A 55,960-nucleotide genomic window follows, 5' to 3' on the forward strand; every position below is an offset into this window, starting at 1 on the left:
ACAGCTACCAGGTCAAGAAACACAACGAGCCGGCCAGTATCCGCCATCAGAACCCGGCCACGATCACGATCCGCAGGCTGACACCCAGACCAGCAGCATGATCAAATTAGGCTACGTGGCATTGGGTCCTAGCCGGGAAAGTCCTTCCCGCGATGACAATGCCGGAAGTTCGTTCTCCGCTTCCCCGTGAGTGCGCCCGATGGAAATGCGAACTTCGGTGTCCACGTTGTTGACACCAATCAAGGTGATAAATACAGTTCGTAAACAGTAAACGTCCGCTACTGAAAATAGCGTCAAAATATTTGTCTCCGTATGTGCCTCCTACATTCTCGCGAGGGGTTATGAAGACGATTTCCGAGAGTGTTCTCGTGGCGCCGGCCCAGAACTGTGACTCACTGGCCGGCGCTTCGCTGGCCACCCTGCTGGGGCAGTGGGCGCGGCGACTCGGCGACGAGATCGCGCTGACGTTCCTTGACTATCGGACCACCAGCGACGGTCGCGCTGTCAACCTCACCTGGCGCGAACTCGACGACCGGGTGAGTGCCACCGCGCTGCGTGCCGCGGAACTCGCTTCACCGGGTGAGCGCGCGGCGATCGTGGCCGGGCAGTCCGTCGACTACGTGGTCGCCTTCCTCGGTGCGATCCGTGCCGGACTCGTCGCGGTGCCGCTGTTCGCCCCGACGCTGCCAGGGCATTCCGGACGGCTCGCCGCCACCCTCGCCGACTGCGCGCCCCAGGTCGTCCTCACCACTTCTGCCATACAGGACGAGGTCGCCGATTTTCTTGTCGGGCAAGGGATCGAGGTGCCCTCGGTGCTTCCGGTCGACTCGTTGACGCCTGTCGACGGCGCTGAGCGCGCATGGCACCGGCCGGAGCCCGACGAGCTGGCCTACCTGCAGTACACCTCGGGCTCCACCCGCTCGCCGGCCGGCGTGCTGCTCACCCACCACAACGTACTGGCCAACGCGCGCCAGGCCTGTGGTGCGTACGGCGTCCAGAGCGGCACGACGTCGACCGTCAGCTGGCTGCCGCTTTTCCACGACATGGGCCTGATCCTGGGCATCGGCGCGCCCATGTTCTGTGGGGTTGCCTCGGTGCTGATGGACCCGATCGCCTTCCTGGAGCGGCCGGGGCGGTGGCTGCGGGCGCTTTCCGCTAGTCCCGGTGCGATCAGCGCGGCTCCCAACTTCGCCTACGCCTACAGCGCTTCCCGGGTCACGGAGGACGAGAAGAGCTATCTGGAGCTGAGCCGGGTCGTGTCGCTGATCAATGGCAGCGAGCCGGTGCTCCCGGCCACCATCGCCCGGTTCCAGGAAGCATTCGGCGACTGCGGTCTCCGGCCGGAAGTCCACCGCGCCTCCTACGGGCTTGCCGAGGCCACCGTGCTGGTTTCCGTCACCGACGAGGGTTCGCCGTCGCGGCAGGTCAGGTTCGACCGGGACCGGCTGGCCTCGGGCGCGGCGGTGCCCCCCGCCGGGCCGTCGGCGGCCGTCACCACCCTCGTCTCCTGCGGCCGCCCGGTCGGCCAGCGAATCCTGGTCGTCAACCCGGCCACCGGTGTCCCGCTGCCTGACGGCGCGGTCGGCGAGATCTGGGTGAGCGGACCTAACGTCGGGCAGGGCTACTGGCGTCGGCCCGAGCTCTCCGCGGCGACGTTCGGGCTGGCTTCCGGCGGCTGGCTGGCCACTGGCGACCTGGGTGTCCTTTTCGAGGAAGAGCTCTACATGACCGGCAGGTTGAAGGACCTCGTCATCGTGGACGGGCGCAACCACTACCCGCAGGACATCGAGCAGACGGTGGAGGCCGATCCCTCGGTCCGCCCGCACTCGGCGGCGGCCTTCGCCGTGCAACTGGACAACGGGGAAGCGCCTGTCGTCGTGCTCGAACTGGCCAGACAGGCCGCAGTCGATCTTCCGGCCGTCGTCAGGGCTCTGCGTGGGGTGGTCTCGATCGAGCACGGCCTGAAGCTGCACGACGTCGTCTTCCTGCCGCCGGGCACTGTCCCGCGCACCTCCAGCGGCAAGATCAGCCGCGCGTTGTGCCGTCAGTCCTATGTGGATGGCACGTTGACCGGGCGGAGGCTCGGGTGAGCAGCGGCACGGACGCGCACGCGGTGCGCGCCTGGCTCGTCGACCGGGTGTCGATGGCGACGGGGACCCCCGCCGCGGAGATCGACCCCGATCGTCCGTTCCAGGAGGCCGGACTGTCCTCACGGGACGTGCTGAGTCTCACGGGTGACCTCGGCGGTTTCGTCGGCAGGCCCCTGCCGGCGACGCTGGTGTGGCAGTACCCGACCATCACCGCGCTCGCCGCCGCGCTGTCCACCAGCGACGAAAACCGGATGGCCGCGCCGCAGCCGGTGGCGGGCGAGCCGGTGGCGGTCGTGGGCCTCGGCTGCCGGCTTCCGGGCGGGATCGAGTCACCGGCGCAGTTCTGGCGGTTCCTGGAGTCCGGCGGTGACGGTATCGGGGAGGTTCCGGCTGGCCGCTGGGAGTCCTTCGCCTCGCCAGCGGCGCTGGCGGGATTGCCCCGCCGAGGCGGGTTTCTCGACGATGTCGCCGGGTTCGACGCGGCCTTCTTCGGCATTACCCCCCGCGAAGCCGAGGCGATGGACCCGCAGCAGCGCATCCTGCTGGAGGTGACCTGGGCGGCGTTGGAGAACGCGGGAATCCCGCCGAAGTCCCTGCGCGGCACCAGGACCGGCGTGTTCGTCGGGCTTTCGGCCAGCGAGTACGGCTACCTGACCATGACCGACGTCGCCACCATCGACGCCTGGTCGGGGACCGGCGCCGCAGCGAGCATCGCCGCGAACCGGCTGTCCTACCTGCTCGACCTGCGCGGTCCGAGCCTGACGCTCGACACGGCTTGCTCCTCGTCGCTGGTTGCGGTGCATCAGGCGGTGCAGAGCCTGCGGCGGGGCGAGATCGACACCGCGCTCGTCGCCGGGGTCAACCTGATGCTGTCCCCTGGCATCACCGCGAACTTCCACCGGGCCGGGGTACTGGCCGCGGACGGGCACTGCAAACCGTTCGACGCCGGGGCCGACGGGATCGTTCGCGGCGAGGGCTGCGGCGTGCTCGTGCTCAAGTCGCTCAAGGCCGCGCGGCGCGACGCCGACCGGGTCATGGCGGTGATCCGGGGTAGCGCGGTCAACTCCGACGGCCGGTCCAACGGCATGATGGCCCCCAATCCGGACGCGCAGGCCGCGCTGCTGCGCGACGCCTATTCGGCGGCCGGGGTCGAACCGTCCTCAGTGGACTACGTGGAGGCGCACGGCACCGGCACGCCGCTCGGCGATCCCCTTGAGGCGGGTGCGCTGGGCGCGGTCCTCGGTGCCGGTCGGGAGGCCGTCCGGCCGCTGCTGATCGGTTCGGTCAAAAGCAACCTCGGCCATCTCGAGGGAGCCGCCGGGATCACCGGGCTGATCAAGGTGGTGCTGTCGCTGGTCCATCGCCGGCTGCCGCCGAGCCTGCACTACCGCACCCCGAATCCCCACGTCGACCTCGACGAGCTCGGCCTGCGGGTGGTCGCGGCGGGCACCGGCTGGCCCCGGTACTCGGGCACCGCGCGAGCCGGGGTGTCCGCCTTCGGGTTCGGCGGCACGAACGCCCATGTGGTGCTGGAAGAGTGGCCCGCCACGTCTTTCCCCCTGAGTCCCGGTGACACCGCCAAACCCGAGGTCTTCGCGCTGTCCGCGGGCTCGGCCACGGCCTTGCACGCCAGGGCGGGTCAGCTCGCGGACTGGTTGGATTCGCCCGCGGGTCGTGACATCCCGCTCCGTTGCGTCGCCCCGACCTTGGCGAACCGGCGCGAGCAGCTTCCGGTCCGGAGCGCGGTGGTCGCCTGCGGCCGTGACAAGCTGGTCGGAGCCCTGCGTGAACTCGGTCAGGGCCGCGGCGGTGCGGACGTCGTGAGCGGCCAAGCCGGTGCGCGCACGGACGTCGTGTTCGTCTTCTCGGGTTACGGATCGCAGTGGCCGGAGATGGGACGACGGCTGCTGCTGGACGAACCCGCCTTCCGTGCCGAGGTCGACGGCCTGGACCCGGTATTCCTTGCCGTGGCTGGGTTTTCCCTGCGCGAGGTCATCGCGGGCGAGCAGGAGCTGCCGGACCTCGGCGCCACGCAGCTGGCCTTGTTCGGTATGCAGATGGCGCTGGCGGGACTTTGGCGGGCACACGGGGTGGTGCCTGCCGCCCTGCTGGGGCACTCGATGGGCGAGGTCGCCATGGCCACCCTTTCGGGTGCTCTCGACTTCACCGACGGGCTGCGTGTCATGGTCACTCGCGCCCGGCTGCTCGCGGAGGTCGACGCGACCGGCGCTGGGGCGATGGCCGTGGTCGAACTGTCCCCGGCAGAGCTGGCCGAGCTCGAAGGCGAGTACCCGGGCATCACCGTGGCCGTCTACGCGTCTCCGACGCAGTGCACGGTCGGCGGCGAGGCGCGGCAGGTCGAGGCACTGGTCTCGCACGTGGAGAACCTGGGCAGGCTCGCCCGGCGGTTGCCGGTCGGCGGCGCCGGGCATTCCGCGGCGGTTGACGTCGTGCTGGACCGGTTCCGCGCCGAGCTCGCCGACCTCAAACCGGGTACGCCGGAGATTCCCTGCTACAGCAGCGTTCTCGAGGATCCCCGCGAGACGCCGACGTTCGACGTGGGCTACTGGGCGGCCAACCTGCGCCGCCCGGTGCGGTTCGCGCAGGCACTGGCCGCGGCCGAGGCGGACGGGCACACCGTGTTCGTCGAGATCTCCCCGCACCCGATCGCGCTGGCCGCGCTGGAGCAGACCACCGCCGGCCGGGCCACCGGCCTGCCCACCGGCAGCCGCAAAGTCGACGAACGGACCACGTTCCTGACCAGCCTCGCGCGGCTGCACGTGCTCGGCAGGCCCGGGGTACTGGCGGCGCGCGGCCCCCGGGTGGTGCCGGTGGAGCTACCGGGCCCGGTCTGGCACCACGAGCGGTTCTGGCCCGCCCGCCCCGCGCCGGGGCTCGTCGCGGACGGCGGGCATCCGCTGCTTGGCGTCCACATCGAGCAGCCCGGCGGCGGCGAGCACCTGTGGCGGGCCGACGTGGGCACCGGCCGGCACCCGTGGTTCGCCGATCACGCCGCGATGGGTGTTCCGCTCTTTCCCGCCACCGGTTTCCTCGAGCTCGTCCTCGCCGCGACCAGGTCGGCGCCCGGCGCCGGAGCCGGGATCCGGATCGGCGACCTCGAACTGCACCAGGTCCTGCCCTTGGCGGCGAGCACCGAAGTGACGACGAGAATGACCATCCGAGGCGGAGTACCCGCGGAAGTCACCGTGCACGCCCGGTCGGCACACGGCGACTGGGTCAGGTACGCCACCGCACAGGTCCGCGAAACCGAAACACCGCCGAGCCCGTTCGGCCCGGTCACCGAGGAAACCGGCGACGCGCACCGGGTCGATCTGTACCGGGCGCTGGCGGACATGGGCCAGAGTTACGGCCCGGCCTTCCGCGGCCTGCGTGAGGTCGTGGCCGCGCCAGGCCGCGCTTCGGCGTCGATCGTCCTGCCCGAGCAGGCCCGCGAGCACACGGCATACGTGCTGCACCCGGCGCTGGCCGACGCCTGCCTGCACACGCTGGCCGCCGCGGCCGGGGAGGCACTCGGCGAAGCCGGGGGCCTCTACCTGCCGCTCACGCTCGGGGAGATCACCGTCGACGGGGACCCCCGGCGCGGTGTCCGGGTGGACGCCGTCCTCGGCTCGGTGGACGACTCGGGTGACGGCCTGCTGGGCAGCGTGCAACTCGTCGATGAGGACGGTCGCGTGCTCGTGCAGTTCCGTGACGTCTACTGCCGTCGCTTTCAGCGCTCGGCCCTGCCGGTCCCGCTGTCCAGCCTGGTGTTCGAGGCGGCCTGGTTCCAGGCGGAGTTGCCCGCCGTGCCGGTCCGGCAGGAGGAGACCCACCGCTGGCTCGTCCTGCACACCGCCGAGCACACGGGCGCGTCCTGGCTGACCAAGCTCCACACCGTGTTCTCGGAGGTCGGCGACGACGTCGGCACCGCACTGCTGGGCGACCGCGCCGCGCTCGCCGCCCAGCTGCGTGCCCGGCGCGAGGCCGGCAGGCCGGTGACGGGGGTGCTGGCCATGGCCGGTACCGCGGGCGCACCGCCCGATCCCGGCAACGCGGCCCACCTCGTCCTCACCCTCGCCGAGGTGGTCGCGGAGCTGGCCGAGGTGTCGCCCGTCATCCCGCGACTGTGGGTGGTCGGTTCGGGCGCGGCGAAGATCGAGCCGGGGGAGACCGGCTGCCCAGAACTCGCGGCCCTGCGTGGCCTGGTCCGGGTACTCGCGTTCGAGCACCCGGAGCTGCGGGTGAGCCAGGCCGACTTCGACGCCGAGCCCGATCCGGCCGGCCTGTGGATTTCGAGTCTGCGGGAGGAGGTCAGGGCCGGCGGTCCCGACGACGAGGTCGCCTGGCGTGAAGGGGTGCGGTACACCCGCCGCCTGGTGCGCCCGGACCTCGGCGAGCCGAGCCGCCAGGCCGTCGTGCGTGAGGGCGCCTACGTCATCACCGGTGGTCTCGGCGGGCTGGGTCTCGTCGCGGCCCGGTGGCTGGCCGACCGGGGCGCGAGCCGCATCGTGCTGTCCGGCCGCCGCGGCGCGGGGCCGGAAACCGCACCGGCGTTACAGGTCCTGCGTGAACTCGGCGCCGAGGTGCGCGTCGTCGCGGGCGACATCGCCGAACCCGGTACGGCCGAACTGCTGGTGACGACGGCCACGGAGGGCGGCATGGCACTACGGGGAGTCCTGCACGCCGCCGGCGCGCTGGCGGACGCGGCCGCGATTTCGCTCGCGCCCGAACAGCTCGAAGCCGTCTGGCGCCCGAAGGCCGTGGGCGCCTGGCGGTTGCACGAAGCGACCGCCGGTCACGAGCTGGATTGGTGGCTCGTCTATTCCTCGGCGGCCGCCCTGTTCGGCTCGCCGGGACAGACCGCTTACGCGACCGCGAACGCCTGGACCGACGCACTGGTCGGGTGGCGGCGTGCCCAGGGGCTGCCAGCGGCGACGATCAACTGGGGTGCCTGGGGCGAGGCCGGTGCGGTCACCGGCACCCGGAACCCTGTGCTGGAACCGCTTTCCACCGACGAGGCGCTCGGCGCGCTGGACGCCGTGCTCGCCAGGGATCGCGAGGCGACCGGTGTCGCCCGGCTGGACACGGACACGGTGCTCGCGCTGTTCCCGCGGCTGGCCGAGCGCCCGTTCTTCGACCTGCTGGTCCCCGCAGATGGCGGCGACTGCCCGGCGTCGGCGGACTGGGCGGGCATGGAGGCGCTGCGCGCCGCGGAGCCCGAGGTTGCCTGGGCCGCCATCGCCGACCACCTGGCCGCTGTCGTCGCCGGCCTGATGGGCTTCACCGCCGCCGAGGTCGACCGGCACACGCCACTCACCCAGCTGGGTCTGGACTCCCTCATGGCGATGCGCGCCCGCGGTGCGGTGGAGCGCGACTTCGGGCTGCCCCTGCCGGTGCCTCTGCTCCTGCGCGGCGCCTGCCTGACCGAGATCGCCGAGCAGCTCGCGAGCCAGGCCGGTTTCGGGACGCCCACACCGTCGCCGATCACCCGGCCCGCCCCGGTCGGCCCTCGCGATCCGGCTGAACGCTGGGTGGCGAGGCACTGGCACGCGGTGCTGGCGGGGAAGGAGCCCGGCGTTTACGACGACTTTTTCGTCGTGGGCGGTGGTACCGAGCATGCGGACCGCCTACGGGCCGCGTTCACGGAGGAGCTCGAAGCGGTGCCCGACTCGGCCGGGCTGTTCGCCCTGCCCACGATCGCCGCGATGGCCGATCTGCTCCGCGCCGAGATCGAAGGTCTCGGGTCCAGGCCGGTGCGCCTGCTGCGAGACGGTGTCGGGCCCGACCCGGTCTTCCTGTTCCACCCGGCCGGCGGGCCGACCAGCGTGTACCGCGAGCTCGTACGGCTGCTGCCGGACGGCAATCCGGTGTACGGGTTCGAACGGATCGACGAAGAGGACACGGTCGAGGGCAAGGCGGCTTGTTACGCCGACCTCATCAGGGAGATCCAGCCGCAGGGGCCGTATCGCCTGGGCGGCTGGTCGTTCGGTGGCTGCCTCGCCTACGAGACCGCTCGGCGGCTGACCGCGGCAGGGGAAGCAGTCGGTCTTGTTTTCATGATCGACACGATCCTTCCGCTGTCTGTTCCCGGGAGGTCCGGCACCGAGTTGCTGCTGGAGCGGTTCGAGCGGTTCGCCAGGCACATCGAGCAGACCTACGGCGTCCCGCTCGAGATCCCGCGGGCAGAGCTGGAAAAGCTCGGAGAAGAGGCCCAGCTCCGGCTCGTCATGGGCAGGCTGGCCGAACAGGTCCCGGAGATGGGCCAGGGCGTGCTGCACCATCAGTACACGTCCTATTTGGACGCTCGTGTCGCCGAACGTTACGCGCCGGAAACGTACACCGGTCCGGTCCTGCTGATGCGGGCGCAGGAGCCGCATCCGCTCACGACCTCGCTCGACCCCCGGTACCTGCGGACCGACGAAGCACTCGGATGGGACGAGTTCTGTGCGCACCTGGAGATCGTGCGGGTGCCCGGTGATCACCTTTCCATGATCGACCCGCCGCACGTGTCCGTCATCGTGGACGCGCTGGTACGGCGGTTCGAGGACAGGAACAGCTCCGTCGAGCAGCACGCAGGAAAGGGGTGACGCGAGGATGAAGATCGAGGACAGTTCCCTCAGGCCGACGACGTCCTTACGGATCGCCGACCTGGCCGCCCGCCAGGACGAGGTAGTCCGGATCGCGGAGAAACGCGCGATTGACCGCCAGCACATCAAGGGGAAGCTGACCGCCCGCGAGCGGATCGACCTGCTGGTGGACCCGGGCTCCTTCGTCGAACTCGACCAGTTCGCGCGGCACCGGTGCGCCGAGTTCGGGATGGCCGCCAACCGGCCCTACGGGGATGGCGTGGTCACCGGGCACGCGACGGTCGACGGCCGCCCGATCTGTTTGTTCTCCCAGGACTTCAGCGTGTTCGGCGGGAGCATGGGCGAGGTGTTCGGGGAGAAGGTCCTCAAGGTGATGGACCTGGCCATGACGTTGGGCTGCCCGATTGTCGGGATCAACGATTCGGGTGGCGCGCGGATCCAGGAAGGTGTTGTCTCGCTTGCCTATTACGCGGAGCTCGGCCGCCGCAACGCCCACGCCTCCGGGGTGATTCCGCAGATCTCACTGATCCTGGGCCCGTGCGCCGGCGGTGCGGTCTACTCGCCCGCGATCACCGACTTCACCGTCATGGTCGACGAGACCTCGCACATGTTCGTGACCGGGCCGGACGTCGTCCAGGCCGTGACCGGCGAGCGGATCAGTGCGCAGGAACTCGGCGGCGCGGTGACCAACAGCGAGGTCTCCGGCAACGCCCATCACCGGGCCGTCGACGAGCCGGACGCGATCGAGTGGGTCCGGGCCCTGCTCGGGTACCTGCCCGCCAACAACCTCGACCAGGCACCGGAATACGGCGACGAGACCGTTCCCGAGCTCACCGCGGCGGACCTCGAACTCGACCGGCTGATCCCCGACGAGCTGAACCGGGCCTACGACATGGCGGAGGTGATCACGCGGCTGGTCGACGACGGGGAGTTCCTCGAGATCCACAGCGCCTTCGCGCCGAACATCATCTGCGCTTTCGGCCGGATCCAGGGTCGCTCGGTCGGCATCGTCGCCAACCAGCCCCGTCACCAGGCCGGGGTTCTCGACATCAACGCCTCGGAGAAGGCCGCGAGGTTCGTGCGGTTCTGCGACGCGTTCGGCGTCCCGCTGCTCACCCTCGCCGATGTACCCGGTTACCTTCCCGGCGCCGAGCAGGAGCGCAATGGGATCATCCGCCGCGGCGCAAAGCTCATCTACGCCTATTCCGAGGCGACCGTCCCGAAGGTGACCGTGGTGATCCGCAAGGCCTACGGCGGCGGGTACGCGGTGATGGGCTCCAAGCACCTCGGCGCCGACGTCAACCTCGCCTGGCCCACTGCGGAGATCGCGGTGATGGGCGCCGAAGGCGCGGTGCAGGTCCTGCACCGTCGTGAGCTCGGCGGACTGGAACCGGATGAGCGCGCTGCCGTCCAGCGCCAGCTCACCGAGGAGTACCGCGAGCGGCACGCTAGCCCTTTCTTCGCGGCCGAACGCGGCTACATCGACCAGGTCGTGGTGCCTTCACAGACCAGGCGACACGTCTCGCAGGCGTTGCGCACTTTGCGGACCAAACGGCAGACCCTGCCTGCGAAAAAGCACGGGAACATCCCTTTGTGACCAAAGCATCCGAGGCCGGATCCTAACTGCGCTGGCCGCGGCGACGGCCGCACCCGCAGTGCTCGCCGTACCCGGTCGCGGTCAACCTGGTTCGCCAGCCCAACTCTCCCAGCGTAGGCCCGCAGCAGGTGAGCTTGAGCCAGCGCGCGACGGTCACCGCACCGGCGACAGCTGCTGCCGGAGCGACTTTCGACAGCATCATCGATCCCGCCCCGGATACGGTGCCTGCCACCGTGGCGGGCTACAAACTCAAGTAGGTCAAGAACTTCAGCCTCAAGCTGCTGGCCCGGCGAGCTCCGCCTACGTCAGCTCGGAACTGTCCTGCGGCTCTGGGTTGGGCGCCACGGCGCCGATGTCCAGCGGCCGGGTGCCGCGCAACCGATGCGCGCGTAGCGCGAGTTGTATGTCCAGGCGTTCCGACGGATCGTTGAGCCGGTCGCCGAACATCTCGAACAGCTGGTTGAGCCGGTAGCGGACCGTCTGCGGGTGGATCTTGAGGATCGCGGCGATCTCAGGCGTGCTGCCTCGGCACTCCAGCCAAGCCAGCAGTGTCTCGCCGAGCCGGTCCTGCTGCTTCGGGGTGAGACCGAGCAGCCGGCTCAGCGTCTTGCGGGTCAGCTCGTCGAGCAGGAAGTCTTCGTGCATCAGCCAGACCGTGCTGAGGTGCTCCGTCACGGAGACCATCGGTCCCGCGGTGATGATCCCGCGCTGCATCAGCTGCATGGTGCGCCGTGCCCAGCGCAGGGAGGTCGCGGTGTCGAGTAACCGCACCCTGGGCCCGACCGCGGCACGCCAGCCTCGCAGCACGGGTGCCAGCGTCTCGAGGTCGCGGTCGGGGTTGGCGGTGACCAGGCACGGCTGTGCGCCCTCGAAATCGACGAGGACGTCTGGGTGTGTCGGGGGCGTCGGATCGACGTCATCCGGATAGCGTTCCTCGGGCGGTTCCAGCGCGATCACGGTGACCCATTCCGAGATCTCCCAGTTCGCGGCCTTCGCCATCGTGGCGATGTTCTGCGGTGAGGATTGCGGGGTGGCGAGAAGCAGCTCCAGCAACTGCCGCCGCCGCCGTTCGAGTGTTCCCGTGGCGGTGGCCTGCGCGACCGTGTACCCCTCGACTGAGTACGAAGAGATCTCGTCGATCAGCGCGAAGATGGCTTCGGCGCTGACACACAGCATGTGCGCGGAGAGATGCATGTGCTGGCCCCAGGCGGCGACGTAGCGCCACGCGGCCTGGCCGCCCACGCGGTAGGAGGCTTGAAGTGAGTCGAGGCTGCCGCCGTCGTTGTGTACGCCCCGGCCGACGTCCCGGAAGAACTCCGCCCACTTGTCCTGTGGCACGCTCTTGTCGCCGCCGATGCTGTCGATGGAGCCGACGACTGCCTCTTCGATGACTTGCGTGATGACTTTGCCGAAAGGACCCTCCAGCGGCTTCGCGTACTCAGGGACTCCACTTTGGACCGCTTCGAGGATCTTCTTGCTGAGTTGGTTCGCGTGCGGACGGAGGCGCCGGGCCATCTCGCCGGGCAGCGACAGCCACAACATTCTCGAGTGCCCGCCGGTCGCCACGACCGGAGCGGCGCTTCCTGTCGACTTCCCCCGCGGTTCGCCAGCGTTCCGACAGCTTAAGCGTAGTGACAGGTCCGGAACAAGGTTGGTATCCGGGCGTACATGGCCTCGGGGCGAGATATAAGTACAATTTGCACTACGTTTCGAGATGGATGTGTGGGTCGAGTGGGTTTGGCACGGCGCGAGATGCGACTTGGCTAGTGGATGTGAGGTGACGACTCTGGAGGCGGTTCGCGAGTTGGTGCCGCGTGCACTGCAAGCGGACGAGTGTCCGGTTAGATCGGGCCGGTGGGGGCGGTGAAGTCGTGCATGCCGACGCTTATAGCGCGCCACCGTGCTGGGCGCGGGCTCGCTCACGCTGGCCGGCCCGTTTCCCGTTATAAGCCGGATTTTACGCCGCCGCGCTTAGTTCGCGTACTCTGTCGCTGAGATCCGCGTTCCCTCCCTTTCGGTCGTCTGAGGCTCCCATGTATCTGAACGTGACCACGGCCGTCGTCGAACTGTTCGAGACCGCCAACTTTCGCGATCTGCACGTCCGGCTCGTCGGGATCGACGACAATGCCGCAGCGGACTCTCTGCGCGCCAGCGGTTTCGGGGAGCTCGACGGTGATCACGCCTGGCTCGATCCTGCCGCTCTGCAAGCTGGGGGAGACGACACGTCAGAGTGGCGCGCGGGCTTCGCGGCGATGCTCGACTTCGCCGCGAAGCGCGGCTGGACGAACGAGGACAGTACCCGGGTCCGTGCTCACCTGGTGCGCAGCTGACGCGCCAGGCCCAAACGCGACCTAACCACGTCGCTCAAGGTAGCGCCTACTACGAAACGTGGTGCGGTGGTTTCATCCGTTTCCCGAAGATGGCGAGAACGAATCGTGCACCTGCTCCGCAGTGGGGGCGCTGCCAGGCAGGGGGGCGAGAGGGTCAGGGCGAAGGCTCTCCATGAGTAGCGTGACGTAGCGCTCCTGCAGGGCGGGCTGGTATCCGACCGCTCGGGCCGCGGCGGCCACGGCCGCGATCAGGTATGGAACGTCGGTGGCGGAGAAGTCGGTCCGCACGCTGCCTTCCTGATGGGCTCTGTCGATCAGCTCGCGCCAGCCGAACAGCAGCATGCGTTCCAAGGCGGGAGTTACCGCGAGCCCTCGCTGTTCGCGGACGGCCCGGTTGTCCCGTGCCATCTCGAGGCTTTGCCGCAGCGCCAACTGAAGTCCCCGCCAGCCGGTCGGCTCGGCCAGCGCGCGTGCCAGATTGGCCGCCGCGACCTCGGACCGGCGTTCGGTGAGGGCCTTGACTAGACCGTCCTTGGTGCCGAAGTGACGATACAGGGTGGGCGGCCCGACGTCGGCCGCGGCAACGATCTCGGCGACGGTCACGTCAATGCCCTTGCGGGCGAAGAGGTCCTCGGCTACGTCGAGCAGGCGTCGGCGATTCTCCTCGGCATCCGCGCGCATGATCATCCTCTCCGACTATGCCCATCCCACTCAGACGGTGGATCTCCACACCTTACTTGACTGTCCGTTCGCTGAAAAGTAGCGTGCAATACGTTTGCAACGGGTAGAAAGGTGGCTCACGTCGTCTCTCCTTGATGGCGATCAGAAATCCGCCGAAGCCCACGAACGACCATCCGGTGGTTTTGTTCATGTACTGGACAAGCGCGTTCCGCTGGAGTGGGTTCAGGGCGTCCATCATTTCCTGTTGCCGGGCCTTCCACCGTCGGTGTTCCAGCAGGTAGCGCATCGGCGGCAGCAGCCACCACCACTGCGACACCGACGGTGGTGCCGGTCTGTCCTTGAGCATCTGCGTCACCCTGCACCAGGCGGGCGGTGGCGGGGACAGTGTTTCCACTGGCCGAAGCCATGATCACCATCGCTCGCCGCAACCGGATCGACGATCCGGTACCTCTGCGCACGATCTTCTCGTTCTGCCGTCCACTCACACCGACACCCAACGATCAACCGCCCAGAACATCGACCGGCGTGTCGCCAAACCGGCCGACGTTCATGGACACAGCACTAGCCTTCGGGTAGGTCTCCGGTTCGACAGCTCGGGTGAGATCCCGATGGCAAGGCTCGTGAGACTAGGCGTCGGCCGTGAGATCGCGCCCATCGGGCCGCATTCGACGGCGGTGTCGTCAGGAGGTGGGCAGGTGTGGGCCGAGGTAGCCGATACAGATCTGCCCGGTCTTGTCTGTGGCGTCGAGGAAATACAGTCGCGGGTACGATGAGGTTTGACTGATCCGGATGTGCGCGAGGTGCAGGGCGGTAGGCCGCGAAGTTCCGGACCGGCGAGAGTGGGCGTCCCTCGGCGCGGGCGGCTTGCCTGGCAACAGCGTAGGCAGACCAACGCTTGCAGCGCTCGCCACGTGGTGGTGAGCCAATCAGGCCGTCCAGGCAGGCGGGCAGCGGACTCGGCCAGTTCGGGGCTGCACCAGCTGTGGGGCAAGTCCGCTCATGGAAACAGCCAGCCTGCTTCGTCTCGCCGATGGGCGGAAGCTTGCCTTTCAGGAGTGGGGTGAGCCCGGCGGGCAGCCCGTCGTCTCCATCCATGCGACGCCGGGTTCCCGGTTGGAGCGGTACCCGGATGAACAGGCGATCGCTGAGCGGAACATCCGGTTGATCACCTTCGACCGTCCTGGCTACGGCCTGTCGGACGCCCAACCGGGCCGTACCCTCCTCGACTGTGCCGGTGACGTCGTCCGGCTTGCCGACCATTTGGGGCTCGAGGCCTTTTCCCTGATGGGGATGTCGGGCGGTGGGCCTTTCGTGCTGGCGACGGCCTGGGCCACCAGTGGCCGTGTCCTGAGTGCCGCGGTCTCCTGTGGACTCGCTCCGTTGGATCGTGACGACGCCTTCGTGGGCATGAGTGAGGGCAACGCCCGCGAACTCGCGCTCGCCCGCAGCGACCCTGCGAAACTGATGCCGCGCTCGGAGGGCGAGTTGGACACGGGACATGGACAAGCCCCTTAAGTAGATGTTCATCTAAACTAGATCTGACTCAGATTGTCCTCTAGATAGAAGTCTGTCAACATAGACGTATGTCGAAGCAACTGCCGCTGGCGGCGATGGACGTCTGCTGCTCCCCGCTGGCCCGCGAACCCTTGTCCGAACCGCAGGCCGTGGAGCTGGCGAAGGTGTTCAAGGCGATCTCGGATCCGATCCGGCTGCGCCTGCTGTCCCTGATCGCCTCCCACGAGGGCGGCGAAGCGTGCGTCTGCGACCTCACCGACGCCTTCGACGTCACCGGCCCCACCATCTCCCACCACCTCAAGGTGCTGCGCGAATCCGGTCTGATCGACGGCGAACGCCGCGGCACCTGGGTGTACTACCGCGTCCACCCCGAAGTCCTCGCGCGCCTGTCCGCCGTGCTGGTCCCGGCCGACCCGGCGACGGTGCCGGCATGAGCGTCACCGAGGAACCCGCCACGGCAGGCGTCGTCGGCAAACTCTCGACGCTGGACCGGTTCCTGCCGGTCTGGATCGCCGTCGCCATGGTGATCGGCCTGCTCGGCGGCCGGGTCGTTCCCGGTCTGAACACGGCGTTGAACGCGGTGTCGATCGACGGGATCTCCCTGCCGATCGCCATCGGGCTGCTGATCATGATGTACCCGGTGCTGGCGAAGGTCCGCTACGACCGCCTCGACACGGTCACCGGCGACCGCAAGCTCCTGTGGAGCTCACTGGTCCTGAACTGGGTCATCGGCCCGGCGCTGATGTTCGCGCTGGCGTGGCTGCTGCTGCCGGACCTGCCCGAGTACCGGACCGGGCTGATCATCGTCGGCTTGGCGCGCTGCATCGCGATGGTCATCATCTGGAACGACCTCGCGTGCGGCGACCGTGAAGCCGCCGCCGTCCTGGTCGCATTGAACTCGGTGTTCCAGGTCGTCATGTTCGGCGTACTCGGCTGGTTCTACCTGTCGGTGCTGCCCGGCTGGCTGGGCCTCGCTCAGACCGATCTGGCGGTGTCGGGCTGGCAAATCGCGAAGAGCGTGCTCATCTTCCTCGGAATTCCTCTGATAGCGGGGTTTCTGACCCGCCGGTTCGGGGAGAAAGCCAAGGGTCGTGAGTGGTACGAGGCGAAGTTCCTGCCGAAAATCGGGCCCGCCGCGCTCTACGGGCTGCTGTTCACGATCGTGATCCTCTTTGCCCTGCAAGGGGATCAGATCACCAGCCGTCCCGTGGACGTCGTCCGCATCGCGGTGCCGCTACTGGTGTACTTCGCGATCATGTGGGGCGGCGGTTACGCCTTCGGCAAGGCCGTCGGCCTGAACTACGAACGCACGACGACGCTGGCGTTCACCGCCGCGGGCAACAACTTCGAACTCGCCATCGCCGTCGCGATCGCCACCTTCGGCGCCACCAGCGGTCAAGCTCTCGCCGGTGTCGTCGGCCCGTTGATCGAGGTGCCGGTGCTGGTCGGGCTCGTGTACGTCTCACTCGCCCTGCGCCGCCGCTTCACGCCCGCCACCAACCCGTTGGAGACCCGGCCATGACCGTGCCCCATCACCACCACGAAGGCGAGCCCTGCCTCGACGTCGAAGACTGTCGCCTCATCGACCCCCGCGTGCAAATCCTGCTCGACCGCGAGGCCGCCACGCTCACCGACCGGTTCGACGGGATCTTCTCCGCCGAGACCGTGACTGCGGTCGTGCACGACTCGTTCGACCAGCTCGCCGCGACCGCCAAGGTCCACACCCACCTGCCCGTCCTTGCCGCAAGGTTCGCCCGCCAGCGCCTCGACGCCACCGCCAAAAACGAAGGAGCCACCGTGTCCGACCTGCCCGAGGTGCTGTTCGTCTGCGTGCACAACGCCGGCCGGTCCCAGATGGCCGCCGCCCTGCTCAATCACCACGGCCAAGGCCGAGTCGTCGTGCGCTCCGCGGGGTCCGCGCCTGCGGACTCGATCAACCCGGCCGTCGTGGCCGCGATGGAGGAGCTCGGGCTCGACCTGACCCAGGAGTTCCCCAAGCCGCTGACCACCGAAGCCGTGCAGGCGTCCGACGTCGTGATCACGATGGGCTGCGGCGACGCGTGCCCGATCTTTCCCGGCAAGCGCTACCTCGACTGGCAGCTCGACGACCCCGCAGGGCAGGGCATCGACGCGGTCCGCCCGATCCGCGACGAGATCGACCGCCGCGTCCAGGCACTACTCGCCGAGCTCGTACCCGTCGCCACCTGACCTGGCCTGACCCATCGCTTTCCCAGTGGTCTGGCACGGTCAGCAGCAATGCTCGCCGCGCCAGGCCTCGCGACCCTCCTTCACCGCGACCGCGGCGATGACCAGTGCGACAATCGGGTCCGCCCAGGACCAACCGAACAGCGAGTTCAGCAGCAACCCGACGAGCAGGACACCGGACAGGTACGTACACAACAGGGTCTGCTTGGAGTCGGCGACCGCGCTGGCCGAACCCAGCTCCCGCCCGGCCCGCCGTTGCGCGGCCGAGAGGAACGGCATCACCAGCAGCGACACCGCCGCCAGCACGATCCCGACCGTGGAGTGCTCGGCGACCTCGGTGCCGAACAGGGTGCGGACGGACTCGACGGTGACGTAGGCGGCCAGCGCGAAGAACGACACCGCGATCACCTTCAGCGCCGTTCGCTCACGGGCCTCGGGATCGGTGCCGGAGAATTGCCAGGCCACCGCGGCCGCCGAGGCGACCTCGATCACCGAGTCCAGCCCGAACCCGATCAGCGCCGTCGACGACGCGACCGTCCCGGCCGAGATCGCGATGATCGCCTCGACCACGTTGTAGGTGATCGTCGCCGCGACCAGCAGTCGCACCCGCCGCGACAGCACCGCGCGGCGGTCCGCATCCACCCGCACCGCCATGGTCGGCGACACCGGCGCGCAGCAGCCGTCCGTGCAGCCGCCTGGTTCCGCAGTGGCCGCCGTCGGCTCCGCGGTCAGAGGCTGGTCGAGGCGCTGTTCGTTGTCGCTCACCGGGCCGCCGTCGCGGGCGACGCGGCGGCCGGGGCGTCGTCGTCCACGCAGGACTGTTCGGTGTCGACGGCGAGCACGACTTTGACCATCTCACCCAGCGCGCGGGCCAAGTGCTCGTCGGCCAGCGCGTAGCGGACCTGACGACCCTCATAGGTTGCCACCACCAGTCCGCAGCCGCGCAGGCAGGCCAGGTGGTTGGACACATTTGAGCGAGTCAGGCCGAGTTCGGTGGCGAGCTGGCCGGGGTAGCTCACCCCGTCCAGCAGCGACACCAGGATCCGGCACCGGGTCGGGTCGGCCAGCGCTCGGCCCAGCCGGGCCAGCGCCGCGCCCCGCGTCTCACAAGTCAGCATGCATCGAACAGTACAGTCTATAGTGTTATGACAGCAAAGACCGAACAGTTCGCCTTCGACGACTATGCCTCCGCCGGCGGCGAGCGGCGCCCGTCAGGTCACTGTGCGCGCTTCGCGCGTGAGGGCCGATGAGCGTGCGAAGCGGAGGCGTCGGCGGAGATGTCGCGGTCGACATGATCGGCGTGGAACAACGCTTGCGACAGCAGGTTCCGTACATGGTCATTTGCGGCGGAGTAGTACACGAAAGTGCCTTCGCGCCGCCCCCGGACCAGACCGGCCAGCCTCAGTTTCGCCAGGTGCTGACTGACCGCGGTCGGCGCGGCGCCGGCGAGCTCGGCCAGGCACGCGACCGAGGACTCGCCCTGCAGCAGGGCCCACAGCACTTTGATGCGGGTGGGATCAGCCAGCATCCGGAACGACTCGGCCGCGAGGTGGACCTGCTCGTCGGCGGGCATGTCGAACTCCGGCAGCTCAGTAAGCATGACGGCCATCGTACCGCGATGCTCGACTGCCTGCGTACATGCGTGCGTGCGCAGATACGCTGCTAAGGTGGTGGAACAGGCCGACAAGGACTGCGTCACGTCACGCGAGCACAAGGTGGATCCCGTCATGCCCGACCAGCACGACCACGCCGAACGCCACGGCCACGGCCATGCGCACGAACATGGCCATGGCCATGGTCATCGAGGATTGCTGGGCTCACTGTGGAGTCAGGTCAAGCATGCGGTGACCCCGCACAGCCACGACAGCGCGGACATCGTCGACTCCACGCTGGAAGCCAGCGCGCGCGGCATGCGAGCGCTGTGGATCTCCTTCGCGGCTCTGATGGTCACCGCCGTCGCCCAACTCGTGGTGGTAGTGATCAGCGGGTCGGTGGCGTTGCTGGGCGACACACTGCACAACTTCGCCGACGCACTGACCGCAGTTCCCTTGGCCATCGCGTTCCTGCTCGGTCGCCGTGCGGCAACCCGGCGCTTCACCTACGGCCTCGGCCGCAGTGAGGACCTCGCGGGACTGGTGATCCTGCTGGTCATGTTCGCCTCCGCGGTGCTCGCGGCGTGGACGGCGATCGACCGGCTACTCAACCCCCGCGACATGACCGAGATCGGCTGGGTCGCCGCCGCCGGGCTCGTTGGGTTCATCGGCAATGAGGTCGTGGCCCGCTATCGCATCACCGTTGGCCGCCAGATCGGCTCCGCCGCACTCGTCGCCGACGGGCTGCACGCTCGCACCGACGGATTCACCAGCCTCGCCGTGCTACTCGCCGCCGGCGGCTCCGCGATCGGCTGGCGCTGGGCGGACCCGGTCGTCGGCCTGCTGATCACCGTGGCCATCTTGTCGGTGCTCTGGGGTGCGGCGAAGGAAGTGTTCTCCCGGATGCTCGACGCGGTCGACCCGGCGCTGGTAGACGCCGCCGAGCGGACCCTCGCCGCCACCCCCGGCGTGCGCGGGGTCGACACGATCCGGCTGCGCTGGGTCGGGCACACCCTCATCGCCGAGTCCGAACTCGACGTCGACCCCACCTTGACCCTGGTGCAGGCACACACGATCGCCCACCGCGCCGAGGACCGACTCATCGACGCACTGCCCCGCCTGACGCAGGCACTCATCCACGCCCACCCCGGTGGCGACACAGCCACTGAACACCACGAACCCGTGCCACAGCGGTCATAGAACCCGCAGGTCGTCGCCTGCGCCCTCGATCCACTCAAGCCGGCAATCAAGTAGTGCCGATGACCACGGCGCATGGTCCGGAAGTGCTGGCGATCTATCAGGCCGGGCTCGACGGCGAGTGCCGGCAGTCCGGCAATCTCGACGTGTATCCGTAGCGCGGCCACGTTTTCATCAGCGCGGCTTCGCGCGCGCAGGTCGGCGTTCCCTGTCGTGCCAGGGAAATTTCGGCCCTGATAAGCCCGGCCGCGCGGGCCTGTCGGTTCTTCGTCGCGATTCCGTTGTCCCTGGCGGCCGCAACCCGAGTGTGATCAGGCGCCCGGCAGCACCGGAGATCAGGAGCGAACGAGCCGGGCGATCGCCTCGGACGCCTCACGGACCTTGACGTCGGCCTCCTTGCCGCCTGCCGCGGCCGCCTCGACGACGCAGGTGGACAGGTGCTCGTCGAGCAGGCCCAGGGAAAACGACTGCAGTGCCTTGGTCACCGCGGAAACCTGCGTGAGGATGTCGATGCAGTACTGATCTTGCTCCACCATCCGCTGCAGGCCGCGAACCTGGCCCTCGATCCGGCGAAGGCGTTTGAGGTAGGCGTCCTTGTCCTCGCTGTAGCTCACCATCGGCATGCCCGTTCTGTCGTCGTGGTCGGCGAATCATACCCCGACGGGCTTCGTGTGGTGACCTACGTGACTGCGGGGCGCGGCCGCTCCCCGCCGCGTTGACACGGGTACCCCCTAAGGGTATAAATGACGTGTTGAGAGGAGTGACCATGCACGGTTACACCGAAGCGAAAGACGACTACCTGGTCCGGCTGCGCCGGGTCGAGGGGCAGATTCGCGGACTGCAGCGGATGGTCGAGGGCGGGGAGTACTGCATCGACATCCTCACGCAGGTGGCCGCGGCCACCAAAGCGCTGCAGTCGGTCTCGTTGGGACTGATGGACGAGCACCTCAAGCACTGCGTGTCGGAGGCGATCGCCGAAGGCGGGGTCAAGGCCGACGAGAAGGTGAAGGAAGCGAGCGAGGCCATCGCCCGGTTGGTCCGTTCCTGAAGCCGGAGCTGACACCACAAGGAGGTTCGTGATGAGTGAGAACACCTACACCGTCACAGGCATGACCTGTGACCACTGCGTACGCGCGGTGACAGACGAGGTCGGCAAGATCGACGGCGTCCAGAAGGTCGCTGTGGACCTTCCGAACGGCAAGGTCACCGTCAGCAGCACAACCGAACTCGGCGACGCGGACGTGCGCGCCGCCGTGGAAGAGGCTGGATACGAGCTCGCCGCCTGACAAGGCGGCAGCTCCTCACCCTGCGGGCGCCTGCCCGCTGCGAGGACCTGACATGAACACAGCAGCGAAGCTCTCCGCCTACGGTGTAGCGCTCGTCCTGGTCGCCGGTGGCGCCTGGGCGGTCGGCACCGCTGTCGGTCCCTTCACCGGCGAAGCCGGCGCGCACGGCGGCGAGGACGCCGGGCACGGGGGAACCCACAGCGGCACCGTCGCGGAGGCCGCGAAGAACGACCAGCCCGGCGGGCTGGCGTCGTCCAGGGGCGGCTATACCCTCACGCCCACCACCACGACGCTGACGCCGGGAACGAGCACCCCCTTCTCCTTCCGCATCACCGGTCCCGACGGACAGCCGGTCACCGCGTACGACGTCGAACACGAGAAGCGTATGCACCTGATCGTGGTGCGTCGCGATACTGCCGGCTTCCAGCACGTGCATCCGGCCCTGGCGGCCGACGGCACCTGGAGCGTGCCGCTCATCTTGGGGCAGGCGGGCAGCTATCGTGCCTTCGCCGATTTCGCGCCCACGGGTGCCGAGCCGACCACGCTCGGCGTCGACCTCGCCGCACCCGGAGTCTTTCAACCGGTGGCCTACCCGGCCTCTCGAGTGTCCACTGTGGATGGATACCAGGTCCGTATGGACGGTGATCTGGTTCCCGGGCAGTTGTCCAAGGTCACGGTGACCGTGACCAAGAACGGCCGTGAGGTCACCGACCTCCAGCCCTACCTGGGCGCCTATGGCCACCTTGTCGCGCTGCGCGGCGGCGACCTCGCCTACCTCCACGTGCACCCGGACGGAGCACCCGGTGACGGCAAGACACCCGCGGGCCCGACAGTGACGTTCTACGCGGAGGTCCCGTCGGCCGGTTCGTATCGGCTGTTCCTGGACTTCCAGCACGAGGGAAAAGTCCGGACGGCTGAATTCACCCTGGCCACCACCGGCGCGGCGGCACCCGCCCAGCAGCAGCCACCCGCGGCCGGCGACGGTCACAGCGGCCACGGCTGACTCGCGGAGAATTGAGGTTCACAGCATGACTTCGGACTTGCAGTCCACGACCGCGGCCCCCGCCGAGGTCGAACTCGCGATCAGCGGGATGACCTGCGCCTCCTGTGCGATGCGCATCGAGAAGAAACTCAACAAGCTCGATGGCGTCACCGCGACCGTCAACTACGCCACCGAGAAGGCCAAAGTCGTCTACGAAGACGGAATTGAGCCCCAGAAGCTGATCGAGCAGGTCGAGGCCGCCGGGTATTCGGCTACCTTGCCTGCCCCGAAGCGGTCGCGACCCGACGGGCCCGCCGAAGAGCTCGATCCGACGTTGCCGCTGCGGCAACGGCTGATCGGTTCGACCGTGCTGTCCGTGCCCGTCATCCTGCTGGCGATGGTGCCCGCGCTCCAGTTCACCTACTGGCAGTGGATCTCCCTGACCTTGGCTTCGCCGGTCCTGGTGTGGGCGGCCTGGCCGTTCCACAAGGCCGCATGGGCGAACCTGCGGCACGGCGCCGCCACGATGGACACTCTCATCTCGATCGGCACGCTGGCCGCGTTCCTCTGGTCGCTCTATGCGCTGCTGTTCGGCAGCGCGGGGGTGGCGGGGATGACGCACCCGTTCGAGCTGACTGTCCAGCGGATGTCCGGCGACGGGAACATCTATCTCGAGGTGGCCGCCGGGGTCACCACGTTCATCCTCGCCGGGCGCTACTTCGAGGCCCGGTCGAAGCGACGGGCGGGTGCCGCGTTGCGGGCGCTGCTCGAGCTGGGTGCGAAGGACGTCGCGGTCCTTCGTGACGGACGTGAGCAGCGCATCCCGACCGACCAGCTCGTGGTGGGCGATCTGTTCGTGGTCCGGCCGGGGGAGAAGATCGCCACCGACGGCGTCATCTCCGAGGGCAGTTCCGCGGTCGACGCGAGCATGCTGACCGGCGAAAGCATGCCCGTCGAGGTCGGCCCCGGCGACACGGTGGTCGGCGCGACGGTGAACGCGGGCGGCAGGCTGGTCGTCCGCGCGACTCGGATCGGCGCGGACACCCAGCTGGCGCAGATGGCCAAGCTGGTGGAGGACGCGCAGACCGGGAAGGCCCAGGTACAGCGGCTCGCGGACCGGGTTTCGGCGGTGTTCGTGCCGATCGTGATCGTGCTCGCCGTCGCCACACTGGCGTTCTGGCTCGGTGCCGGGGGATCGGTGTCGGCCGCCTTCACCGCGGCTGTCGCGGTCCTGATCATCGCCTGCCCCTGCGCTCTCGGGCTGGCGACGCCGACCGCCCTGCTCGTGGGTACCGGGCGCGGTGCGCAGCTCGGCATCCTGATCAAGGGCCCCGAGGTGCTCGAGTCCACGCATCGGGTGGACACGGTCGTGCTCGACAAGACCGGCACCGTCACCAGTGGTCAGATGTCGCTGGTCGAGGTGCACGTGGCTGACGGCGTCGACCCCGAGGAAGCGCTGCGGCTGGCCGGGGCGCTGGAGAACGCCTCGGAACACCCGATCGCCCAAGCCATCGCTCGTGCCGCCTTGGACAAGGTGGGAGACCTCCCGGCCGTCGAGGGGTTCACCACCATCGAAGGCCTCGGCGTGCAGGGCATCGTGGACGGCGCGGCGGTCCTCGTCGGGCGTACCGCGTTGCTGGAGGAGTGGAGCCAGCACCTGCCGGAGCGCCTGAGCGAGGCGAAAGCGGCTGAGGAGAAGCTCGGGCGCACCGCCGTAGTGGTCGGCTGGGACGGGCGGGCTCGCGCAGTCCTGGTCGTCGCGGACACCGTGAAGGCGACGTCCGCGGAGGCCATCACGCAGCTGCGGGCGCTGGGACTGACCCCGGTGCTGCTGACCGGGGACAACGAAGCGGTGGCCCGCGCGGTGGCCGCGGAGATCGGGATCGACGAGGTGATCGCCGAGGTCCTGCCCAAGGACAAGGTCGACGTGGTCACCCGGCTGCAGCGCGAGGGCAAGGTCGTCGCCATGGTGGGCGACGGCGTCAACGACGCGGCGGCACTCGCCAAGGCCGATCTGGGCCTGGCGATGGGCACGGGCACCGACGTCGCCATCGAGGCCAGCGACATCACTCTCGTCCGCGGGGATCTGCGGGCCGCCGTGGACGCCATCCGGTTGTCGCGGCGGACGCTGCGCACGATCAAGGGCAATCTGTTCTGGGCGTTCGCCTACAACGTGGCGGCGCTGCCGCTGGCGGCGGCGGGGTTGCTCAATCCGATGATCGCGGGTGCGGCGATGGCCTTCAGCTCGGTGTTCGTCGTCAGCAACAGCCTGCGTTTGCGCGGCTTCCACAGCACCGCTGGCTGATTCACCGAACCGGCCGCCGTCTGCCGCACCGGCGGCCGGTTCGGTCTCAGAAGGCGTCTGAGAACTGACGTAGCAGCCGCCGCTCGAAGCCTCGGGTGCCTGTCCTTCGAAGCCCCTTACCCTCCACAAAGGACGAAAAATCTGCCCATTCGACCGTTTCATACCGCCACGACCGTTTCATGCGTGCCCTGAAGGCCACCATGACAGCGTTAAACGCCGTGAAGGCTCCCATCAGGGCACACGGCAAACCTGGGGTCGCGACCGAAGGGGACTCTCCCTCGACTCAACCTCGCAAAAGTCCCCTTCACCAGAACAGACCGTGTGAAAGTCCCCCGTCAGTCACGCGGCCCCAGGCGTCAAACTGGACGACATGACATCAGTTTCCGGACGCGGTCTCAGCTTGAGTTTTAAGGTCGGGGTGTGTGTCGCCTACCCCCGGTTGGTCACGAAGGCAGCCCCTGGTTGATCATGCTTCTTGTTGAGGGAAGTAGATCGCTACCAAGGGCTGCGTGATCAGTGTTGCATAACGACCGTCGAGACGATGCACTTGGTGAGCTTGCGAGGTTTCGGCATGAGCTCTACGGGTGCCTGACCGCGCGTGCTGATGCGTTGTTCGAACTGTGCGATGCGGTGTTGTGCGCTGACGGGCCGGTGACGTCGTTGGTGGAGTTGTCGTTGGCTGCTGAGCATCGGCGTGGTCATGGTGCGTTGTATGACGGTGTGAACCAGGGGCAGGTCGATGTTGACCGGTTGCGTAATGTTGTTGTCTCCCAGTCGATCCCGCGGTGTTTCGGTGGTCGTATCGTGTTGGGGATCGATGTGAGTAACTGGTTGCGCCCGGATGCGGTGACCTCCCCGGATCGGCTGTTCTGCCACACCTATGCGCGTGGCAAGGGGAAGGCGCAGATGATCCCGGGATGGCCGTACTCGTTCGTGGCGGTTCTGGAGCGGGGGCGGACGTCGTGGACGGCGATCCTGGATGCGCGGCGGGTGGGCCCTGACGATGAGGGCACCGCGGTGGCGGCGGCGCAGTTGCGTGTGGTGGTGGAGCAGTTGATCGCGGCGGGGCACTGGAAGGACGGGGACCCGAGGATCTGGATTGTCGGGGACAGTGGGTATGACGGGCCCCGGCTGGTGTTTCTGCTGGCAGATCTCCCGGTTGATCTGCTGGTCCGGCTGCGATCGGACCGGGTGCTGGCGTTCCCGCCACCACCGCGTGGGCCTGCGACGGTGGGGCGGACTCTCCGTCATGGTGAGGATTTCACCTTCAGCAAGCCCTGGTCCTGGCCTGAACCTGCCCACGAAACGACCACCGAGACCAGCCGGTACGGCACTGCGGTGGCCCGCTCGTGGTACCGGTTGCATCCCAGGCTGACTCGTCGTGGTGAGTGGGCCGGGCACGAGGGCGACCTGCCGATCATCGAGGGCACCGTGATCCGGCTGCAGGTCGATCGGCTTCCCGGCGACGGTGCCCCGACACCGTTGTGGCTGTGGTTCTCCGGCACCGGCACCGACGCGGAGATGGTGGATCAGGTGTGGCAGATGTTCCTGCGCCGTTTCGACCTTGAACACACCTTCCGGTTCCTCAAGCAGACCCTCGGCTGGACGAAGCCTCGTCTGCGTACACCAGCGACGGCAGATCGGTGGACGTGGCTGCTCATCGCCGCCTGCACCCAACTCAGATTGACCCGCAGCGTCGTGGAAGACCTGCGCCGCCCCTGGGAGAAAACCCCCACCACACCCGACCGGCTCACCCCAGCCCGAGTCCGGCGAGGGTTTCGCAACACCCGACCGGCCACCACCCTGCCCGCCAGCGCACCGAAACCCTCCCGGCCAGGCCCAGGCCGCCCACCAGGATCACGCAACACCCGCAAAGCCCCCCACCACAACCCCGGCAAAAACACCAAAACCGACACAACAGCCAAGGACCCGAAGAAGCAAACCGGTTAAACAAAAAGCTCAGCGGCAGCCGAGCACATTCGTCGCGAGCAGCATGCCGCTCGCGACGATGAGCGGAGCCAGCGTCGCTCCCAGCCCGCCGGCGACCGCTCTCAGCCGTGCCCCGAGGGGTGGCTTGCCCGGCTGCAGGCTGAGCTCGCTCAGCCGGACGGCGACATCACCGCCTGCCATTGCCAGTGCGGACGGCGGCGCGGACGGCGAGGTGACCGACGCCAGCGCGGAGCGCACTGTTTCGCAACCGCATTGGCGTGCGGCGGCACGATCGGCCGCGAGTTCGGCCAAGACCCGGATCGCACCGGGCAGCTTCCGCATCAGGGGAACGACGCGCAGGGCCTTGCCGAGCGTGTCCGCCAAGCTGATCAGAAGGTGATGCCGGCCCCGCAGATGAGCCTGTTCGTGCGCGAAGACCGCTTTGAGCTCCTGTACGGACAGCCGTTCGGCCAGGCCGTGGCTGGCCACGATCATCGCTCGCCGTCCGCCGAGGCTGTACGCGACAGGATCGTCCTGACGCAGCCACAATGTCGGCACGATGCCCGAGTTGTCAGAGCCGGTGAGCCGCAGAACGTCGAGGTGACCCTGGTGGAGCCGCTGATTTCGCCGCCACCTCCGGACAGTGGCGAGACCCAGCCTGGCCACCACGACGCAGACCGCGATGGCGGTGGCGATTCCGGCCACGGGGTCAAGATCCGGTATCTCGTCGTGACTGATCGATGACAAACAGTCATGAAGCAGGCGGAGGATCGAAGCCGCCGGTCCGTGCCCCGGAACCAGCAGCAGGAACACGCCGGTGGCCGCGCTGAACACGACGCCGGCGCAGGTCGAGAACCACCACGCCATCGCCGCCGTGGGCGTCACGGCAGGACCTCCGTGCCGGTCCAGGGCGCTCGGTGCCCACCAACCGACGACAGCGGCGCCAAGCAGGAGGGCCGCCGCAAGGATCACGGCCGCTTCCTGGTTCTGCGCAGCCCTCTGCGCAGGACATCCGACTCCTGGGGGGTGGCCGACCTCGCGAAGTGAAGGAGTGCCGACTCCGGGTCGTCGGTGGCGTCGAGAACGTCGCGCAGCGCCTGCGCCGCCGCCTCGTCCCGGCTGACGGCCGGGGTGTACTGGTAGGCACGCCCGTCCAGTTCACGGACCACCCATTCCTTGCGGTACAGGTTGTCGAGAACCGTCATCACGGTCGTGTAGGCCAGGCTCCGGTTCTTGTTGATCTCGGCGAGGACCTCGCGGACCGGCATCGGTTCCGAGGCCTTCCACAGCACGTCCATCACCGACGCTTCGAGTTCACCCAGGCGTAGCATGGCACCTCCGATCCGACAGCCTACTTGGCCGGATGGGTTCAGCCGACGATACGTCGAGCTCCGATCAGGTGGCCGTCGCCTTTCATCGCCCGCACATCGACGAGCTGGCCTTCGGTGGGGGCGTCGACCATCTTGCCGTTCCCGACGAACATGCCGACGTGGTGGATGGCCGACGGATTCCCACTGCCGTCGTCGTAGAACAGCAGGTCACCGGGCTGCAGCTGGTCGGTAGACACCGGCATGCCCGCGGTGTATTGCTGACGGCTGGTTCGCGGCAGCGTGACACCGGCCTGCTTGTAGGCCCACCCGGTCAGGCCCGAACAGTCGAACTCGCTCGGCCCGGTGGCTCCCCACTGGTATTCCGACCCCCGCTTGGACAACGCGGCCTGCAGAGCGTCGTTCGCGGCCCCTGGCGGCCCGAGATAGGAACCCGAGTCCTGGACGCTGCCCAGGCGCTTCCTGTCGGCCGAGGGGACCAGCTTCAACGCCTGTCGCACCTCCTTGATCTGCTGATTCAGGTCGTCCTTGTGCTGCTGTACTCGGTCGACCGCTGTTTGCGCCGCGCTGGTCGCGTCGTCCGCTCGCTTCTGCGCGTCTGCGGCTCCCGCGCGAGCCGACGTCGCGGCCGAGGTGGCGTCGCGCAGGCGATTGAGGGATTCGGCGTCGTTGGCAGCCAGCATTCCCAGGGCCGAGGACTTGTCCAGGAACTCCTTCCGCGATTGGCTGGACAACAACGCGGAAATGCGGCCGATCTGGTCACCTTGGAGCGCGGCGGCCGCCACCCCGTCCACTTTTCCGCGGAATCTGCCCGTCGCGTCCTCGGCCTGAGTAAGGGCCTCCGTCGTCGTCTCGAGGTCGGCATTGGCCTTGTCGCGAGCCGCCTGCTGCTGTCGTAAGCCGTCTTGTGCGAGCAGCAAATCCTCTTCTGTTTTCGCTGCTTGAGCGCCCAAGTCGTGGTAACGCTGCAAGGGATCCTGGCTGCTGGCCGGTGGCTGAGTTGGCTGCGCGCTGGCTGGAAGTGACCCGAGCGTTGCGGTCAGTACTGCGGCAAGGGCGATGGTCGCGCGCAGCGGGGATCGGCGTTGATACGGGCTCACGAGTGCGAAATCTCCTTGTGCTTCAACAATTTCGGGGGTGGGGCCGCCCCGAGGGCCCGCCGGTTACAGTAGGGTAACGCCGAGCCGATGTCCACTACTTGGCCTAGTACTAACCCCGCTCGGAGACGTCGGTCACAGTGGGTGACCGAGTATCGTGCATCGTGCGGAGTTTTCTTCATGCCCGTCGATCACCGGCCAAGATCCGGTTCCGGTGGTGACGCAGACCTGGCTCGCTTTCGGCTGGCAAGGAGCCTGCGATGCGCTGTGGATCGTCTCGACGATCACGACGCCATGGTCGACGAAATGGTCCGCCACGACCGGCACGTAGTCGAACTGAAAGCGCAACAACGGCAGTCGGGTCAAGGCTGCGGCCGCCGCGAGCACGCCACTGAAGGCCTCGTCGAGGTACGTTCAGGAAAGTGATGCCACCGGGCACTGGCGCCAGGTGCGTGTCCTCGATGGCGACGACCGTGAATCCGCCGCTCGCGAGCGGGAACGTCAATCTCTGTCCAGGTACTCCGAGGTCGAACACTATGCGCTCTGTCGTCCATTTGTCGAAAAAGGGAGGCGGGGACGGAGTGCACTCTCGTTGCCGCGGGCCGGAATCGTCGCGGTGGACGTTATCGCCGCTTGCTCAACACGAGCACGCCTGCGAGAACGAGCAGGCCGCCCATGGGATATCCGGTCAAGAGGTCCTGCATACCGGAGGTCGGCAGCCACTGGATGTTGGCCAGGTGCACGACCTCGTGCGAAGCCACCGTCGCGATCCCCAAAATCACCAGGAAAAACCCGAAGATCCTGCGGATGAAGCGACGATGGCCCTCCTGGGTGTAGCCGACCTTTTGAGGTGTGCGCCTGCCTGCTTCGTGGTGCGGGATCGCAGCGATTGTCGCTCCGCTGCGACGGTGTGTTCGCTTGCTGGCTCGGTTCTTCGGCATTGTCGTTCGCTTCCGTCTCCGGTGTAGTGGTGGGCGGCCGGGGCGCCGCTCGCCCACCTGTCTACTATGCAACATAGTATACGTCCAGATTGCTGATCGAGGGTGCGTGAGCACGTGGTCCCACGGCGGCGTCACGTGTGGTTGCTGCGGTCAGGAAGGGGCCTTCTTGTCGGGCTCCATGCGGGCCAATTCCCGCGTGGCCGGCCAGCCGAGGCTCCTCTGTGTCTTGGAGCCGTGCGTCGCGCGTCTGCCCCCGAACGGAAAGGATGAACGTGGCAAGACCCGCCACCGGCACCATCCGGCTGGCAGGCGAACCTCGTCATCGACGCGACTACCTCCGGGGCCGGTGCGGCCGCTTTGATGGGTTCGGCCGTCCCCGGTTTTCCGGTCCGCCCGGCGACCGAGGCGACGTGAAGCTCGCGGCCCACGAGTCCCACCTCCCGGGCGGACCGGCTGCCGGGCCGCCGACACAGATGCTGCTGCTCGCGGTCCGTTGCCCCGCACGAGATGAGTGACAGGCCCTGCTCGGCAGCGGGCAGCATCAGCGCGCCGCCACCGAGGAGCGCGCTCGGTGAGTGCAAGTCGCGTGTGGCCGACAAGGCGGCGAAACCTGCCGAGGTACTCGGCCCGACGACCGATACCATCACCTCGATCTACGGTCCGCGGTGGAGGACGACTCACCATGACCTGGACATCGCCATCAAGCTGTCGCGAGCGTTGCGGACGCCACCCTTCCTGCCGGTCAGCTACGTGGTCCGGCCTGACGGGGAAGTTCGCCGGGTTCAGCCAGCAAAGCTTTTCGTCAGTCCGGAGAAGGTCCGGCGCGCGGTCGTGCGCGCAGAGATGTGAGAAGCGCGTGAAGAGTGACGGGCACGTTTGCCCCTAGTTACTACTGAGGATAGTATCTAGTTGCGACGCCCGTTCGCGGACATTCGTTTCCGAAGTGGAGGGCACCAGCCGGGCCTGCACCTCCGGTTTCTGCCCGCCCGCCTCTGGAAAACGAACTGGCAGCCCAGTCGCTCGTGACAGTGGCACTTCGGCCGAGCCGATGAGATGAGGAGTCTGAGAGGTCTTTGGCCAAGTGGCCATAGTCAGGTTTCCTTCCTTGGTGACGTGGAGACCACCCTGATTGGCTTGGCTGTCGCCAGCCGGATATAGGTGTGAGCATGACTTCTGCAGCCGACCGAACTTTCCGCGCTCTGAGCCGCCGGCGCTTCCTCGCTTTGGGTGGAGGACTAGCCGCCACCGCGACCTTGGGAGCCTGCACATCTGACAGTTCCCCGGCTCCAACAAGGATCGGACCCGCATCCGCGAAGGTCGCCGCGGCCGAGCAGGCTCGTAAGAAAGTGGGCGCGAGCACGGTAGACGTCACGCTGACCGCTCTTCCCGCGGACGTCGATCTCGGCGGCGTTCGGGTTTCGACCTGGGCGTTCGACGGGCGGATTCCCGGCAAGGAAATCCGGGCGAAACGAGGCGACCTGGTACGTGTGCAGGTGCACAACGCGCTTCCGCAAGAGACCAGTCTGCACTGGCACGGGCTGGCCTTGCGCAACGACATGGACGGCGTGCCGGGCTTGACGCAGGATGCTGTCAAACCCGGGGGTTCGTATAAGTACGAGTTCACCGTGCCGGACGCCGGCACGTACTGGTTTCATCCTCACGTCGGCGTCCAACTCGACCGCGGGCTCTACGCGCCGCTGATCGTCGACGATCCGTCCGAACCCGGAGACTACGACCAGGAAGTCGTGATCGTTCTCGATGACTGGCTGGACGGTACCGGGCAGACTCCGGATGCTGTTTACCAGAACCTCCTGCAAAACGGCATGGGTGGCATGGCGGATATGGCTTCCATGCCGAAGTCGGCTCTGCTCGGAGGCGACGCCGGTGACGTCACGTACCCTCACTTCCTCGCCAACGGGAGGGTAGGAAACCAGCCACAGACCGTGGTGGGCAAGGCTGGCCAGCGGGTGCGCCTGCGGCTGATCAACGCCGGTGCGGACACCGCTTTCCGGGTCGGTGTGCCCGGGGTGACGATGACGATCACCCACACCGACGGGTTCCCGGTGACCGCCAGGGCGGCCGACGCGGTCCTGCTCGGCATGGGGGAGCGTGTTGACGTCGTTGTCGAACTGCCTTCGGCCACCACCGCACTCCTTGCTCTGCCCGAAGGAAAAGTAGGCTTCGCCCAAGTGGTGTTCAAGGTCGGCAGCGGCTCCTCGCCCGACGTGAGCACGCTCATGGCGGACTTCCTTCGACGTCCCGTCGTCATGGGCACGGCGCTGGCGGCCACCGAACAGGTGCTGCTGCCGGCGAAGAACCCCGACGTCACGCACGAGCTGGTTTTGGAGGGACCCACCGGTAAGTACACGTGGACAATGAACGGCAAGACCTACAATCCGGCCGAAGGCCTGGTTGTGCGGGAAGGCCAGCGAGCCCGACTGCGTTTCGTGAACAAGACCCAGATGTTCCACCCGATGCACTTGCACGGTCACACATTCCAGGTTCGCGGGCAGGCTGGTGGCGGGCCACGAAAGGACACCGCGGTCGTCTTACCGAGGCAGACACTAGAGGTCGACTTCGACGCCGACAATCCTGGCCAATGGCTGGCCCATTGCCACAACGTCTATCACGGAGAGGCCGGGATGATGACCGTGGTGTCCTACGTGGAATAGCCTTAGGCCCGGGGCGCCCCACTTGGTGAGCCAACCCTGCATCTGCTGGATTTCCGGGTCCTGTGCCTTCTCGATCCGGGCCGCCAGCTCGGTAACCTTCTGGTTGGTGCTGCGCGTCGGTGCCAGTTTGGCCATCGCGATCGCCTGACTGTGGTGCTGGCTCATCTCCTGCGCGAACGTGATGTCCTGCTGGTTGTGGTCGGCTTGCTGTGCATTCGACGGCGTATTCGCCGCCGAACTGGATTGCCTGCCGGACGTGGTGTCCCCGCTGCCGCATCCGGCCACGAGGGCGGCCGAGGTCAGAACAATGCCGCACGTGATCAAGGCATTCTTCATGGTTAGCCCTTCAACGATTCACACCCGCAGAAGGCACAAAGACGTGAGAATGCTTCGGCCGCGTCTGTCGGGAGGATGACCGGGAAGCCGCAGGAAAACCAGCCGGAACGGTGGGCCGGTGCGGACGGGGAAACCGCTGGTGATCATCAGTGCCAGTAAAACCAGCAATGAGATGCCTGCCGCGCACAGCACAGCCAGGCAGAGATGCATCAACTCATGGGAACGTGCCGGGACATGGTGTCCCGGCGCCGGCCCGACAAGGTCGGAGTAAGGTTCTGCGGCGTTTGGATTGCTACTGGCCGACATCATCAGTATCGGACCGGTGTGCTGGTCCATGCAGGTGGACGTGGACACGTGATGCATGCCGATCAGCCCGATCGCGAGCGTGCACCGCAGGAGAACCTGCCGGAGTGTGCCGGGCGCGCTCGCTTTCAAGCCCTCACCTTGGCTATTTCCCTCCGCGACCACCTTTCGGCGGTGTTGCGATGGCAGCGTGGAAGTGTCTGGCGGGGGTGATGTCGGCGTTCAGCCATGGTCCGGCCCGCTGGGTGGCCCGATTCGATGTGCGACCACCAGATAGGCGCTGCCCAGGCAGCGTCGCGCGCCTCGGCTGACCGTTCGTTCCGGGTGCTCACGCCACCGGCGCGTCGATCGGTGCACGAACTTGTCCACCGGGGGCAGGAGGGCTGTGATGTCATAGTGCACGATGTCGTCGACATGCAGACCTGTCTTGTTCATCAGTCGACGGAGCGTTCGGGCAGGAATCGCGCGGATGCCGGACTTGGGCGCTCCGTGGGACATGCCCGACGTACGGCCCAATGCTCTCTCTATTCTTCCCAGCAGGCGAAGAAATGGCCAGTACAAGACCCATTCGAAGATTCTGTAGGGGCTGAGAGGATTGAGCATCGTGACCAGAATCAGGCCGCCTGGCCGCGCTACGCGTGCGAATTCGCGTAGTGCGAGCTCGGCGTCGCAGTACTCGAGGACGCCCATCGCGACGACGACGTCGAAGCTGGCCTCGCCGAATGGAATGGTTTCTGCCTGTCCGACCGAGAGTCGTATGTCGGGTATTTTGGACAACCTGCTGGCAGCTTCTTCGATCATGGCCGCGGATTGATCGAGCGCGGTGATGCGAAAATGGTGTGGACGCGATTCGCTCAGCGCGCGCGCGAACATGCCAGGACCACATCCGACGTCGATCAGTTCGCCGCCGGTGCAGTGCTGGAGAGCGTCTGTCACGGCATGCAACCGGGAATGGAAATACCGGGCGGCGGGCCCGTGATCCTGGTAGGAGGCGGCGTAACCGGTTACGGTGATCGGATCCCCGAACTGTGCTTGTACCACGTTTTCTTTCGGGGATCTTCGCGCTTTGCCGATCCGCTGCCGCGACGTCGGCCGCGGTGCTGTGCTGACTTCCGTGAGCTTGCGATCCTCGGGCATGCGGCAGACTCCCTTGCGAGCGAATTGGCGGGCACGTTCCAGTCGCGCCGGGCATCCTCCGTGCAGTTACCACTATCCTACATAGTAGGCGATGGCACAGTGAAGAGGTTTGACAGATCGCTCTTCGAAGTGAGGGAACAGAAAAGGGACTCCATGTATGAACTGGCTGAATGTCGGGACGATTCGGCTCTTGTCGGCGAAGTCACCCACTGTTGCGTAAAACGTACTATTTGTGGTAGTATGTGCAATGCGGCCGCATTTCCGGGTGGTGCCGCGTCGGCGTGACGGGTGCGATCTCCTCCCCCTCGTCGCATCCGTCACGCCTCTCAAGCGACTGTGTCGGCAAGGCCGATCGCGGCCTTGTTTGAAGGAAGACAAGAAACGCGATGGCTAGTGTCAGGAACCGGTGAACGGGCAAGCCACGAGAGCGATCGCCGATACGAGGGCGACTCCGGTAAGGGCGGGTAGTGCGGTTGCGATCACTGCGGCCAGGCCGCACGAGAGTCCGCGCCGGAAGCGTCCACTGGGACTTTTTGTCCTTGTGAGGCGAGCCAGTCGAAGGCTGACTGCGTCGCGCGCCATGGCGAGCGCATCGTCTGGAGCGCTGTGACGGCCCACTCCCGCCAGCGCTGAGCGTAATATGTCGCTACCGCATTCCCGGGCGGCCGCGACGTCAGCCGTCAGTTCCACCAATTCGCGCATGGCTGCGGGCGACCGTCGAAACAGCGGGATGACCGGGAGCGCTTGGGATAGCGCGTCGACCCAGCTGATCAGCAAGTGGTGGCGACCACGCAAATGGGCGTATTCGTGGGCGAGGACTGCGGCGACTTCGGCGGTGGCGAGGTGCCGGGCGAGGCCGTCGGTGGCGACGATTATTCCCCGGCGATGGGCGACGCTGAAGGCCAGGGGTTTGTCATGGTCGAGCCACCAGACGGTGGGGGAACGGGGGTCGAACCGGGCGGATACCCGGAGTGTGGACAGGTATTCGGTCCGTGTCCTGGCTTGCCGCCGCGTTCCTTGCACGATGATCACCGCGAACCGCAGTGCCAGCGAGACCAGCAGGAGGCCACCGAGAAGGCCAACGAGCTCCTCTGTCCTGGGTGGCGTGCCGTGGGAAATGGCCGTCCAGCACCCGTGTACCGCGGAAAACACGGTGGGGGCACCGCCATGACCGGGAACCAGCACGAGCACGATGCCCGCAGTGGCCGCGACCACGACACCGACTGTGCTCAGCAGCCAGCCGGTCAGGGCGAGGAGCGGATCAATGCGCGTGAGGTCCAGCCTTCCGAGCAGAGCGGGAGCCAGCCACCCGACGGTGAGCGCGCCAAGGAGCAGCGCCACGGTTGCCGTCATTCGCGCTTTGCCTGTTTGCTCAGTCCTTTTCGGAGCACTACGGACTCCTGGGGCGACACCGACTGTGCGAAGTGGAGGAGAACCGACTCCGGGTCGCCCGAGGAGTCCAGGACTTCGCGTAGTGAATTGGCGGCGGCTTGAGTCCTGCTGAGGGTCGGCTGGTACAGGTAGGCCTTCCCGCTACGCTCACGTCCCACCCACTGCTTACGGTGGAGGTTGTCCAGCACGGTCAGCACGGTGGTGTAGGCGAGTGTTTTGCCGGTGTCGAGTTGTTCGAGGACGTCTCGGACCTTCAACGGTGCATCGGCGTGCCACAGCACGTCCATGACCGCCTTCTCCAGTTCTCCGAGCCCGCGCACAATTCCTCCGTGCAAGGTCTGCCGACGATCGTCGTCACCAGCTTACTAAGTAGGATAGTAGCATTTGTTCGGGTGGCGGCACGGTGAGCGTGCCCGGCAGTCGTTCAGCGGGTTGTTGCCGAGCACGCTCACCTCCTTTGCCGGCTATGCGGGCGCAGGCACCAGTCGGCCGGTGGTGTCCAGCGCTCGCAGGCACCACGCGCAGGCGACGCCGATCAAGGCGAGTGTCAACCAGGTCACGCCTGGTATGCCCGCCGCTCTAGCCAGGTCGAGAGCGCCGCCGGTCAGCAGGTTGCCGAGCAGGATCCCGATCCCGACCACGGTGTTGTAGAGCCCGTAGTGCGTGGCGACCAGCTTGTTGCCGGACAGCGCGACGATCGTGTCCATCTCGAACGGGAACACCACGATCGTGCCGACCGCCAGCAGTCCGGCCGAGGTGAGCAGCGGAAGCCAGGTCAGCCAGGGTGGGCTTCCGGAGACGTCGCCCGAGGTCAGGATCGGGGGCAGGAACGCCGAGGCCATCACTGTCAGCCCCACGGCCAGGCAACGGCCCGCGCCCCACCTCCGGCGGCACCATGCTGTGATCCTCAGCTGTCCGGCGATCGCCAGCCCGCCGGAGACAGCGAACAGCAGGGCGACCAGCACGGTGCCACTCATGCCCCCTCCCGCGATGCGGCGGGCTTCCAGCGGAAGCGCGAGATAGACCTGGAACGACAGGACGTAGGAACCGATCATTGCCAAGGAGAACAGCACGAACGACCGGTTGCCGAACACGGTCCGCCAGCCCGCCAGTACGGAGGCCGGCCGTTGGCCGTCCGCGCGTTTGCGGCGTGGCGGCAGTGACCGGATCTGCAGCACGGTGAGCACGGCGAACACCGACGCCGCGACCAGACAGGTGGCCTGGAAGGCGACGCTGGTCAGGACGAGGCCGATCAGGGGGCCGAGCAGGATTCCCGACTGGTAGAAGACGTTGAACAGGGCGAACGCTTCGACCCGCCGTTCTCCGGCGTCTTCGGCGAGGTAGGCGCGGACGGCGGGGTTGAACAGCGCGCCGGCGAAGCCGGTGGCCGCGGACGCGACGATCAGCGCCGGGATCGAGTCGACCAGGCCCAGCAGCGCGAATCCTCCTGTGCGCAGCGCGCAGCCAGCGACGATCAGCGGTTTGTAGCCGAACCGGTCGGCGAGCGTGCCGCCGATCAGGAACATGCCCTGCTGGGAGAAGTTGCGTACGCCGAGGATGAGCCCGACCGTCCAGGTGGCCAGCGCCAGGTCCCCGGACAGGTGGGTGGCCAGGTACGGCATCAGCATGTAGAAGCCGAGGTTGATGGTGAACTGGTTCAGCATCAACAGCTGTGAGGGTCGTGCGAAGGACCGGAACCGGGTCAGGACCTGCGTCATGCGAGGGCCTCCGTCAACGCTGGGTCGAGGACCGTCGAGCACCGGGTCCAGCGCTTCACGACGTTGTCCGACGGGTGGGCGATCCGGTCCGGTTCGTCAGGTGGCGGTCCGGCGAGGAGGTTGTGGTTGCGGCAGTACTCGTCGTTGTAGACCGTGTCGAAATAGCGGTGCGGACCGTCCGGGAACACCGCGGCGATCCTGGTCTCGGGTTCGCAGTTCCGCGCCGCCCACCCGGCTGCCAGCGCGACCGCGCCCACACTCCAGCCACCGCTGGCGTGATGGGCGGCCGCCAGCTGCCGGCACGCCCAGACGGACTCGGCCGGAGCCACCCAGTGCACCTCGTCGAACGCGGAGTAGTCCACGTTGCGCGGATAGATGCTCGAGCCGAGTCCTCGCATCAGGCGGCTGCCCGCTGGTTGGCCGAAGATCGTGGAGCCGATGGTGTCGACGCCGATGAGTTTGAGGTGGGGGAAGTACTGCCGGAGCACCCGCGACACACCGGTCGAGTGGCCGCCGGTGCCGACCGAGCAAACCAGGACGTCGATCCTGCCGAGCTGGGCCACCAGTTCGAGGGCGAGCGGCGCGTAGGCAGCCACGTTGTCGGGGTTGTGGTACTGGTCGGGGCAGTAAGAGTCCGGGTCGTGAGCCAGGATCTCCTGGACGCGGTCCCGGCGGGCCTGTTGCCAGCCGCCTCGCGGGTGCGGCTCGGTCACCAGCTCGACGTGGGCGCCGTACGCGGTCAGCATGTGGTGGAGGATCGGTTCCAGGCCGGGATCGGTCACCAGGACGACCGGATGTCCGTGGACGATCCCGGCGAGTGCGAGGCCGAGGCCGAGCGTCCCACTCGTGGATTCCACGATCGTGGCACCCGGGCGCAGCTCGCCGCGTTCCTTGGCTTTGGCGACCATGTGCAGGGCCGGCCTGTCTTTCATGCCACCGGGATTGTTCCCCTCGAGTTTCGCCCAGAAGCCTCGGCCTGGCGGGGTGAACGGTCGGTCGATCCAGAGCACGGGGGTGTCGCCGACCGTGGTCGACAGGCTGTGGCACCGGGCCGCGTTGGTCAGCAGCCGACCGGGGGAGGCCTGGGGCGGGTACGCGGTTTCCTTGGTGGAAAACAAAAACGTCATCAGACTCTCGATTCGCGTGAACGCCACGAAAGTGGCAGGACGATACTGGCAGTGCCCGGTGATCGGACCTGTCACACGCGGCTGACGCAGAGTTCGATGAGGTGGAGTCGTCCCAGGTCACGGCGACTTCGTGCAGACGGTCTCGGCCGGGACGTGCCGTGCGCGGTTTGTACGCTGATCGCGTTCGGCGGCAGGGCGGCCGGGGCGATGGCCGGGGCGGAAAGGTCACCTACGCGGGTGACGCGGCTGACGGTGTCCGGCATCTCGTGGCGGGCGTGGTCATCGTGTGGCGCATCGCAGTCGAGCGCGACGAATTCGGCGGCGCTCGCCGCGCCGTGGGCCTGGCCGCTTTCCAATGGACTGTGCGGATGCAGGTGAAGGAACAGAAAGGCGGCCAGTACGGCGAAGGCGAGGAGGACGTCCCATCCTCTGCGACGCGGTGTAACCGAAGAGATCCTCACAGTTGCCGGATCCTATCAGCGATGATCTTCGAATCCTCGTGTGGCACCTACTATCATTCCTAGTTGTCCGGGCGGCGAGTGATCAGGTCCGTCCGATTTCGCCGAGTGTCGGGATATACCCTGCTGGGGTAAGGTGACGTGATGCTCGGAAGCGTCGTTCGCCCGGGTGTCACGCGAAGGAGGACGCGAGTCGCTTGCCGGATTCGCCGGCAGGGATGAAGGTTCGTAGGGTGTTGTCGCGGTGCCCAGTTCTGGAGGAATCGTGAACGCTTACGTCGGCCCGTTGATGCTGCTGGTGGTGGCGCTCGCCTGTGTGGCGCTCGTCTACGAGGTGAGCAAGCGGCTCATCCCGACTTATCGGCTGCTCCGGGCCGGGCCGTTCATGGCCGGTCACGATCCCCAGGAACACGCGGTCAGCCGGTACCACGTTCGCTGGTACGCGGTGTGCCTGCTGTTCCTCGCCTTCGACATGGAAATGGTCTTCATGTATCCGTGGGCGGTGGTGTTCGCGCGGACCGGGGTCAAGGCGCTGGTCGAGATGGGCCTTTTCCTGCTCATCCTGCTCATCGGCGTGCTCTACGCCTGGCGGGAAGGGGCGCTGCGATGGGTGTGATCGACCGGCTGCGGGCGTTCGGCTTTCGCCGCCCCCATGTCCTGGTTCTCGTCGGCACGGGCGCCACACGCGAGCGGCTGGCGGCCGAGCGGTGGCTGCGTACTCAGGGATGGCCTGTCGCTGCCACCCCCGCAGACACCGATATCCTGCTGGTCTGTGGCGCGGATGCGACCATCGCCGATGCCGTCTACGCGGGAATGCCGCTGCCCAAAGTCCGGATCGAGTTCCCGCGTGGCGCGGCCACGACCGTTGGCCGGGCGTTGGAAGACGCCAGGAAGCACCTCATCGACGAAACACAGGCGCGAGCCGGTCGCCGCGATCCCCCGCAAGTGCCTACGAGGCAAGAAAACCACGCGGGCGTGCCTGAGCCTGAGGCGGAACGCGGCGGCCATGGAGGGCACCTCGCCGACCGTGGCGGACACGAGCACGGCGGTCACGGCGGGGAGGAACACTCAGGGCACTTGCACTCCGGCGAGGTCGCGGGCCTGGCGATGGCTGATCGGGCCGCCGACCGTGACGGTCTGAAACTCGACGTGCTGCACGTCCCGCTGGGGCCGGTGCTGCCGGGTTGGCCCGACGGGCTGGTGGTCGACGTCGTGCTGCAGGGCGATCTCGTGCAAGAGGTCACCGCCGTCGACGTCAGCGGCGTGCCAGCGGCCGGAATGCCGTTCTGGTCGGCCCCTTGGCTCGCGGCGCGAGCGGGTGAGCGGGTGAGCGTCGCCGAGGCCGAGCGACGTCGTGCGGCGTCCCATTTGGACAGCCTGCACCGGCTGCTCCTGGTGCTGGGCGCCGAGGGTGACTCTGTTCAGTGCGCGGTCCTGCGAGACCTCCTGCTCACCGATGCCGAAATCGTGGACGTGACCGGCCGGTTCCTGGCGCTGAGCCGACGGCTTCGGAAGTCGCGCACGATTCGCCGGATGACCGACGGCCTGGGGCCGTTGAGCGCGTCAGCGGCCCGCCGAGCCGGTGTCGGTGGGCCGGCCCAGCGTGGCGACGGGGACGTCACCGCCCGGATGAGTCGCTGGCTCCTCGAAACTGGGGAAGCCCTGCTCGCCGTGCGGAACGGAGGCGAGGCACTGCTGGATGCCGACACCTCGGAAGGCCCGCGTGGACCAGCCTCGGCTGAGGCAGCGTTGCTGACCGTCCTACCCGGACTGATCGCCGGCACCGAGCTCGCCGCCGCACGGGTGATCGTGGCGAGCCTGGACCCGGACTGCGCCGGAGCGGTGGTGCCGGGTGCCTGACGTGACCGTCTGGTGGGTCCTGCCTGTTCTGCCCGTGGTGGCGCTGGCGCTGGCGACGTTCGCCGCTTCACTCGACGCGGTGCTCGGCGCCCGCGTCGCCGGACGCGTGGTCGCGCTCGACGACGTGGTCACGCCGGTGCGGGAAGGGGTGCGCCTGCTGCTCACCCAGCGGCGAACCACCCGGCGCCCGGATTCGGTGGTGTGGCGGGTCGGGATCGGGATGGTGCCGGTGGTGGCACTGCTGGCGGCGGCGGTGATTCCGCTGGGCGGAGCCGGGACGGCGTTGTCGGACCTCGACATCGGCGTGGTCTGGTGGACCGCGTGGCTCGCCCTGCTGTGGGTGGCGCTGTATCTGGTGGGCTGGGGCGGGAACTCGGCGCTGTCGCTGGTGGGCGGCTACCGCTTCGTCGCGCAGGCACTGGCGTATGAGATGCCGCTGGCGATCACGGTGATCACCGTGGCGCTGGCGGGTGAGTCGCTGCGGGTGGGGGCGATCGTCGAGGCCCAGCAGGGGCTTTGGTACGTGGTGTGGCTGCCGGTCGGGTTCGTTGTCTACCTCCTGACCGGGGCCGCGGCCGCGTTCTGGGGCCCGTTCGCCACCCCGATGGGCGCGGACCTCGCCGGTGGGGTGACCGTCGAGCTGTCCGGAGTGGACAGACTGGTCTTCCTGGCCGGTCGCTACCTGGTGCTCGTCGTGGTGGCCGCGTTCGCGGTGCCGCTCTTTCTCGGCGGGGGAGCCGGGCCGTTGTTGCCGGACTGGGCGTGGGTGCTGCTCAAGACTTCAGCGGTGCTGTGGCTGCTGGTGTGGTCGAGGCGGCGGCTGGCGGCGGTGCGGATGGACCGGTTCGAGGAGTTCGCCTGGGTGGTGCTGATCCCGGTCACGCTCGTGCAGCTGTTCGTGGTGTGCGTGATCGTCCTGTCGACGGGAGGGTGATTCGATGGGTTCCGCGATTTTCTTCGTGCTGGCACCGGTGGCGGTGCTCGCGGGCGTGCTGGTGTTCCGGGTGGACTCCATGGTCCGCGCGACGTTCCTGCTGCTGGTGTCGTTCCTCGGCGTTGCCGGGCTCGCGTTCCTGCTGAACAGCGGGTTCGTCGGCGGGATCATGCTGCTGATGATGACTGGCGAGATGGTGATCATGGTGGTGTTCATGATCATGTTCATGATGAATCCCGGCGGCTTGATGCCCATGAAGATGGTGCACAATCAGCGATTCTCCGCGTGCGCGGCCGTGCTGACGTTCCTCGGCCTCGCGATCGTGATCCTGACCGTGCGCTGGCCGGCGCCGAAGGGCGTGGCGCCCGCAGACGTCACGCTGAGCATCGGTGAGGGCATGATGGGCTCGAAGATGCTGGTGTTCCTCACCGCGGGGGTCGCCCTGCTCGCGTGCATGATCGCCGCGCTGGCGCTGGCCACCCACCGCGGCCGGTACGACCGCTACGGCGACGACCTCGACCGGAAGACGCCCGATGACGCGGCACGCGGGGGTGTCGGGCGGTGAACCTCCAGCTGTTCCTCCTGACCGCGGCGGCGTTGTTCTCCGTCGGCCTCTTCGGCGCGTTGTCCCAGCAGTCGATCGTGATGCTGATGATGGGCTTGGAGCTCATGGTCAACGGTGTGATCCTGGCCGCGGTCGCGTTCTGGCACTACCAGTCTCCGGCCTCGGCGGACGGCCAGATCCTCGTGCTGATCGCGTTCTGCGTGATGGCGATCGAGATGGCGATGGGCTTCGCCGTGCAGATCGCGCTGTTCCGTGCTCGGGACGTCGACATGACCGACATGGCTGGGGATCTGCGGGGATGAACGCACTTCTGTGGCTGCTGCCGGGCCTGCCGCTGGGCGTCGGCGGCCTCCTGCTGCTGGCAGGGCGCCGGGCCGACCGAGTCGCGTGGCCGGTCGCTCTGCTGGCCGGGTTGGTGACTGCCGTCCTTGCGGTGACAGTCGCCGTGGGCAGGCCGAGTGTGTCGGCCGCCTGGCTGGCCGGTCTGCCCGCCGGGCTCGCGGTCGACGGGTTGTCCGCGGTGCTGGTCGTGACCGTTACGGTGGTCGCGCTCGCGGTCATCGTCTACGCGGGTGCGGACCTGGCCGCAGACGACGCCAGGGCGCGGTTCTTCGGCCTGCTGCTGGTGTTCGTGGCGGGCATGCTGAGCACGGTCACCGCGACGAACCTGGGCGTCCTGCTCGCCGGCTGGGAACTGATGGGCGCGATGAGCTACGCCCTGATCGGCTTCTGGTGGCCCGACAGCAGGCGGGTCGACGCGGCCAACACCGCGTTCCTGGTCACCCGAGCCGCGGACCTGGGCCTCTACCTCGCGTGCGCGGGGGCGTTCGCCGCCGCGGGCACGCTCGAGATCGACCGGCTCGCTTCGCTGCCCGACGGGTGGCGGGCTGTGGTCATGGCGGGCCTGCTGGTGTCGGCATTGGGCAAATCCGCGCAGATTCCTTTCGCCTTCTGGCTTTCGCGCGCCATGGAGGGCCCCAGCCCAGTGTCGGCACTGCTGCACTCGGCGACGATGGTCGCGGCAGGGGCCTACCTGTTCCTGCGCACCGGAGACCTCCTGGCCGCCGAGCCTTGGGCGGCGACCACCGCCGCGTGGGTGGGCGTGTTGACGGCGTTGCTGCTTGGGCTCGTCGCGGTGGCGCAGACCGACTTCAAACAGCTGCTCGCCGCGTCGACCTGCGCGCAGATGGGTTTCCTCGTTCTCTCCGCCGCGGCCGGCAGCCGGGAAGCCGGGATGGCCCACCTGGTCGCGCACGCGGCCACGAAGTCCTTGCTGTTCCTCGCCGCGGGCACCCTGCTGCATTTGCTCGGTACCAAGGATCTGCGTGAACTCGCCGGTGCGGGCCGTCGGCTGCCGCTGGTGGGTGCGGTCGCGGCGGTCGGTGCGTTGTCCTTGGCCGGAGCGCCGCCGTTGTCGCTTTGGATCACCAAAGACGGCGTGCTCGCTGGTGTCCTCCGGTCGAGCACGCCGCTCTACCTCGCAGGACTGGCCGCGGGAGCGGTTTCCGCACTGTACGCAGGAAAGGCACTGGTCCTGCTGCTGCGGCAGACCGAGGAAGCGCCCACCGAGCGACCCAGGGTGCCCGTGGCGATGGCGATTCCGATGATCGTGCTCGCGGTCGCCGCGGCGGTGCTCGGCCTGGTCTGGCTCCCCACGGAGGCAACGGTGGCCGAGCTGGTGCTGTCCGGCGCGCTTGCCCTGGTCGTGCTGGGCGCGGTGACCTGGTGGATCCACAGTGGACGAACGGTGCCGGACGGCGTCCTGCGTCGGTGGTTCGCGAACTGGCTCGGGCTCGAGTGGCTGGCCAGGCGGCTGGTCGCTGTGCCGGTGTACGCCCTCGCCCGTGGACTGGCCACAGTGGACGGTGCCACCGAACGCGCAGCTCTGCGGGGCACCGGCGTCGTCGGCCGGGCCGCTGCCGAGGTCCGAGAACGCCGGGTCAGTGTCGACGGGCTGGTGGATGCTGTCATGCGCTGGACGGCGCGGTCCGCCAAGCTTGGCCGCGGTGTCGACGACCGGCTCGTCGACCGCGCCGTGAACGCCGTCGCCGTCGGAACCGGGTGGCTGGGCAGGATCGCCCGCCGCCCGCAGACCGGGATGTCGCACCAGTACTACGCCCAGGCCGTCGTTGGTTTCGCCGCGTTGGCCGTCCTGCTCCTGATCGTGTTGAGGTGACGTGGTGCTGTCCCTGATCGTCTTCCTGCCCCTGCTGGCGGCACTCGGGCTGTACCTGGTGCCGCGCCGGGCGGAACGGTTCGTCCGCGTCGCGGGCATCGCGGTGACCGGGGTGGTGTTGCTGCTCGTGGTCGTCCTCTGGCTGGGCTACCGGACACCGCCCGCGGGGCACTTCGCTTTCGAAGAGCGGCTGCGCTGGATTCCCAGCCTGGGCGCCGGTTACCACCTCGGGGTGGACGGCCTGTCGTTGCCGCTGGTGGCGATGTCCGCCTTGCTGTTCTTTGTCTGCGCGATCTATTCCTGGCGTGAGAAGCGGCGGATCCGGGAGTACACCGCGCTGTTCCTCTTGCTCGAGGCCGTCTCGATCGGCGTCTTCCTGGCACTGGATCTGGTGCTGTTCTTCGTGTTCTGGGATCTGTCCATTGTGGGCATGTACTTCGTCATCGCGCTGTGGGGACACGGCGACCGGCGGCGGTCCGCGCTGAAGTTCTTCCTCTACACGTTCCTCGGCTCGCTCGCCCTGCTGCTGGGGATCATCGGCCTGTACGTCTTCGCGAGCCCCGCCACCTTCGACATGGTCGAGCTCACTCTGCAGACGCCGCTCGCCACGGCAGGCGCGGCCGCACCGCTGGTCATGCTCGGGCTGGTCATCGGGTTCGGCGTCAAGACCCCGGTCGTGCCGGTGCACACCTGGTTGCCGCCCGCCCACACCGACGCGCCCGCGACCGGCTCGGCGATCCTGGCCGGGGTTCTGCTGAAGATGGGGACGTACGGCTTCCTGCGCGTCGCGATGCCGATGCTCCCGGACACCTGGCGCGACTGGTCGTGGGCGCTGATCGCGCTCGGGGTGGTGTCGGTGCTGTGGGGCGCGCTGGTCGCGTTGGCACAGCGGGACTTCAAACGGATGATCGCCTACACCTCGGTCAACCACATGGGGTACATCCTGCTGGCCATCGGCGCCGCCGGGCTGGTCGCGGATTCCCCGCAGCAAGCCCGCGAACTGGCCATTACGGGCGCGGTCGTCCAGATGGTCTCGCACGGCCTGATCACCGGCGCGCTGTTCCTGCTCGCCGGGGTGCTGCATGACCGCGGCGGGACCTACGACCTCGAAGCGTGGGGCGGGCTCGCGAACCCCGCACCCGTCTTCGCGGGGGCGACCGCGATCGCGGCGTTCGCGTCGCTCGGGCTGCCCGGCCTGTCGGGGTTCATCGCCGAGTTCCACATCTTCCTCGGCAGCATGCGGCCCGCGCCCATCCCGACCGCGCTGGCGTTCCTTGGCATCCTGCTGACCGCGGCGCTGTTCCTGATCGCTGTGCAGAAGCTGCTGCTCGGCCCGGTGCGGGGGCGGTCCGAGGGCGTGCGCGACCTGCGGTCGCACGAGGCGATCGCGGTACTGCCACTGCTGGCCCTGTCCGGGGTGATCGGGATCTTCCCGCGATTCCTGCTCGACATCGTTGAGCCGGCGTCGCGGGCCGTGACCGAACTGGTCGCCCGATGACCGCAATGATGAACGAAACCCCGGGCGCGCTGCTGCCCGAGTTGCTGCTGCTCGCCGGGGCGGTGTTCGGCCTGCTCACGGGGCTGTTCCTGCCGCGGCGCCGTCAGTGGATCGTCGCGGTCGTCGCCGCGCTGGCCATGGTCGGCTCGATCGTCGCCGCAGCGCTCGACCTGGCGCGTGAACCGCAGCGGGTGTTCGACGACAGCTATGCCGTCGACGTGCCGCTGGGTGTGGTCCGCATCGGCGTGGCCACCGGAACGCTCCTGGTGCTGGCGTTGTCGGTCGCGCCGGTGCGGGGACACCGCAGGGAGACCGAGTACTACGTCCTGCTGCTGTTCGGCGCGCTCGGCACCATCATGATGGCGGGCGCGGCCGACGTGCTGCTGCTGATGGTCACCTACCTGCTGGCCAGCATCCCGCTGTACACGCTGGCGGCGTTCCACCAGGACGCGCGGGGGACCGAGGCTGCGCTGAAGTACTTCCTCAACGGCGCGCTCCTGGGCGTGCTCATGCTTTTCGGGCTCACGCTGCTGTACGGGGCCGGCGGTGCCACGGCCTACGGCGAACTCGGCAAAGCGCTGCCCGGGGCGTCGCAGCCGCTCGTCGCGGTCGGGCTGGTGCTGACCTGCGCCGGGCTGGCCTTCAAGCTGGGCGGTGTGCCCGCGCATTTCTGGGTGCCCGACGTGGCGGAAGGCGCGTCGGCCCCGGTGGCCGCCTACGTCACGACCCTGCCCAAGATCGGCGCCGCGGTCGCGCTGCTGCGGCTGGTCACCGAAGCGCTGCCCGGGGTGCGCGTCGACTGGTCGTTGCTGATCGCGATCATCGCGGCGGCGAGCATGACCCTGGGCAACCTCGCCGCGTTCTGGCAGCAGTCGCCGACCAGGTTGCTCGCGTACTCGACGATCAGCCAGATCGGCTACCTCCTGATGGCCGTGGCCGCTGCGCTGCGGTCCGAACTCGCGACCCCGGCGCTGCTCTACTACCTCGCGGCGTACCTGGTCACCAACCTCGCGGCCTTCGCTGTGGTGGTCGCGCTGCCTCGAGCGCAGGTCCTAGGTGACTACGCGGGACTCGCTCGCAGGCATCGCGCGCTCGCGGTGGTTCTGCTCGTCTCGCTGCTGTCACTGATCGGTATCCCGCCGCTGGCCGGGTTCGTGGGCAAGCTGGGCGTCTTCGCCGCGGCCATGGACGCGGGTCTCGCCTGGCTGGTCGTGCTCGCCGCGCTCAACACGGTCGCGAGCGTGTTCTATTACCTGCGGTGGCTCGCACCGGCCTTTTTAGACAGTCGTCAAGATGGAGAACCGGACAAGCTGGCCGATTCGGGGAGTTCGCCACGGATCACCGCGTACGTCGCCGCCCTGCTGACGGTTGTGCTCGGTCCGGCAGGCGGCTTGCTCTACGCGGTGCTCTGATCTTCTACCAGGGGTGGTTATAGCGCGTTTGGTTCCTCTGTAGGCAGTACCGAAGCTGCTGTGCGGAAGGCCTTCTGCGTGCAGACGGGTACCTCACGACGACGTTGACGCATCACCCAATTCTGTCTACGATTGTCTATAGTAGATAGCCTGGAGGTCAAGATGCGGGCCAAGGCCTTGGTATGGGCGATTCATCCTCACAGTCCGGCTTGGCGGGACGTCGACACGATAGGTTCTGCGCTGGCCATTGATTTCCGCACTGAGGAAAGACAAAGTGATTTGGCGCCGCGGCGATCAGGCCGATCGGTCACAGGGAATTCCGGCACGCGGCGGTAGTGTCCTCCGGCCGGAGGCGCAGGTTGTCGAAGGCGGGATCCCGCCTTCGACCGCCGATTTCGGGTTCGGTCGTCGTTGGCGACACAAGATGATCGGGAGTTGGCATGCCGTTTTCTGGTCTTGTCCGTGATGGAGTCAACCGGATCCTTCGGCCGATGGGGGTGCAGGTCGTTCGTGGCTACACGACCGACCCTGCCGTGGGCACGTTCCTCTCCGCGCGGAAGGCTGCGGCCGGGGCCAAGCGTGCGGGCTTGTCCATCGGAGACTACCTCGACAACTACAGTGCGGAGCCCGGGGCGACGTCGGACGCTGTCGAGGCGATGCTGCGGCTGGCCGGGTTCGAAAGCGGTGTCGAGCGGGTCTGTGAGATCGGCGCCGGAAGTGGTCGGTACGCGGTGAAGGTCATCGCAGGGCTGAAACCCGAGGTCTACGAAGTCTACGAGACCGCACCGGACTGGCTCCCCCTGTTGCGCACGCTGCCGTCTGTTGTCGTCAGAACCGCGGACGGACACGCGCTGGGGGAAACCAAGACCGCGTCAGTGGATCTCGTGCACGCGCACAAGCTTTTCGTCTACATCCCGTTCGCCACCGTCGTCGGCTACCTCGAGGAGATGGTCCGAGTCGTCCGCCCTGGCGGCATTGTCGCTTTCGACGTCTTCACCGAAAACAGTCTGGATGACGGTGTCGTCAAGGCCTGGATCGCCGACAATGTAACGCTCTATGGCGTACTTCCTCGTGCCTGGACGATCGACCTGCTCGCCCGGCGCGGGCTGTCGCTGGTAGGGACTCATCTCGTTCCGCTCAGTGGCAGTCATACCGAACTGCTTGTCTTCCGGCGCAGCTGACGGGACGTGGGTGTGCACACCTTCAGCCGTGCTTTCGGCCTGTGGTCCGCGCCGAGGGCGTTTCCGGTGGCGATAGTGCCCGGCATCGGTGCCGGGCACTGATCGTCGGGGTTACCGCGTAAAATGAGACGTACCCGCCATCTCGCCCTCCACGGCGCGACCACGGCGAGTTGGGCACAGCTGCCATCGACTCCGGCGGCCCACTGCTCCTGATCGGCGGGGCAGGCGAGCCCAGAGCATCGGAACTGTCGACCGTTCGGCGATCAAGTCTTCCCAAACATCTGCATCAGGACACTCCACTCAGAATGTCGCGGCTGTCGAGTTCAGGGACATCGTCGTAGCGAACGCGTCGCCAACTGCCAACGGGCGGGCAACGGCGACGAACAGCGACGACTTGACGGTGCGATCAAGGTCCTCGAAAGTACCCATCGAGGGATGCGGCATAAGGGAGCGACGTTTCGGTCGTCGGCAGTGCCCGGCGAATTGGGCTGGCTCTGTCAGGCGGTGGCCGAGGGTTTGTCGCGCACGCCCAGTCGCAGGTGCTCGATGTGATATACGGCCTCGTCAAGCAGTTGCGCGACGTGGGTGTCGTACAGGCTGTAGACGATGCTGCGGCCCGACCGTGTGCCGGTGACCAGGCTCAGTGCCCGCAGCAGGCGCAGTTGGTGCGATACCGCGGACTGCTCCATGCCCACCGCCTCAACAAGTTCCCCCACGGTGCAGGGACTCTGCCGCAGGCGGGTCAGCATCAGCAGTCGACTCGGTGTGGCCAGCGCCTGCAGCGTCGCGGCCACGGTCGCGGCACCCTCGGCGTCCAGCGACGCCGCCGGGGTATCCCTGCCTTCGACTCCGTGACCCATACCGGCATCTTAACATCAGGTACACATGAAGACGTCGTCATATGTACCTGTACAGTGGTCGTGTTCGCTGCCCACCCACGCTGATTCCGGAGGACCCGGTGGCACCCACCCAGACCGAGACCCGCCCGGCTGAGACCCACCCGTCGCGGCCCGCGCTGCGAGCACGACGCAGACGAGCGTTCGCGTTGCCCGAGGTCCGCTGGGCAGCGCTATCCACTGTGCTGTTCCTGGTCGGCATCGCCGCGCAATTCAGCGGTGGCCCGGCTTGGTTGTGGTGGGCGCTGTATCTGGCCTGCTATGTCACCGGCGGCTGGGAGCCTGCCTGGGCCGGGCTACGGGCACTGCGGGAGAAGTCCCTGGATGTCGACCTGCTGATGATCGTGGCCGCGATCGGCGCCGCGGCGATCGGGCAGGTCCTCGACGGCGGTCTGCTGATCGTCATCTTCGCCACTTCCGGCGCGCTGGAGGCGCTGGCCACCCAACGCACCGCCGACTCGGTCAAGGGCCTGCTCGACCTGGCTCCCGAGCAGGCCACCCGCCTGCTCCCCAGCGGTCGCGAGGAGCGTGTCGACACCGCGGCCCTGGTGGTGGGTGACGTGGTCGTCGTCCGGCCCGGTGAGCGCATCGGCGCCGACGGGCAGGTCGTCGTCGGGGCCAGTGACGTCGACCAGGCCACGATCACCGGCGAACCGTTGCCCGTGACGAAAAACGTCGGCGACGAGGTGTTCGCCGGCACCCTCAACGGCACCGGCGCACTACGGGTGCGGGTGGACCGGGCCGCCTCCGACACCGTGGTCGCCAGGATCGTGGCACTGGTGGAGGAAGCCTCGGCCACCAAGGCGAAGACCCAGTTGTTCATCGAGAAGATCGAACAGGTCTACTCGGTCGGCGTTGTCGTGGCGACGCTGGCGTTGTTCTTCGTGCCGCTGGCCTTCGGCGCCGACGTGCAGTCCACCCTGCTGCGGGCGATGACGTTCATGATCGTCGCGTCGCCCTGTGCGGTCGTGCTGGCCACCATGCCGCCGCTGCTCTCGGCGATCGCCAACGCGGGCCGTCACGGCGTGCTGGTCAAGTCCGCGGTCGTGATGGAACAACTCGGCGACATCACCACGGTCGCGTTCGACAAGACCGGCACCCTGACGGAAGGCACCCCGCGTGTCGCCGACATCCGGGTGCTGACCGGCTCCGGACTGGACGAGCAGGAAATGCTCCGTTTCGCCGCCGCGGCCGAGCACCCCAGTGAACATCCCCTCGGCCGTGCGGTGGTGGCCGCGGCCCGCGAGCACGACGTGTCTCTGCCTCCCGCCGAAGAGTTCACCTCAGTCCCCGGCCTCGGAGTCAGCGCGCTGGTCGAAGGGCGTCGAGTCGCTGTCGGCAGCCCCCAGCGCCTGCTGTCGGCGACACTTATGGAGGGGCAGCCGGGCCACGCCGCGGCCCAGGCGGGCGCGATCGTCGCGGAACTGGAAGCGCTCGGCCGCACCGCCGTTGTTGTGATGATCGACGATATCCCTGCCGGTGTTCTTGGGCTGGCCGACCGGCTCCGCCCTGCCGCCGCACAGACAGTCGCTGATTTGACCGCGCTGACCGGCACCGCTCCGGTGCTCCTCACGGGCGACAACCCGCGCGCAGCAACCCATCTCGCTGCCGAGGTCGGCATCACTGACGTCCGTGCCGGCCTGCTGCCGCAGGACAAGGTCGCCGCGGTACGGGAACTGGAAGCCGCCGGGAGCAAGGTGCTCGTGGTCGGCGACGGCGTCAACGATGCTCCCGCGCTGGCCGCCGCCCACACCGGTATGGCGATGGGCCGAGCCGGTTCCGACCTCGCCTTGGACACCGCCGACGCCGTCGTGGTCCGCGACGAGCTGGGCACGGTGCCCGCGGTGATCGCCTTGTCCCGACGGGCGCGCCGGTTCGTGATCGCCAACCTGATCATCGCCGCGACGTTCATCACCGTCCTGGTGCTGTGGGACCTGATCGGCACCCTGCCCTTGCCGCTGGGCGTGGCCGGGCACGAAGGTTCCACCGTCATCGTCGGGCTCAACGGACTGCGCCTGCTGCGCGACTCGGCCTGGCGACCTCGCCGCAACGGTCGTTGACAGGGGCGATTCCCGGTTTGCCAGACTGCGTCGGTGAGCATTCCTCGCCAGACCAGGCGCCACACTCTGCTGCGTCGCGGCTTTGCCCTGGATTCCCTGATCGAGATCGGCGCCTCGATGGTGGTGATCTGGGAGCTGTCCGGAAGTGGAGAGCACCGGCGACACCATGCGCTTCGGCTGATCGGGATCGCGTTCGTCGTAGTGGGGGTGTACCTCGCCGTCCAGTCCACATTCGTGCTGGCCAGCGGCTTCCACGCGGCGACCAGCCCGCTCGGGATCGCCTGGACAGCGCTGACCGCGGTGGTGATGTTCGGCCTCGCGGCCGGTAAGGCACGGACCGGCACCGCGCTGGGCAACGCGGTGCTGCGCACTGAGGGACGGGTCACCCTCGTCGATGGCATCCTCGCGGCGGCGGTACTGGCCGGGTTGGTGCTCAACACCACGCTGGGATGGTGGTGGGCCGACCCGCTGGCTGGCTATGCGCTGGTGTTCTACGCCGCCCGCGAGGTCCGTGCCATCATCCGCGAGCAGTGCTAATGCCGATCCTCAAGCTCGTCGCGTTCGTTCTGCCGCTCGGGCTGGACTCGTTCGGCGTGGCCGCCGCGATCGGCGCCGCCGGTCGACTGACCGCACGGGCGCGGTGGCGGATCTCGGCGCTGTTCGTGGTGTTCGAGGCCGGGATGCCCTTGATCGGCCTCGCCTTGGGCGCGCCGTTGGCCCACGTGATGGGCGATACCGCCGACTACCTGGCCGCTGCCGCGGTCATCGCCATCGGCATGTGGATGCTGCTGCACAGTGAACAAGACGAGGAGGAGAAGACCGGGCGGCTCGCCACCGCCCAGGGCGTCGCACTGCTCGGGTTGGGCATCAGTATCAGCCTGGACGAACTGGCCATTGGCTTCAGCCTTGGCCTGACTCACCTGCCGCTGATCCCGGTCATCGTCGGTATCGCCGCGCAGGCGTTCCTCGCGGCGCAACTCGGTCTGCATCTGGGCAGGCGGATCGCCGAACGCTACCGCGAAGCAGCCGAACGACTCGCCGGGATCGTCCTGATCGGCTTGGGCCTGTTCCTTGTCGCCGAGCGAGTGTTCGCGTGAACCGCGGCCGCCCCCCCCAACAGCACGTTTCCCAGCGTTCAGTGCACTGGCCTTGGCCTGTTTCCCGGTGAAGCCGTGTCGCCTGGGGGCCGGGGCTGCTGAGCGGTGGGTGGTCGGGTCTCGCGCGGCCACCCACCGCGATTTCAGCGGTGTCAAGCCATCAGGCGCAGCAGCCTTCGGGCTGGTTCGCCTTGTCCGCCTGGCCGGTGGTGGCGTCGGGCTGGCAGCAGGTTGCCGGTGTGGCGGTGGTGGCGCTGTCGGTGCCGTACGTGCTGGAGTCGTCCTTGACGGTGTAGACCTCCCACGGTTCCTGGCCGGGGCCGTGCACCCATACCTTGTCCTGCAGCGCGTAGCAGCAGGTGGTGCCGTTCTCGACCAGTGTCTCCATGCCCTCGCCGGTCAGGCGCTTGCTGGCGGCGTCGACCTGCTCGGTGGACTCGACCTCGACGCCGAGGTGGTCCATCACGGTGGCCTGGCCCGGTTCGCCTTCGAGCAGCACCAGCTTCAGTGCGGGCTCGGCGATGGCGAAGTTGGCGTAGCCGGGCCGCAGCTTCGCCGGCTCGGTGTTGAACAGCTTTGAGTAGAACTCGATCGACCCCTGCAGGTCCCCGACGCGCAGCGCGAGCTGAACTCGTGACATCCCAGCCTCCTTGGATAGACATCTGTCAAAACAAGACAGGACTTAGATTGCCCTCTAGATAGATGCCTGTCAACATAGACAAATGTCGAAGCAACTCCCACTGGCTTCGACCTGACCGGCCCGACCATCTCCCACCGCCTCAAGGTGCTGCGCGAATCCGGCCTCATCGACGGTGAGCGGCGCGGTACCTGGGTCTACTACCGGGTCCACCCCGAAGTCCTCGCCCGCGTGTCCGCGGTGCTGGTGCCTGGCGAGTCCGGTGTGATGACCGCGTGACGACCACCGACATCCACCTGCCGGTCTGGATTGTCGCCGCCATGCTGGTTGGCCTGCTCGCCGGGCGGGCGATCCCCGGCCTGAACGCCGCGCTGAACGCGGTGTCGGTCGACGGGATCTCGCTGCCGATCGCGATCGGGCTGCTGGTCATGATGTACCCGGCTCGATACCGGCGACGCCAGCTTCGAAACGACCGCGCCGGACCGGACGACCTGGAACGCCGCGACGTCGTGCTGCTCGAACGCCGCAGGAGCGAAGTCGGGACCCCGGAGCGACGGTCTTCAACCATCGGCGGATGGGCCGCAGGCTCGACCGCGTCATCGACTCCCTCCAGCGCCACCTCGCCGCCGAGAGCGAGGCGGACATCCGACGGGGCATGCCCTGCCCGCGCCGCTGGGACCCGTTCTTCCAAGACTTCATGACCCTCGCGGACATCTACCACTACCCGACCCAGCACTTCGACTTCCACCAGCACCAACTCACCCTGAAAGAGCCACCGGGGCCGTCGGCATAGATGACCTCGTGGTCGAGGACCAGGACCGCCAGCTTGGCTCCTGGCGCTGCTCGGGATCCTGGGCCTGGCCGCGGTCGTGCTCGTCGACGAGTTCGCCGAGGTCGTCGTCATCGCCAATGGCGTCCGCGCCCTGGACACCACGACCGCGCCCCTGCCGGTCGCCGTCATCAGCACGACCGGGGCAGCGTGAGCTCACCCGTCCGGGTGTAGACGTCGGGGTGAAGACGTTCGCCATGAGCGGCGGCTGGTTACTACGGCGCCGTCCCGTGGCGGGTGGGCCGTGCGCGCGTCGCAAATGCTCCGCCCTGAGGGTCATTGCGGGGCGCGAAGCCCAGCCACAGTGACTGTCACGAGCCGGTGGGCCGCGGCCGCGGACGGCAGGTTGCTGGCGGCAGTGAGGGCGTGCAGGCAGTAGCCGGCGAGTTCGTCGGGTGCGACGTCGGTGCGGATGGCGCCCGCTTGGGCGGCTTGGGTCAGCAGGTCGGTGAACATGTCGCGCAGGTGTTGCTGCGCGCGTGCGACGTGCTCGTCGGGATGCAGGAGCGCTGCGAGTTCGGTGCCGTGAGGCTCGTGTCGGTGATGCTGTACCCGCTGTTGGTGAATGAGCGCGTAGGCGTGCAGGACCGCTTCGAGCCGCTCGCCAGAGTCATCGACGCGGTCCCGGACTTCGGCGAGCTGGGCGAGGTGGTCGGCGATCTGGCGCTCGTGCCAGGCGGACAGGATCGCCTCGACGTCGGGGAAGTACTTGTACAGCGTCGCGCGTCCGATGCCGGTCTTCTCGGCGATCCGCGACATCGTCACCGACGTCAGCCCGTGCTCGGCTACTAGTGCCGCCGTGGTGTCCAGTGTCGCGTCGCGCACCGATTGGCGGTGCGCCTCGATCGTCTCGTTCCACAGCTTCGGCACCCATCGAGCATACACAGCGACGTTGTCAATACAGTATGACTTGACAGCGACACAATGTATCGATAAACCTGGGTGTCATGAGGCTCCCGTTAGGCACACTCGGTGAAGAGGGGCATGCGCATGGCTGACGCGCCGCACAACCCGCATCCCGGTTCGACGACTCCACGCGGACCGGACGACCTGTACGTCACTCCACCGCCGTGGAACATCGGCCGCCCGCAACCGGCGTTCCAGGCCCTTGCCGACGCGGGTGCCCTCCGAGGCCGGGTGCTCGATGTCGGCTGCGGGACCGGTGAGCAGGTGCTCCTGGCCGCCGGGCTCGGCCTGGACGCCACCGGTGTGGACCTGGCGTCCGCGGCACTGCGCACCGCTGAGGACAAGGCGCGTGACCGGGGGCGTACGGCACGGTTCCTCCGCTGGGATGCCCGCAAGCTGGCCGAACTCGGGGAGTCCTTCGACACCGCGCTCGACTGCGGGCTGTTCCACATCTTCACCGGCGACGACCGCGCCGTGTTCGCCGACAGCCTGCGATCCGTGCTGGCGCAGGATGGCCGCTACTTCATGTTGTGCTTCAGCGACCGGCAACCGGACGGCAGGTGGCCGTGGGTGCACCGGGTGACCCGAGACGAGATCACCGCGACCTTCGCCGATGGATGGCGCGTCGACTCGATCGAACCGGCCACGATCGACATCACGACCGACCCCGACGGCATCCGGGCCTGGCTGGCGAGCATCACCAGGAGGCCCTGATGACCTCCGAAACCGATGGCGAGACCGTGGCTCGCCGAAAGCGCCGTACGACGATCGGCCTGGCCGCGGCCGCCGTGCTGGCTGTCGCCGTGCACCTGGGGCTGGCCGGAGCCGCGTGGGCGTCCGCACCGTGGACCGGCTGGGCCACCAACATCGTCCTGGCGGTCGTCGTCGTGAAAGTCGTCGGCGTGACGGTCATGACCCGCCTGGCCACCCGGCGCGGCAGGGCCTCCCATCGCCCCGACACGTTCGGGCCCACCGCCCACCTCGCATCCTCGGCGAGGCATCTCGGCGCGATCCTTGGCCTCCCATGGACAAGGCGCAGGGGGAACCCTGTGGGGGAGGAGCCGATCACCCGATCCGTCGCTCGTATTCCGACGCCGAAAGGTG

General features: G+C 67.8%; 55 protein-coding genes and 1 pseudogene (1 of these 56 cut by a window edge). 32 read left to right on the forward strand and 24 right to left on the reverse strand.

The window, feature by feature from the left end; all coding sequences use genetic code 11:
- Nucleotides 1–341 precede the first annotated feature (341 nt).
- Genes QMK34_RS03605 through QMK34_RS03615 form a run of 3 tightly spaced genes read left to right on the forward strand, consistent with a single transcriptional unit; the run spans nt 342 to nt 10,274 of the window.
- The gene (locus QMK34_RS03605; RefSeq protein WP_326411425.1) at nt 342–2,090 is read left to right on the forward strand and encodes a fatty acyl-AMP ligase; all 1,749 of its coding nucleotides are present in this window, start codon (nt 342–344) and stop codon (nt 2,088–2,090) included.
- Nucleotides 2,087–8,677: an SDR family NAD(P)-dependent oxidoreductase gene (locus tag QMK34_RS03610; RefSeq protein WP_326411427.1), complete on the forward strand. Its 6,591-nt coding sequence runs from the start codon at nt 2,087–2,089 to the stop codon at nt 8,675–8,677. Before QMK34_RS03605 ends, QMK34_RS03610 begins: the two co-directional genes overlap by 4 nt.
- 7 nt (nt 8,678–8,684) lie before the next feature.
- Entirely contained in the window at nt 8,685–10,274 is a 1,590-nt protein-coding gene (locus QMK34_RS03615; RefSeq protein WP_326411429.1) for an acyl-CoA carboxylase subunit beta, read from the forward strand.
- A gap of 22 nt (nt 10,275–10,296) precedes the next feature.
- On the opposite strand, the gene QMK34_RS03620 is transcribed toward QMK34_RS03615, so the two are convergent.
- Both QMK34_RS03620 and QMK34_RS03625 read right to left on the reverse strand, forming a co-directional pair.
- Nucleotides 10,297–10,506, reverse strand: a complete 210-nt coding sequence (locus QMK34_RS03620) for a hypothetical protein (RefSeq protein ID WP_326411431.1) — start codon at nt 10,504–10,506, stop codon at nt 10,297–10,299.
- A gap of 68 nt (nt 10,507–10,574) precedes the next feature.
- On the reverse strand, nt 10,575–11,816 hold the full coding sequence (locus QMK34_RS03625) for a helix-turn-helix domain-containing protein (protein ID WP_326411433.1): 1,242 nt from the start codon (nt 11,814–11,816) through the stop codon (nt 10,575–10,577).
- A gap of 503 nt (nt 11,817–12,319) precedes the next feature.
- Here QMK34_RS03625 and QMK34_RS03630 point away from each other — a divergent pair.
- Complete coding sequence (locus QMK34_RS03630) at nt 12,320–12,604, forward strand: hypothetical protein (RefSeq protein WP_326411435.1); 285 nt, start codon at nt 12,320–12,322, stop codon at nt 12,602–12,604.
- 72 nt (nt 12,605–12,676) lie between these two features.
- On the opposite strand, the gene QMK34_RS03635 is transcribed toward QMK34_RS03630, so the two are convergent.
- Both QMK34_RS03635 and QMK34_RS03640 read right to left on the reverse strand, forming a co-directional pair.
- Nucleotides 12,677–13,291 (reverse strand): TetR/AcrR family transcriptional regulator, encoded by a 615-nt coding sequence (locus QMK34_RS03635; protein WP_326411437.1) that lies wholly within the window; start codon nt 13,289–13,291, stop codon nt 12,677–12,679.
- Nucleotides 13,292–13,337: 46 nt separating this feature from the next.
- On the reverse strand, nt 13,338–13,631 hold the full coding sequence (locus QMK34_RS03640; RefSeq protein WP_326411439.1) for a hypothetical protein: 294 nt from the start codon (nt 13,629–13,631) through the stop codon (nt 13,338–13,340).
- A gap of 653 nt (nt 13,632–14,284) precedes the next feature.
- Here QMK34_RS03640 and QMK34_RS03645 point away from each other — a divergent pair.
- The 4 genes from QMK34_RS03645 to QMK34_RS03660 all read left to right on the forward strand — a co-directional run bounded on the left by QMK34_RS03645 (nt 14,285) and on the right by QMK34_RS03660 (nt 17,008).
- On the forward strand, nt 14,285–14,800 hold the full coding sequence (locus tag QMK34_RS03645; RefSeq protein ID WP_326411441.1) for an alpha/beta fold hydrolase: 516 nt from the start codon (nt 14,285–14,287) through the stop codon (nt 14,798–14,800).
- A 68-nt stretch (nt 14,801–14,868) separates the two neighbouring features.
- Nucleotides 14,869–15,234, forward strand: a complete 366-nt coding sequence (locus QMK34_RS03650; protein WP_326411443.1) for an ArsR/SmtB family transcription factor — start codon at nt 14,869–14,871, stop codon at nt 15,232–15,234.
- Nucleotides 15,231–16,322: an ACR3 family arsenite efflux transporter gene (arsB, locus tag QMK34_RS03655; RefSeq protein WP_326411445.1), complete on the forward strand. Its 1,092-nt coding sequence runs from the start codon at nt 15,231–15,233 to the stop codon at nt 16,320–16,322. Before QMK34_RS03650 ends, arsB begins: the two co-directional genes overlap by 4 nt.
- On the forward strand, nt 16,319–17,008 hold the full coding sequence (locus QMK34_RS03660; protein WP_326411447.1) for an arsenate reductase ArsC: 690 nt from the start codon (nt 16,319–16,321) through the stop codon (nt 17,006–17,008). The genes arsB and QMK34_RS03660 overlap by 4 nt, the downstream gene beginning before the upstream one ends.
- Before the next feature lie 39 nt (nt 17,009–17,047).
- On the opposite strand, the gene QMK34_RS03665 is transcribed toward QMK34_RS03660, so the two are convergent.
- The 3 genes from QMK34_RS03665 to QMK34_RS03675 form a co-directional block, all read right to left on the reverse strand.
- On the reverse strand, nt 17,048–17,659 hold the full coding sequence (locus QMK34_RS03665; protein ID WP_326411729.1) for a cation transporter: 612 nt from the start codon (nt 17,657–17,659) through the stop codon (nt 17,048–17,050).
- A gap of 107 nt (nt 17,660–17,766) precedes the next feature.
- The gene (gene cmtR, locus QMK34_RS03670) at nt 17,767–18,123 is read right to left on the reverse strand and encodes a Cd(II)/Pb(II)-sensing metalloregulatory transcriptional regulator CmtR (protein ID WP_326411450.1); all 357 of its coding nucleotides are present in this window, start codon (nt 18,121–18,123) and stop codon (nt 17,767–17,769) included.
- Between the two features lie 98 nt (nt 18,124–18,221).
- The gene (locus tag QMK34_RS03675; protein WP_326411452.1) at nt 18,222–18,605 is read right to left on the reverse strand and encodes an ArsR/SmtB family transcription factor; all 384 of its coding nucleotides are present in this window, start codon (nt 18,603–18,605) and stop codon (nt 18,222–18,224) included.
- 244 nt (nt 18,606–18,849) lie between these two features.
- Between QMK34_RS03675 and QMK34_RS03680 the strand changes: the two genes are divergently transcribed.
- Entirely contained in the window at nt 18,850–19,797 is a 948-nt protein-coding gene (locus QMK34_RS03680; protein WP_326411454.1) for a cation diffusion facilitator family transporter, read from the forward strand.
- A 332-nt stretch (nt 19,798–20,129) separates the two neighbouring features.
- On the opposite strand, the gene QMK34_RS03685 is transcribed toward QMK34_RS03680, so the two are convergent.
- Nucleotides 20,130–20,411 carry a metal-sensitive transcriptional regulator gene (locus QMK34_RS03685; protein WP_326411731.1) on the reverse strand — a complete coding sequence of 94 codons (282 nt, stop codon included), beginning with the start codon at nt 20,409–20,411 and terminating at the stop codon, nt 20,130–20,132.
- 149 nt (nt 20,412–20,560) lie between these two features.
- On the opposite strand from QMK34_RS03685, the gene QMK34_RS03690 reads away from it, so the two are divergent.
- The 5 genes from QMK34_RS03690 (at nt 20,561) to QMK34_RS03710 (ending at nt 26,317) form a co-directional block, all read left to right on the forward strand.
- Nucleotides 20,561–20,842 carry a metal-sensitive transcriptional regulator gene (locus QMK34_RS03690; protein ID WP_326411456.1) on the forward strand — a complete coding sequence of 94 codons (282 nt, stop codon included), beginning with the start codon at nt 20,561–20,563 and terminating at the stop codon, nt 20,840–20,842.
- 31 nt (nt 20,843–20,873) lie between these two features.
- Nucleotides 20,874–21,080, forward strand: coding sequence for a heavy-metal-associated domain-containing protein (locus QMK34_RS03695; RefSeq protein WP_326411459.1), 207 nt, complete (start codon nt 20,874–20,876; stop codon nt 21,078–21,080).
- Nucleotides 21,081–21,132: 52 nt separating this feature from the next.
- Nucleotides 21,133–22,083, forward strand: coding sequence for a hypothetical protein (locus QMK34_RS03700; protein WP_326411462.1), 951 nt, complete (start codon nt 21,133–21,135; stop codon nt 22,081–22,083).
- Nucleotides 22,084–22,108: 25 nt separating this feature from the next.
- Nucleotides 22,109–24,367 carry a heavy metal translocating P-type ATPase gene (locus tag QMK34_RS03705; RefSeq protein WP_326411464.1) on the forward strand — a complete coding sequence of 753 codons (2,259 nt, stop codon included), beginning with the start codon at nt 22,109–22,111 and terminating at the stop codon, nt 24,365–24,367.
- A 516-nt stretch (nt 24,368–24,883) separates the two neighbouring features.
- Nucleotides 24,884–26,317 carry an NF041680 family putative transposase gene (locus QMK34_RS03710; RefSeq protein WP_326411467.1) on the forward strand — a complete coding sequence of 478 codons (1,434 nt, stop codon included), beginning with the start codon at nt 24,884–24,886 and terminating at the stop codon, nt 26,315–26,317.
- 9 nt (nt 26,318–26,326) lie between these two features.
- Here the strand turns inward: QMK34_RS03710 and QMK34_RS03715 are convergent, their stop codons facing one another.
- From QMK34_RS03715 to QMK34_RS03735, 5 genes are all read right to left on the reverse strand, one after another.
- On the reverse strand, nt 26,327–27,181 hold the full coding sequence (locus QMK34_RS03715; protein WP_326411470.1) for a M56 family metallopeptidase: 855 nt from the start codon (nt 27,179–27,181) through the stop codon (nt 26,327–26,329).
- A gap of 83 nt (nt 27,182–27,264) precedes the next feature.
- A complete protein-coding gene (locus QMK34_RS03720) occupies nt 27,265–27,627 on the reverse strand; it encodes a BlaI/MecI/CopY family transcriptional regulator (RefSeq protein ID WP_326411472.1) in 363 nt (120 codons plus the stop codon).
- Nucleotides 27,628–27,665: 38 nt separating this feature from the next.
- Complete coding sequence (locus tag QMK34_RS03725; protein WP_326411474.1) at nt 27,666–28,724, reverse strand: C40 family peptidase; 1,059 nt, start codon at nt 28,722–28,724, stop codon at nt 27,666–27,668.
- A 132-nt stretch (nt 28,725–28,856) separates the two neighbouring features.
- Nucleotides 28,857–29,108, reverse strand: a complete 252-nt coding sequence (locus QMK34_RS03730) for a hypothetical protein (RefSeq protein WP_326411476.1) — start codon at nt 29,106–29,108, stop codon at nt 28,857–28,859.
- 236 nt (nt 29,109–29,344) lie between these two features.
- Nucleotides 29,345–29,662: a hypothetical protein gene (locus QMK34_RS03735; RefSeq protein ID WP_326411478.1), complete on the reverse strand. Its 318-nt coding sequence runs from the start codon at nt 29,660–29,662 to the stop codon at nt 29,345–29,347.
- Between the two features lie 588 nt (nt 29,663–30,250).
- Between QMK34_RS03735 and QMK34_RS03740 the strand changes: the two genes are divergently transcribed.
- Nucleotides 30,251–30,511, forward strand: a complete 261-nt coding sequence (locus tag QMK34_RS03740; protein ID WP_326411480.1) for a hypothetical protein — start codon at nt 30,251–30,253, stop codon at nt 30,509–30,511.
- Between the two features lie 317 nt (nt 30,512–30,828).
- Nucleotides 30,829–32,334 carry a multicopper oxidase family protein gene (locus tag QMK34_RS03745; protein WP_326411482.1) on the forward strand — a complete coding sequence of 502 codons (1,506 nt, stop codon included), beginning with the start codon at nt 30,829–30,831 and terminating at the stop codon, nt 32,332–32,334.
- On the opposite strand, the gene QMK34_RS03750 is transcribed toward QMK34_RS03745, so the two are convergent.
- From QMK34_RS03750 to QMK34_RS03785, 8 genes are all read right to left on the reverse strand, one after another.
- Entirely contained in the window at nt 32,227–32,670 is a 444-nt protein-coding gene (locus QMK34_RS03750) for a DUF305 domain-containing protein (RefSeq protein ID WP_326411484.1), read from the reverse strand. The genes QMK34_RS03745 and QMK34_RS03750 overlap by 108 nt on opposite strands.
- Before the next feature lie 18 nt (nt 32,671–32,688).
- The gene (locus QMK34_RS03755; RefSeq protein ID WP_326411485.1) at nt 32,689–33,105 is read right to left on the reverse strand and encodes a hypothetical protein; all 417 of its coding nucleotides are present in this window, start codon (nt 33,103–33,105) and stop codon (nt 32,689–32,691) included.
- A 90-nt stretch (nt 33,106–33,195) separates the two neighbouring features.
- Nucleotides 33,196–34,110 carry a class I SAM-dependent methyltransferase gene (locus QMK34_RS03760; protein WP_326411487.1) on the reverse strand — a complete coding sequence of 305 codons (915 nt, stop codon included), beginning with the start codon at nt 34,108–34,110 and terminating at the stop codon, nt 33,196–33,198.
- A 396-nt stretch (nt 34,111–34,506) separates the two neighbouring features.
- Nucleotides 34,507–35,463, reverse strand: coding sequence for a M56 family metallopeptidase (locus QMK34_RS03765; protein ID WP_326411489.1), 957 nt, complete (start codon nt 35,461–35,463; stop codon nt 34,507–34,509).
- Nucleotides 35,460–35,822 (reverse strand): BlaI/MecI/CopY family transcriptional regulator, encoded by a 363-nt coding sequence (locus QMK34_RS03770; protein WP_326411491.1) that lies wholly within the window; start codon nt 35,820–35,822, stop codon nt 35,460–35,462. The genes QMK34_RS03765 and QMK34_RS03770 overlap by 4 nt, the downstream gene beginning before the upstream one ends.
- A gap of 144 nt (nt 35,823–35,966) precedes the next feature.
- Nucleotides 35,967–37,220: an MDR family MFS transporter gene (locus QMK34_RS03775; protein WP_326411493.1), complete on the reverse strand. Its 1,254-nt coding sequence runs from the start codon at nt 37,218–37,220 to the stop codon at nt 35,967–35,969.
- Nucleotides 37,217–38,347, reverse strand: coding sequence for a PLP-dependent cysteine synthase family protein (locus tag QMK34_RS03780; protein WP_326411495.1), 1,131 nt, complete (start codon nt 38,345–38,347; stop codon nt 37,217–37,219). The genes QMK34_RS03775 and QMK34_RS03780 overlap by 4 nt, the downstream gene beginning before the upstream one ends.
- 71 nt (nt 38,348–38,418) lie before the next feature.
- Nucleotides 38,419–38,808 (reverse strand): hypothetical protein, encoded by a 390-nt coding sequence (locus tag QMK34_RS03785; RefSeq protein WP_326411498.1) that lies wholly within the window; start codon nt 38,806–38,808, stop codon nt 38,419–38,421.
- A gap of 262 nt (nt 38,809–39,070) precedes the next feature.
- Here QMK34_RS03785 and QMK34_RS03790 point away from each other — a divergent pair, with 262 nt between their 5' ends.
- The 9 genes from QMK34_RS03790 (at nt 39,071) to QMK34_RS03830 (ending at nt 48,431) form a co-directional block, all read left to right on the forward strand.
- Nucleotides 39,071–39,421, forward strand: a complete 351-nt coding sequence (locus QMK34_RS03790; RefSeq protein WP_326411500.1) for an NADH-quinone oxidoreductase subunit A — start codon at nt 39,071–39,073, stop codon at nt 39,419–39,421.
- Nucleotides 39,412–40,665: a hypothetical protein gene (locus QMK34_RS03795; RefSeq protein ID WP_326411504.1), complete on the forward strand. Its 1,254-nt coding sequence runs from the start codon at nt 39,412–39,414 to the stop codon at nt 40,663–40,665. Before QMK34_RS03790 ends, QMK34_RS03795 begins: the two co-directional genes overlap by 10 nt.
- Entirely contained in the window at nt 40,658–41,599 is a 942-nt protein-coding gene (locus QMK34_RS03800; protein WP_326411507.1) for a complex I subunit 1 family protein, read from the forward strand. Before QMK34_RS03795 ends, QMK34_RS03800 begins: the two co-directional genes overlap by 8 nt.
- Nucleotides 41,600–41,603: 4 nt before the next feature.
- Entirely contained in the window at nt 41,604–42,164 is a 561-nt protein-coding gene (locus QMK34_RS03805) for an NADH-quinone oxidoreductase subunit J family protein (protein WP_326411509.1), read from the forward strand.
- Nucleotides 42,161–42,466, forward strand: coding sequence for an NADH-quinone oxidoreductase subunit NuoK (gene nuoK / locus QMK34_RS03810; protein ID WP_326411511.1), 306 nt, complete (start codon nt 42,161–42,163; stop codon nt 42,464–42,466). The genes QMK34_RS03805 and nuoK overlap by 4 nt, the downstream gene beginning before the upstream one ends.
- Nucleotides 42,463–44,340 (forward strand): NADH-quinone oxidoreductase subunit 5 family protein, encoded by a 1,878-nt coding sequence (locus tag QMK34_RS03815; protein ID WP_326411513.1) that lies wholly within the window; start codon nt 42,463–42,465, stop codon nt 44,338–44,340. The genes nuoK and QMK34_RS03815 overlap by 4 nt, the downstream gene beginning before the upstream one ends.
- A 4-nt stretch (nt 44,341–44,344) precedes the next feature.
- On the forward strand, nt 44,345–45,838 hold the full coding sequence (locus QMK34_RS03820) for a complex I subunit 4 family protein (protein WP_326411515.1): 1,494 nt from the start codon (nt 44,345–44,347) through the stop codon (nt 45,836–45,838).
- 8 nt (nt 45,839–45,846) lie between these two features.
- Nucleotides 45,847–47,250, forward strand: coding sequence for an NADH-quinone oxidoreductase subunit N (locus QMK34_RS03825; RefSeq protein ID WP_326411518.1), 1,404 nt, complete (start codon nt 45,847–45,849; stop codon nt 47,248–47,250).
- Nucleotides 47,251–47,741: 491 nt separating this feature from the next.
- On the forward strand, nt 47,742–48,431 hold the full coding sequence (locus QMK34_RS03830) for a class I SAM-dependent methyltransferase (RefSeq protein WP_326411521.1): 690 nt from the start codon (nt 47,742–47,744) through the stop codon (nt 48,429–48,431).
- Between the two features lie 497 nt (nt 48,432–48,928).
- Here the strand turns inward: QMK34_RS03830 and QMK34_RS03835 are convergent, their stop codons facing one another.
- A complete protein-coding gene (locus tag QMK34_RS03835; protein ID WP_326411523.1) occupies nt 48,929–49,291 on the reverse strand; it encodes an ArsR/SmtB family transcription factor in 363 nt (120 codons plus the stop codon).
- A gap of 98 nt (nt 49,292–49,389) precedes the next feature.
- On the opposite strand from QMK34_RS03835, the gene QMK34_RS03840 reads away from it, so the two are divergent.
- The 3 genes from QMK34_RS03840 to QMK34_RS03850 are packed head-to-tail and all read left to right on the forward strand — an operon-like array spanning nt 49,390 to nt 52,484.
- On the forward strand, nt 49,390–51,387 hold the full coding sequence (locus QMK34_RS03840) for a heavy metal translocating P-type ATPase (protein ID WP_442785094.1): 1,998 nt from the start codon (nt 49,390–49,392) through the stop codon (nt 51,385–51,387).
- Between the two features lie 33 nt (nt 51,388–51,420).
- Nucleotides 51,421–51,924 carry a cation transporter gene (locus QMK34_RS03845; RefSeq protein ID WP_326411525.1) on the forward strand — a complete coding sequence of 168 codons (504 nt, stop codon included), beginning with the start codon at nt 51,421–51,423 and terminating at the stop codon, nt 51,922–51,924.
- Nucleotides 51,924–52,484 (forward strand): manganese efflux pump MntP, encoded by a 561-nt coding sequence (locus QMK34_RS03850; RefSeq protein WP_326411527.1) that lies wholly within the window; start codon nt 51,924–51,926, stop codon nt 52,482–52,484. Before QMK34_RS03845 ends, QMK34_RS03850 begins: the two co-directional genes overlap by 1 nt.
- Before the next feature lie 160 nt (nt 52,485–52,644).
- Here the strand turns inward: QMK34_RS03850 and QMK34_RS03855 are convergent, their stop codons facing one another.
- Entirely contained in the window at nt 52,645–53,124 is a 480-nt protein-coding gene (locus tag QMK34_RS03855) for an ArsI/CadI family heavy metal resistance metalloenzyme (protein WP_326411529.1), read from the reverse strand.
- Nucleotides 53,125–53,229: 105 nt separating this feature from the next.
- Between QMK34_RS03855 and QMK34_RS03860 the strand changes: the two are divergent.
- Nucleotides 53,230–53,400: pseudogene (locus QMK34_RS03860) on the forward strand (ArsR/SmtB family transcription factor); the annotation flags it as partial.
- The gene (locus tag QMK34_RS47680) at nt 53,397–53,822 is read left to right on the forward strand and encodes a hypothetical protein (protein WP_442785095.1); all 426 of its coding nucleotides are present in this window, start codon (nt 53,397–53,399) and stop codon (nt 53,820–53,822) included. The pseudogene QMK34_RS03860 and the gene QMK34_RS47680, both read left to right, overlap by 4 nt.
- Nucleotides 53,823–54,226: 404 nt before the next feature.
- Here QMK34_RS47680 and QMK34_RS03870 read toward each other — a convergent pair whose 3' ends face one another.
- The gene (locus QMK34_RS03870) at nt 54,227–54,820 is read right to left on the reverse strand and encodes a TetR/AcrR family transcriptional regulator (protein WP_326411531.1); all 594 of its coding nucleotides are present in this window, start codon (nt 54,818–54,820) and stop codon (nt 54,227–54,229) included.
- 120 nt (nt 54,821–54,940) lie between these two features.
- Between QMK34_RS03870 and QMK34_RS03875 the strand changes: the two genes are divergently transcribed.
- Both QMK34_RS03875 and QMK34_RS03880 read left to right on the forward strand, forming a co-directional pair.
- The gene (locus tag QMK34_RS03875; RefSeq protein WP_326411533.1) at nt 54,941–55,570 is read left to right on the forward strand and encodes a class I SAM-dependent methyltransferase; all 630 of its coding nucleotides are present in this window, start codon (nt 54,941–54,943) and stop codon (nt 55,568–55,570) included.
- A protein-coding gene (locus QMK34_RS03880) for a DUF2218 domain-containing protein (RefSeq protein ID WP_326411536.1) crosses the window boundary here: on the forward strand, nt 55,570–55,960 show its 5' portion. Its footprint extends 263 nt past the window's final position; the window shows 391 of its 654 coding nt (coding positions 1–391); the start codon lies at nt 55,570–55,572; the stop codon falls past the right edge of the window. Before QMK34_RS03875 ends, QMK34_RS03880 begins: the two co-directional genes overlap by 1 nt.

Source organism: Amycolatopsis sp. H20-H5 (assembly GCF_035828755.1).
Classification (GTDB): Bacteria; Actinomycetota; Actinomycetes; order Mycobacteriales; family Pseudonocardiaceae; genus Amycolatopsis.

Excerpts from the sequence above, each read along its gene's own strand:
- cmtR (WP_326411450.1), bottom strand. The coding sequence starts at position 18,123 with ATGCTGACTTGTGAGACGCGGGGCGCGGCGCTGGCCCGGCTGGGCCGA.
- QMK34_RS03835 (WP_326411523.1), bottom strand. The coding sequence starts at position 49,291 with ATGGGTCACGGAGTCGAAGGCAGGGATACCCCGGCGGCGTCGCTGGAC.
- QMK34_RS03750 (WP_326411484.1), bottom strand. The coding sequence starts at position 32,670 with ATGAAGAATGCCTTGATCACGTGCGGCATTGTTCTGACCTCGGCCGCC.
- QMK34_RS03675 (WP_326411452.1), bottom strand. The coding sequence starts at position 18,605 with ATGCTTACTGAGCTGCCGGAGTTCGACATGCCCGCCGACGAGCAGGTC.
- QMK34_RS03825 (WP_326411518.1), top strand. The coding sequence starts at position 45,847 with ATGAACGAAACCCCGGGCGCGCTGCTGCCCGAGTTGCTGCTGCTCGCC.
- QMK34_RS03605 (WP_326411425.1), top strand. The coding sequence starts at position 342 with ATGAAGACGATTTCCGAGAGTGTTCTCGTGGCGCCGGCCCAGAACTGT.
- QMK34_RS03855 (WP_326411529.1), bottom strand. The coding sequence starts at position 53,124 with ATGTCACGAGTTCAGCTCGCGCTGCGCGTCGGGGACCTGCAGGGGTCG.
- QMK34_RS03645 (WP_326411441.1), top strand. The coding sequence starts at position 14,285 with ATGGAAACAGCCAGCCTGCTTCGTCTCGCCGATGGGCGGAAGCTTGCC.
- QMK34_RS03700 (WP_326411462.1), top strand. The coding sequence starts at position 21,133 with ATGAACACAGCAGCGAAGCTCTCCGCCTACGGTGTAGCGCTCGTCCTG.
- QMK34_RS03660 (WP_326411447.1), top strand. The coding sequence starts at position 16,319 with ATGACCGTGCCCCATCACCACCACGAAGGCGAGCCCTGCCTCGACGTC.
- QMK34_RS03665 (WP_326411729.1), bottom strand. The coding sequence starts at position 17,659 with ATGGCGGTGCGGGTGGATGCGGACCGCCGCGCGGTGCTGTCGCGGCGG.
- QMK34_RS03775 (WP_326411493.1), bottom strand. The coding sequence starts at position 37,220 with ATGACGCAGGTCCTGACCCGGTTCCGGTCCTTCGCACGACCCTCACAG.
- QMK34_RS03815 (WP_326411513.1), top strand. The coding sequence starts at position 42,463 with ATGAACGCACTTCTGTGGCTGCTGCCGGGCCTGCCGCTGGGCGTCGGC.
- QMK34_RS03615 (WP_326411429.1), top strand. The coding sequence starts at position 8,685 with ATGAAGATCGAGGACAGTTCCCTCAGGCCGACGACGTCCTTACGGATC.
- QMK34_RS03650 (WP_326411443.1), top strand. The coding sequence starts at position 14,869 with ATGTCGAAGCAACTGCCGCTGGCGGCGATGGACGTCTGCTGCTCCCCG.
- QMK34_RS03625 (WP_326411433.1), bottom strand. The coding sequence starts at position 11,816 with ATGTTGTGGCTGTCGCTGCCCGGCGAGATGGCCCGGCGCCTCCGTCCG.
- QMK34_RS03745 (WP_326411482.1), top strand. The coding sequence starts at position 30,829 with ATGACTTCTGCAGCCGACCGAACTTTCCGCGCTCTGAGCCGCCGGCGC.
- QMK34_RS03780 (WP_326411495.1), bottom strand. The coding sequence starts at position 38,347 with ATGACGTTTTTGTTTTCCACCAAGGAAACCGCGTACCCGCCCCAGGCC.
- QMK34_RS03695 (WP_326411459.1), top strand. The coding sequence starts at position 20,874 with ATGAGTGAGAACACCTACACCGTCACAGGCATGACCTGTGACCACTGC.
- QMK34_RS03805 (WP_326411509.1), top strand. The coding sequence starts at position 41,604 with ATGGGTTCCGCGATTTTCTTCGTGCTGGCACCGGTGGCGGTGCTCGCG.
- QMK34_RS03690 (WP_326411456.1), top strand. The coding sequence starts at position 20,561 with ATGCACGGTTACACCGAAGCGAAAGACGACTACCTGGTCCGGCTGCGC.
- QMK34_RS03685 (WP_326411731.1), bottom strand. The coding sequence starts at position 20,411 with ATGGTGAGCTACAGCGAGGACAAGGACGCCTACCTCAAACGCCTTCGC.
- QMK34_RS03735 (WP_326411478.1), bottom strand. The coding sequence starts at position 29,662 with ATGCCGAAGAACCGAGCCAGCAAGCGAACACACCGTCGCAGCGGAGCG.
- QMK34_RS03705 (WP_326411464.1), top strand. The coding sequence starts at position 22,109 with ATGACTTCGGACTTGCAGTCCACGACCGCGGCCCCCGCCGAGGTCGAA.
- arsB (WP_326411445.1), top strand. The coding sequence starts at position 15,231 with ATGAGCGTCACCGAGGAACCCGCCACGGCAGGCGTCGTCGGCAAACTC.
- QMK34_RS03795 (WP_326411504.1), top strand. The coding sequence starts at position 39,412 with ATGGGTGTGATCGACCGGCTGCGGGCGTTCGGCTTTCGCCGCCCCCAT.
- QMK34_RS03850 (WP_326411527.1), top strand. The coding sequence starts at position 51,924 with ATGCCGATCCTCAAGCTCGTCGCGTTCGTTCTGCCGCTCGGGCTGGAC.
- QMK34_RS03720 (WP_326411472.1), bottom strand. The coding sequence starts at position 27,627 with ATGCTACGCCTGGGTGAACTCGAAGCGTCGGTGATGGACGTGCTGTGG.
- QMK34_RS03640 (WP_326411439.1), bottom strand. The coding sequence starts at position 13,631 with ATGCTCAAGGACAGACCGGCACCACCGTCGGTGTCGCAGTGGTGGTGG.
- QMK34_RS03765 (WP_326411489.1), bottom strand. The coding sequence starts at position 35,463 with ATGACGGCAACCGTGGCGCTGCTCCTTGGCGCGCTCACCGTCGGGTGG.
- QMK34_RS03875 (WP_326411533.1), top strand. The coding sequence starts at position 54,941 with ATGGCTGACGCGCCGCACAACCCGCATCCCGGTTCGACGACTCCACGC.
- QMK34_RS03830 (WP_326411521.1), top strand. The coding sequence starts at position 47,742 with ATGGGGGTGCAGGTCGTTCGTGGCTACACGACCGACCCTGCCGTGGGC.
- QMK34_RS03760 (WP_326411487.1), bottom strand. The coding sequence starts at position 34,110 with ATGCCCGAGGATCGCAAGCTCACGGAAGTCAGCACAGCACCGCGGCCG.
- QMK34_RS03635 (WP_326411437.1), bottom strand. The coding sequence starts at position 13,291 with ATGATCATGCGCGCGGATGCCGAGGAGAATCGCCGACGCCTGCTCGAC.